Source organism: Leptospira brenneri (genome assembly GCF_002812125.1).
In the GTDB taxonomy this organism is placed as follows: Bacteria; Spirochaetota; Leptospiria; order Leptospirales; family Leptospiraceae; genus Leptospira_A; species Leptospira_A brenneri.
Genome location: NZ_NPDQ01000009.1, coordinates 57,672 through 115,342 on the forward strand (window position 1 = coordinate 57,672; position 57,671 = coordinate 115,342).

At 39.0% G+C, this 57,671-nt stretch carries 53 protein-coding genes and 1 tRNA gene (2 of these 54 cut by a window edge); 33 read left to right on the plus strand and 21 right to left on the minus strand.

What is annotated here, in order from left to right; genetic code table 11:
- The 4 genes from CH361_RS17145 to prmC all read left to right on the plus strand — a co-directional run.
- On the plus strand, positions 1-1,040 hold the 3' portion of the coding sequence (locus tag CH361_RS17145; protein WP_100792111.1) for a tetratricopeptide repeat protein. The gene continues 13 nt to the left of window position 1, outside the view; the window shows 1,040 of its 1,053 coding nt (coding positions 14-1,053); the start codon falls outside the window, past its left edge; it ends in the stop codon at positions 1,038-1,040.
- A gap of 11 nt (positions 1,041-1,051) precedes the next feature.
- Positions 1,052-1,684: a Crp/Fnr family transcriptional regulator gene (locus CH361_RS17150; RefSeq protein WP_035983956.1), complete on the plus strand. Its 633-nt coding sequence runs from the start codon at positions 1,052-1,054 to the stop codon at positions 1,682-1,684.
- A 2-nt stretch (positions 1,685-1,686) separates the two neighbouring features.
- Positions 1,687-1,759 (plus strand) — tRNA-Arg (locus CH361_RS17155).
- Between the two features lie 6 nt (positions 1,760-1,765).
- Positions 1,766-2,650 carry a peptide chain release factor N(5)-glutamine methyltransferase gene (gene prmC / locus CH361_RS17160; protein WP_100792049.1) on the plus strand — a complete coding sequence of 295 codons (885 nt, stop codon included), beginning with the start codon at positions 1,766-1,768 and terminating at the stop codon, positions 2,648-2,650.
- On the opposite strand, the gene CH361_RS17165 is transcribed toward prmC, so the two are convergent.
- Positions 2,647-3,117: a MarR family winged helix-turn-helix transcriptional regulator gene (locus CH361_RS17165; protein ID WP_244279940.1), complete on the minus strand. Its 471-nt coding sequence runs from the start codon at positions 3,115-3,117 to the stop codon at positions 2,647-2,649. The genes prmC and CH361_RS17165 overlap by 4 nt on opposite strands.
- A gap of 99 nt (positions 3,118-3,216) precedes the next feature.
- Here CH361_RS17165 and CH361_RS17170 point away from each other — a divergent pair, with 99 nt between their 5' ends.
- Positions 3,217-4,095, plus strand: coding sequence for an alpha/beta fold hydrolase (locus tag CH361_RS17170; RefSeq protein ID WP_100792050.1), 879 nt, complete (start codon positions 3,217-3,219; stop codon positions 4,093-4,095).
- 36 nt (positions 4,096-4,131) lie between these two features.
- On the opposite strand, the gene CH361_RS17175 is transcribed toward CH361_RS17170, so the two are convergent.
- Both CH361_RS17175 and CH361_RS17180 read right to left on the minus strand, forming a co-directional pair.
- Positions 4,132-5,115 carry a malate dehydrogenase gene (locus CH361_RS17175; RefSeq protein WP_100792051.1) on the minus strand — a complete coding sequence of 328 codons (984 nt, stop codon included), beginning with the start codon at positions 5,113-5,115 and terminating at the stop codon, positions 4,132-4,134.
- A 31-nt stretch (positions 5,116-5,146) separates the two neighbouring features.
- Positions 5,147-6,196 (minus strand): DsbA family protein, encoded by a 1,050-nt coding sequence (locus tag CH361_RS17180; protein ID WP_100792052.1) that lies wholly within the window; start codon positions 6,194-6,196, stop codon positions 5,147-5,149.
- 60 nt (positions 6,197-6,256) lie between these two features.
- Between CH361_RS17180 and CH361_RS17185 the strand changes: the two genes are divergently transcribed.
- Together CH361_RS17185 and CH361_RS17190 are read left to right on the plus strand one after the other, a co-directional pair.
- A complete protein-coding gene (locus tag CH361_RS17185) occupies positions 6,257-6,676 on the plus strand; it encodes a hypothetical protein (protein WP_244279941.1) in 420 nt (139 codons plus the stop codon).
- 2 nt (positions 6,677-6,678) lie between these two features.
- Positions 6,679-7,317, plus strand: a complete 639-nt coding sequence (locus CH361_RS17190) for a hypothetical protein (protein ID WP_100792053.1) — start codon at positions 6,679-6,681, stop codon at positions 7,315-7,317.
- 1 nt (position 7,318) lies between these two features.
- On the opposite strand, the gene thrB is transcribed toward CH361_RS17190, so the two are convergent.
- Both thrB and CH361_RS17200 read right to left on the minus strand, forming a co-directional pair.
- Positions 7,319-8,272, minus strand: a complete 954-nt coding sequence (thrB, locus tag CH361_RS17195; RefSeq protein ID WP_100792054.1) for a homoserine kinase — start codon at positions 8,270-8,272, stop codon at positions 7,319-7,321.
- A gap of 161 nt (positions 8,273-8,433) precedes the next feature.
- Positions 8,434-9,618: an acyl-CoA dehydrogenase family protein gene (locus tag CH361_RS17200; RefSeq protein WP_100792055.1), complete on the minus strand. Its 1,185-nt coding sequence runs from the start codon at positions 9,616-9,618 to the stop codon at positions 8,434-8,436.
- 371 nt (positions 9,619-9,989) lie between these two features.
- Between CH361_RS17200 and CH361_RS17205 the strand changes: the two genes are divergently transcribed.
- Positions 9,990-11,465: an HD domain-containing phosphohydrolase gene (locus CH361_RS17205; protein WP_100792056.1), complete on the plus strand. Its 1,476-nt coding sequence runs from the start codon at positions 9,990-9,992 to the stop codon at positions 11,463-11,465.
- Here CH361_RS17205 and CH361_RS17210 read toward each other — a convergent pair.
- Positions 11,462-12,811, minus strand: a complete 1,350-nt coding sequence (locus CH361_RS17210; protein ID WP_100792057.1) for an adenylate/guanylate cyclase domain-containing protein — start codon at positions 12,809-12,811, stop codon at positions 11,462-11,464. The two genes, CH361_RS17205 and CH361_RS17210, sit on opposite strands and share 4 nt — an antisense overlap.
- Positions 12,812-12,949: 138 nt before the next feature.
- Between CH361_RS17210 and CH361_RS17215 the strand changes: the two genes are divergently transcribed.
- The 15 genes from CH361_RS17215 (at position 12,950) to CH361_RS17285 (ending at position 27,491) form a co-directional block, all read left to right on the plus strand.
- On the plus strand, positions 12,950-13,723 hold the full coding sequence (locus tag CH361_RS17215) for a hypothetical protein (RefSeq protein ID WP_244279942.1): 774 nt from the start codon (positions 12,950-12,952) through the stop codon (positions 13,721-13,723).
- Between the two features lie 16 nt (positions 13,724-13,739).
- On the plus strand, positions 13,740-14,039 hold the full coding sequence (locus CH361_RS17220) for an LIC10362 family protein (protein ID WP_100792059.1): 300 nt from the start codon (positions 13,740-13,742) through the stop codon (positions 14,037-14,039).
- 67 nt (positions 14,040-14,106) lie between these two features.
- Positions 14,107-14,868, plus strand: a complete 762-nt coding sequence (locus CH361_RS17225; RefSeq protein ID WP_002971965.1) for an electron transfer flavoprotein subunit beta/FixA family protein — start codon at positions 14,107-14,109, stop codon at positions 14,866-14,868.
- A 10-nt stretch (positions 14,869-14,878) separates the two neighbouring features.
- The gene (locus CH361_RS17230; protein WP_100792060.1) at positions 14,879-15,838 is read left to right on the plus strand and encodes an electron transfer flavoprotein subunit alpha/FixB family protein; all 960 of its coding nucleotides are present in this window, start codon (positions 14,879-14,881) and stop codon (positions 15,836-15,838) included.
- Between the two features lie 74 nt (positions 15,839-15,912).
- Positions 15,913-16,443 (plus strand): LolA family protein, encoded by a 531-nt coding sequence (locus tag CH361_RS17235; protein WP_244279943.1) that lies wholly within the window; start codon positions 15,913-15,915, stop codon positions 16,441-16,443.
- Between the two features lie 2 nt (positions 16,444-16,445).
- On the plus strand, positions 16,446-18,419 hold the full coding sequence (locus CH361_RS17240) for a hypothetical protein (protein ID WP_100792062.1): 1,974 nt from the start codon (positions 16,446-16,448) through the stop codon (positions 18,417-18,419).
- The gene (gene trpS / locus CH361_RS17245; RefSeq protein WP_100792063.1) at positions 18,416-19,384 is read left to right on the plus strand and encodes a tryptophan--tRNA ligase; all 969 of its coding nucleotides are present in this window, start codon (positions 18,416-18,418) and stop codon (positions 19,382-19,384) included. Before CH361_RS17240 ends, trpS begins: the two co-directional genes overlap by 4 nt.
- A 42-nt stretch (positions 19,385-19,426) precedes the next feature.
- The gene (locus tag CH361_RS17250; protein WP_100792064.1) at positions 19,427-21,256 is read left to right on the plus strand and encodes a ComEC/Rec2 family competence protein; all 1,830 of its coding nucleotides are present in this window, start codon (positions 19,427-19,429) and stop codon (positions 21,254-21,256) included.
- A complete protein-coding gene (gene rsmA / locus CH361_RS17255; protein WP_100792065.1) occupies positions 21,210-22,085 on the plus strand; it encodes a 16S rRNA (adenine(1518)-N(6)/adenine(1519)-N(6))-dimethyltransferase RsmA in 876 nt (291 codons plus the stop codon). Before CH361_RS17250 ends, rsmA begins: the two co-directional genes overlap by 47 nt.
- Positions 22,086-22,103: 18 nt before the next feature.
- Positions 22,104-23,345 (plus strand): sterol desaturase family protein, encoded by a 1,242-nt coding sequence (locus CH361_RS17260; protein WP_100792066.1) that lies wholly within the window; start codon positions 22,104-22,106, stop codon positions 23,343-23,345.
- A 251-nt stretch (positions 23,346-23,596) separates the two neighbouring features.
- Positions 23,597-24,382 carry a M23 family metallopeptidase gene (locus tag CH361_RS17265; protein ID WP_100792067.1) on the plus strand — a complete coding sequence of 262 codons (786 nt, stop codon included), beginning with the start codon at positions 23,597-23,599 and terminating at the stop codon, positions 24,380-24,382.
- 6 nt (positions 24,383-24,388) lie between these two features.
- Positions 24,389-25,216, plus strand: a complete 828-nt coding sequence (locus CH361_RS17270) for an HAD family hydrolase (RefSeq protein ID WP_100792068.1) — start codon at positions 24,389-24,391, stop codon at positions 25,214-25,216.
- Positions 25,213-25,899 carry a 16S rRNA (cytidine(1402)-2'-O)-methyltransferase gene (rsmI, locus tag CH361_RS17275; RefSeq protein WP_100792069.1) on the plus strand — a complete coding sequence of 229 codons (687 nt, stop codon included), beginning with the start codon at positions 25,213-25,215 and terminating at the stop codon, positions 25,897-25,899. Before CH361_RS17270 ends, rsmI begins: the two co-directional genes overlap by 4 nt.
- Before the next feature lie 39 nt (positions 25,900-25,938).
- A complete protein-coding gene (locus CH361_RS17280) occupies positions 25,939-26,562 on the plus strand; it encodes a helix-turn-helix domain-containing protein (protein WP_100792114.1) in 624 nt (207 codons plus the stop codon).
- 2 nt (positions 26,563-26,564) lie between these two features.
- Positions 26,565-27,491, plus strand: a complete 927-nt coding sequence (locus CH361_RS17285; RefSeq protein ID WP_100792070.1) for a 50S ribosomal protein L11 methyltransferase — start codon at positions 26,565-26,567, stop codon at positions 27,489-27,491.
- Here the strand turns inward: CH361_RS17285 and CH361_RS17290 are convergent.
- On the minus strand, positions 27,488-29,602 hold the full coding sequence (locus CH361_RS17290; RefSeq protein WP_100792071.1) for a 7TM diverse intracellular signaling domain-containing protein: 2,115 nt from the start codon (positions 29,600-29,602) through the stop codon (positions 27,488-27,490). The two genes, CH361_RS17285 and CH361_RS17290, sit on opposite strands and share 4 nt — an antisense overlap.
- Positions 29,603-29,707: 105 nt before the next feature.
- Here CH361_RS17290 and CH361_RS17295 point away from each other — a divergent pair, with 105 nt between their 5' ends.
- Positions 29,708-31,084, plus strand: coding sequence for a flavin monoamine oxidase family protein (locus CH361_RS17295; protein WP_100792072.1), 1,377 nt, complete (start codon positions 29,708-29,710; stop codon positions 31,082-31,084).
- Position 31,085: 1 nt separating this feature from the next.
- Here the strand turns inward: CH361_RS17295 and CH361_RS17300 are convergent, their stop codons facing one another.
- Positions 31,086-32,198 (minus strand): acyltransferase family protein, encoded by a 1,113-nt coding sequence (locus tag CH361_RS17300; protein ID WP_100792073.1) that lies wholly within the window; start codon positions 32,196-32,198, stop codon positions 31,086-31,088.
- Positions 32,199-32,247: 49 nt separating this feature from the next.
- Here CH361_RS17300 and CH361_RS17305 point away from each other — a divergent pair, with 49 nt between their 5' ends.
- Positions 32,248-32,541, plus strand: a complete 294-nt coding sequence (locus CH361_RS17305; RefSeq protein ID WP_100792074.1) for an HNH endonuclease — start codon at positions 32,248-32,250, stop codon at positions 32,539-32,541.
- Positions 32,541-32,906 (plus strand): DUF1292 domain-containing protein, encoded by a 366-nt coding sequence (locus tag CH361_RS17310; RefSeq protein WP_100792075.1) that lies wholly within the window; start codon positions 32,541-32,543, stop codon positions 32,904-32,906. Before CH361_RS17305 ends, CH361_RS17310 begins: the two co-directional genes overlap by 1 nt.
- Here the strand turns inward: CH361_RS17310 and CH361_RS17315 are convergent.
- Genes CH361_RS17315 through CH361_RS17330 form a run of 4 tightly spaced genes read right to left on the minus strand, consistent with a single transcriptional unit; the run spans position 32,890 to position 38,037 of the window.
- Positions 32,890-33,312 carry a MaoC family dehydratase gene (locus tag CH361_RS17315; RefSeq protein ID WP_100792076.1) on the minus strand — a complete coding sequence of 141 codons (423 nt, stop codon included), beginning with the start codon at positions 33,310-33,312 and terminating at the stop codon, positions 32,890-32,892. The genes CH361_RS17310 and CH361_RS17315 overlap by 17 nt on opposite strands.
- Positions 33,296-34,561 (minus strand): sensor histidine kinase, encoded by a 1,266-nt coding sequence (locus CH361_RS17320; protein WP_100792077.1) that lies wholly within the window; start codon positions 34,559-34,561, stop codon positions 33,296-33,298. The genes CH361_RS17315 and CH361_RS17320 overlap by 17 nt, the downstream gene beginning before the upstream one ends.
- Positions 34,562-34,564: 3 nt before the next feature.
- Positions 34,565-36,139, minus strand: a complete 1,575-nt coding sequence (locus CH361_RS17325) for an acyl-CoA dehydrogenase family protein (protein ID WP_100792078.1) — start codon at positions 36,137-36,139, stop codon at positions 34,565-34,567.
- Positions 36,136-38,037, minus strand: a complete 1,902-nt coding sequence (locus tag CH361_RS17330) for an AMP-dependent synthetase/ligase (protein ID WP_100792079.1) — start codon at positions 38,035-38,037, stop codon at positions 36,136-36,138. Before CH361_RS17330 ends, CH361_RS17325 begins: the two co-directional genes overlap by 4 nt.
- A 120-nt stretch (positions 38,038-38,157) precedes the next feature.
- On the opposite strand from CH361_RS17330, the gene CH361_RS17335 reads away from it, so the two are divergent.
- The 5 genes from CH361_RS17335 (at position 38,158) to CH361_RS17355 (ending at position 44,289) form a co-directional block, all read left to right on the plus strand.
- Positions 38,158-38,757, plus strand: a complete 600-nt coding sequence (locus CH361_RS17335) for a CBS domain-containing protein (RefSeq protein ID WP_100792080.1) — start codon at positions 38,158-38,160, stop codon at positions 38,755-38,757.
- A 9-nt stretch (positions 38,758-38,766) separates the two neighbouring features.
- Complete coding sequence (locus CH361_RS17340) at positions 38,767-40,200, plus strand: sodium:solute symporter (protein WP_100792081.1); 1,434 nt, start codon at positions 38,767-38,769, stop codon at positions 40,198-40,200.
- 191 nt (positions 40,201-40,391) lie between these two features.
- Positions 40,392-41,576, plus strand: coding sequence for a 2-isopropylmalate synthase LeuA2 (gene leuA2, locus CH361_RS17345; RefSeq protein WP_100792115.1), 1,185 nt, complete (start codon positions 40,392-40,394; stop codon positions 41,574-41,576).
- A 106-nt stretch (positions 41,577-41,682) separates the two neighbouring features.
- Positions 41,683-43,431: an N-acyl-D-amino-acid deacylase family protein gene (locus tag CH361_RS17350; RefSeq protein WP_100792082.1), complete on the plus strand. Its 1,749-nt coding sequence runs from the start codon at positions 41,683-41,685 to the stop codon at positions 43,429-43,431.
- A 51-nt stretch (positions 43,432-43,482) separates the two neighbouring features.
- Positions 43,483-44,289, plus strand: coding sequence for a DUF4349 domain-containing protein (locus tag CH361_RS17355; protein WP_100792083.1), 807 nt, complete (start codon positions 43,483-43,485; stop codon positions 44,287-44,289).
- A 75-nt stretch (positions 44,290-44,364) separates the two neighbouring features.
- Here CH361_RS17355 and CH361_RS17360 read toward each other — a convergent pair whose 3' ends face one another.
- The 9 genes from CH361_RS17360 to CH361_RS17405 all read right to left on the minus strand — a co-directional run bounded on the left by CH361_RS17360 (position 44,365) and on the right by CH361_RS17405 (position 55,856).
- The gene (locus CH361_RS17360; protein WP_100792084.1) at positions 44,365-44,931 is read right to left on the minus strand and encodes a TetR/AcrR family transcriptional regulator; all 567 of its coding nucleotides are present in this window, start codon (positions 44,929-44,931) and stop codon (positions 44,365-44,367) included.
- Between the two features lie 34 nt (positions 44,932-44,965).
- Positions 44,966-46,030 (minus strand): alkaline phosphatase D family protein, encoded by a 1,065-nt coding sequence (locus CH361_RS17365; RefSeq protein WP_100792085.1) that lies wholly within the window; start codon positions 46,028-46,030, stop codon positions 44,966-44,968.
- 75 nt (positions 46,031-46,105) lie between these two features.
- A complete protein-coding gene (locus tag CH361_RS17370; RefSeq protein ID WP_244279944.1) occupies positions 46,106-46,516 on the minus strand; it encodes a hypothetical protein in 411 nt (136 codons plus the stop codon).
- Between the two features lie 78 nt (positions 46,517-46,594).
- Positions 46,595-47,128, minus strand: coding sequence for a hypothetical protein (locus CH361_RS17375; protein WP_100792086.1), 534 nt, complete (start codon positions 47,126-47,128; stop codon positions 46,595-46,597).
- 156 nt (positions 47,129-47,284) lie between these two features.
- The gene (locus CH361_RS17380) at positions 47,285-48,172 is read right to left on the minus strand and encodes a hypothetical protein (RefSeq protein WP_165782280.1); all 888 of its coding nucleotides are present in this window, start codon (positions 48,170-48,172) and stop codon (positions 47,285-47,287) included.
- Positions 48,173-48,269: 97 nt separating this feature from the next.
- The gene (locus CH361_RS17385; protein ID WP_100792087.1) at positions 48,270-48,836 is read right to left on the minus strand and encodes a hypothetical protein; all 567 of its coding nucleotides are present in this window, start codon (positions 48,834-48,836) and stop codon (positions 48,270-48,272) included.
- Between the two features lie 187 nt (positions 48,837-49,023).
- Entirely contained in the window at positions 49,024-50,055 is a 1,032-nt protein-coding gene (locus CH361_RS17390) for a WD40/YVTN/BNR-like repeat-containing protein (protein ID WP_100792088.1), read from the minus strand.
- A gap of 363 nt (positions 50,056-50,418) precedes the next feature.
- Positions 50,419-54,135 (minus strand): lactonase family protein, encoded by a 3,717-nt coding sequence (locus CH361_RS17400; protein ID WP_100792117.1) that lies wholly within the window; start codon positions 54,133-54,135, stop codon positions 50,419-50,421.
- 608 nt (positions 54,136-54,743) lie between these two features.
- Positions 54,744-55,856: an MBL fold metallo-hydrolase gene (locus tag CH361_RS17405; protein WP_100792090.1), complete on the minus strand. Its 1,113-nt coding sequence runs from the start codon at positions 55,854-55,856 to the stop codon at positions 54,744-54,746.
- 258 nt (positions 55,857-56,114) lie between these two features.
- Here CH361_RS17405 and CH361_RS17410 point away from each other — a divergent pair, with 258 nt between their 5' ends.
- Both CH361_RS17410 and CH361_RS17415 read left to right on the plus strand, forming a co-directional pair.
- Positions 56,115-57,068, plus strand: coding sequence for an efflux RND transporter periplasmic adaptor subunit (locus CH361_RS17410; protein ID WP_100792091.1), 954 nt, complete (start codon positions 56,115-56,117; stop codon positions 57,066-57,068).
- Positions 57,068-57,671, plus strand: the start of a protein-coding gene (locus CH361_RS17415) for an efflux RND transporter permease subunit (RefSeq protein WP_100792092.1). Its footprint extends 2,510 nt past the window's final position; only the first 604 of its 3,114 coding nucleotides appear in the window; it begins with the start codon at positions 57,068-57,070; its stop codon lies off the right edge, out of view. Before CH361_RS17410 ends, CH361_RS17415 begins: the two co-directional genes overlap by 1 nt.

The window sequence follows — 57,671 nt, forward strand, 5'->3', positions numbered from 1 at the left end:
TAGTACGTAATTACAAAGGAGGTTCCATCGTCTACTTCGAGAAAGACAAGGCGGAGGATATCTTTGTACTACAAAAAGGTCGTGTTGTACTAACTTACACGAATATCAACGGTGTGGAGCTGAAAGAGGATGTAAAACTCGGTGAGTTTTTCGGAGTTAAGAGTGCCATAGGCCGCTATCCTAGAGAAGAAACGGCACAAGTCATTGGAGCTGCTACAGTTCTTGTCTTCAAAGTTCCTGAATTCGAGAAATTTGTCTCAGACAAAACCCATTTAATCATTAAAATGCTAAAAGTGTTCTCAAGCCAGCTCCGGCAGGTCCACCGCCAGGTTAGGGAAATCCTCGGCCAAGGGGAGGCCAAAAATCCTGCCTTCGAACTCATGAATGTGGCCGAAGTTTTTTACAAAAATGGAAACTTTGAACATGCCGCATACGCTTTTGAAAAATACTTACAACACTATCCGGACGGAATGTACGTAGACCGTGCAAGACAACTTGTAGACTTAGCTCGCAAAAAAACACCTTTTCCTCTCACAATACAAGAGTTAGTCTACAAACCAGAACCAGGAGCCCAAGCCGGTAAACTTCAGGAAATGCTAAAAACTATGGCAGTTCCAACGCAAAATTCTGGTTCTAATATCGATCCCAATTCCATTCTTTCCCAATACGATAAGGCCTCTACTCTTATGAATGCAGGAAAGTATGCAGAGTCGATCGACCTATTCAAAACTGTGTCCGAGAGAACGGACTCAGTCACCCAAGAAGAAGAACAGTTTGTCGAAAACTCATTATTTTATATGGGTAAGTCTAGTTACAAAGCAAAAGACTACCCGAGTGCCATCTCACATTTTTCTAATTTCATTAAAAAATATCCCAAAGGTCTCTTACTCAAAGAAAATCTTTATCACCTAGCACTTGCTACAGAATCCTCTGGTGACAAGGAAAAAGCCAAACAGTTATTCCAAAAGGTAACACAAATGCCACCTTTGGATGATAGTATCTCAGAAGATGCTAAGTCCAAATTGAAGGGAGGTAAGTAGTGAACGACCAAATGTTAGAAGCTATGTTTGGGAAATTTGGAAAGGTTTTCCAACCAAACGAAGTCCTATTTTGTGAATACGAACCAGGAAACGACTTCTACCTTATCAAAGAAGGAAAAGTCAAAATTACAAAAACCATTGGAACTAGTATCAAAACTTTAGATGTTTTGGAAGCCGGTGATATTTTAGGAGAGATGGCCATTCTCGAGGAACAACCTCGATCGGCAACAGCCATTGCGGTTACGGAAGTGAAGGCACTTAATTTCAATCGTGCTAATTTTGAAATGTTAATGACCAAGAACCCGGCACTAGCAATGAAACTCCTTCATATTTTTTCCTTTCGAATTTATGACCAAAAACGCCGTCTGATGATCCTTCTTATGGATGATATCATAGGAAAGGTTTGTGACGTCTTTGTAATGTTATACGAAAAACAATATAACAATGATGTTTATAACGAAATTATCCTTTCTGCTACTGTCGATGACATTGCCAATTGGTGCGCCCAACCAGTGGGAGAAGTCCAAAAGGTTCTCATGCAGTATGTAAAAACAGGCAAACTAGATCTCTATCCGGATAAAATTGTTATTCACAATATCTCCGATTTCCAAAGGATAGTGAATCAGAAACGTAAACCTACGTAAAAGCTCCCATAGCTCAGGTGGATAGAGCACTAGTTTCCTAAACTGGGGACACAGGTTCGAATCCTGTTGGGGGCATAAGATATGGCGGAAGAACCAGGAACTCTACTTTATTATTTAAAACGGTCTACAGAATTTCTCGAGAAAAAGGAAATTCCAAACCCGCGTGTGGATGCCGAATGGCTTTTGTCTGATCTTCTCAATCTCCCACGCATCAAACTCTATTCTCAGTTCGAAATGCCTCTCGGCCAAAAAGAAATTGCTCTTTATCGCGAACGAATTGTAGAACGAAGTAAAAGAAAACCCGTAGCTTATATAACGGGTAAAAAAGGATTTCATAAATTTGATTACTTAGTAACAGAAGATGTTCTCATTCCACGACCGGAAACAGAAGAACTAGTCGATTACCTTTGGAAAGGGAAAGAAAATCTAATTACAAATTCCTCCGGTGAAATCAAAATTTGGGATTTGTGTTCGGGGAGTGGATGTATTGGACTTAGTCTTGTCCAACTTTTAGAATCCAGCGTTGTGACTCTTTCCGATCTGTCAGAGAAAGCTATCGAAGTGAGCCGGCGTAATGCAGAAAAATACAATCTAACAGAAAAAACCGAATTTTATGTTTCTGATTTGGACTCATCCCTACCGAATGATTTAAAATTTGATTTAATTGTCTCAAATCCTCCCTATATTCCTGAATCCGAAAAACCAGAAATTATGCCCGATGTATTGGAGTATGAACCACACTTGGCTCTCTTTGTTTCCGATTTTAAAGAATTCCACAAACGATTGTTATCTGTGGTTAAAAACAGATTACACCCGGGTGGAAAATTTATGATGGAGACCCATCCTTTGTACATGGATGATGTGGAAACTCTGGCAACCGAACTCGGCTTTTTATCTTCAAAAAGAATTTTAGACAGTTCCAAGAAAGAACGTTTTTTCTTTGCCGAAGCCCCTCCTCTTCCTTAGGCTCCATTTTGTTGGCCCGCCATTTGAACAGAAGATTGAATTTTAAATAGAAGAAGATACAAATCTCTTTCCTCAGTATCACTTAAATCCTTTCGGAATACCGCATCAGCAGAAGCGATGACAGGAAGTCCTTTTTCCCAAATCTCCCTTCCCTTTTTTGTCAGTCTTAAAATATAATAACGTTTGTCTTCTGGAGAAACTTCTCGTTTCACCCAGGATTTTTTCACCCAACCATCCACTAGCCTTGAGACAGTGGTTTTATCCTTCACTAAGAGATCACTCAAATCCTTCTGGCTAAGAATCTCGGATTCTACTACGGGTAGGAGCTGCATCCATTCTTCAAATCGCATCCCGATTCTTTTACTTTCGAATTCTTTTGCGAGAAACCGCCGCATTAGGAGGAGAGTTTCGCTCATATGAATGCCGAGATAGTTTGAAGTTCCTTTCACAACCCCCACTCCATTCATTTTCCAAAACTATTCAAGTCTTTTTTAGTTGCAAATTGCAACCATATAGTTGTATATTACAACTATATGAAATTTACCAGAATTCCCAAAGGTTAACCCATGAATTGGACATATCAAACAATCGAAAGAGAGGGTTTTGCCCTCCAAGTGGCAAGGACGAACACGGATGGACCGCCGTTATTTTGGATCGGCAGTGCCTTGTATTACCCTCGAGTGATCCCAAGGGCAATGGCGGAAAAATTTCAAATCACTGTGGTAGACCAAAGAGGATTTGCCAAACGAACGAACGTAGAAAAGGAAATAAGAGAAGATTATGCCTTAGAAAAACTACTGGGTGATTTTGCTTTCCTGCAGAGAGAATTTAAAATTCCAACCTGTCCTGTTATCGGCCATTCCGGACATGGGTATATGGCTCTTAGTTACGCTGCAAAATTCCCCCAGTCCGTATCGAAACTTTGTATGATCTCCACAGGTCCAAGTCATGGAAGTCATATGTTGGAAGCCGAAGTTTATTTCCAAAAAGAAGCATCCGACTTTCGCAAAACCGCACATTTAGAAAATCAAATCCAATTCCAAAAAAATTTAGAGAACAGTCCTCAGGATTTTTTCATTCACTACTGTGTGAGTTTGGAAGCAAAAGGTTTTTACCAAGTACCCTTTCCCTCTAGAAAATTCTGGGAAGGAATCCATACAAATAAATTAGCTTTTGATTATTTATTTGGAGAGGTGTTTCGAGACATTGATGTATCGGAATACTTAAAAGATATTTCTGTACCGGTTTGGATTTGTATGGGAAAAGAAGACTTCCAAGTCGCACCCCATTATACTTGGGAAACCATTCTTAAAACCTTTCCCCAAGTCAAAATGACAGTCATTGATAAGGCAAGCCACTTGCCATTCTTAGAAAGGCCAGATGTATTTTTGGCAGAATTGCAAACCCGACTAGAAGAAATAAAAAAACCCGCTAACTTTCGGTAAGCGGGTTTCCTTCACATCTAAGGTGATGAAAAAAAATTAACCAAGCATATCTTTTACTTCGTTTCTTTCTTCTTTCAACTCGTTGTGAGTGATGTCAAATTTTTCCTTACCGAAAGCATTGATTTCAAGACCAGTAACGATCTCTACTTTTTTTCCATCTGATTTGAGTGGGTATCCAAAGATAAGACCTTTGTCCACACCATACTCACCATTAGAGTGACATGCGGCACTGAACCAGTCTCCTGGTTTTGTTGGAGTCACAATGTTATGCACAGTATCCACCACAGCATTGGCAGCAGAAGCAGCAGAAGAAGCTCCGCGTGCAGCGATGATCGCCGCTCCTCTTTTTTGAACGGTAGAGATGAAATCGCCTTTTAACCATTCCGCGTCAGAGATAAGGTCAGTGGCAGCTTTTCCGTTGATTTTAGCATTGTAAAAGTCAGGGTATTGAGTTGCAGAGTGATTTCCCCAAATCGCGACATTGGAAACATCTTTTACAAGAACGCCTGCTTTTTGAGCCAATTGTGTTTTGGCACGGTTTTCATCAAGACCAGTCATCGCAAACCATCTGTCAGACGGAACACCTTTTGCGTTGTTCATGGCAATGAGTGCATTTGTATTACAAGGGTTACCAACAACAAGAACTCTCACGTCACTGGCAGCATTCTTCTCGATTGCTTTTCCTTGTGTTGTAAAAATACCACCGTTGATTTTCAGAAGATCCCCTCTTTCCATTCCTGCTTTTCTTGGAACAGAACCAACAAGTAGTGCCCAGTTGATATCACGGAACGCTTCATCAATATTAGAAGAGACAGATACTTTTTCTAAAAGAGGGAAAGCGCAGTCATCCAATTCCATAATGACACCTTTAGCAGCAGGGAGGGCTTGTTCCAATTCTAATAATTGGAGTTCCACTGCAGTGTCAGGTCCAAACATTTGTCCTGAAGCGATACGAAATAGTAGTGCGTATCCGATTTGTCCGGCAGCACCAGTAACAGCAACTTTTACTTTTTTGCTCATATAAATTTTCCTTTAATTTTATAATTTATGATTATTGTTTTAATTCTTTTTGGATGATCTCATCAAAGTTTTCGAAAGGTAATGCACCCGAAACAAAGATCCCGTTGATAAAAAATGCAGGAGTCCCGCTCACACCTACTTTTTGACCATCTTGAATATCAGCATCAATTTCTGATTTTAAACGAGAGGCATCTTTCATACAGGCCTGGTATTTATCTTTGGGAACACCAGCTTTTAATACCAAAGCATCCACATTACCCTTAGGTAAGTTTCCACTATTTTCAAAAAGGGTGTTAAATACATCCCAATACTTTCCTTCTGGGATAGAACAATTGGCAGCCATATGAGCATACATTGCATCTTGGTGGAAAGGAAGTGGAAAATCGCGGAAAACCCAACGGATTTGTCCTTTGTATTTCTCTCGAAGTTTTTGGTTCACATCTTGGCTACGTTTACAGAAGGGACATTCAAAATCAGAAAATTCGATCACTGTAATTTTTGCATCTTTCGGACCAATGGAAGGATTATTTTTTTCCTCTACTGTGACTCGCACCGCTGCTGGTTCTTTGATCAAAAATTCAACAGGATACTTAGTTACGATATCACGATACACAGCTCGGCTATGTTCTTGTTCTTGTTGGTTTTTTAAAAATCCAACAATTTTGTCCTTTGTTTCATTTAGTGACTTACCACCTAACTGATCCTTATTGGAAATATATACATTCAAAATTTCTTCTTCTGATGGTTCCCTAGGAGTGAACCCTTCATTGAGTACGTCTGATGGTTTGATGTTTTTATCTTTAGCAACGAGTTCAAATAGTTTGTCTTGTGCAAATTCACCAAGGGTATTTTTGATCAGGCTTTTGTATTCCGACTGGAATTTAGAATAGGCAATTGGTGAAGTTTCTTTCACATCACTCAGGTCATATTTTTTTCCGCCGATACTCACTGCATCCTGGGTAATGTATTCCCTAACAAAAGAAGGGACACTGACAATAAAGAGAAGGGCAAAAACGAGGTTGGTCGCAAGGACGATTTTGGAGATGGGATTTTCCATCCACTTTTTAAAAATATTTTCCATCCCTGCCAGCTTCCCGGCCATAAAGCGGGCAATCAAACGGAAAAAACTGAAAAAAAATAGATGAATTTCGCTAAAGCCATCCCACAAATTTCCGAAAATCTGAGGGAGGGAAAAGACAATTTTTTCCCAAAAGCTGATCCTGAACACGGAGGTTTGGGAAAAATGAATATAACGAACATTCAAGGAAATTCTCAAGTATCGATCCCCCCCCAGATCCAAACCCAAACGGGGAAACAATCAGAGGGTGGAAAAGAATCCTTTCCGGAAAAATCCCAAGTTTTCCTGGCAAACGAGAAGGCAGAGAAAGAACGAGAGACCAAGGTAAAACCAGAAGATTTGGTTTTGAAGCCGACACCTGCTTCTTTGGAAGAAAAATTAAACCAAATCATTTCACCAGAAGAAGTGAAAGACTTACTCTCTCTTGTGACGAGAACTCCCCTACCGGAACCGAAAAACCATAAGGTTGATACGAAAAGGTAAGTTTGTTCCTTAGTATTGCCATTCTCGATAGTTTCATCCTAGTTCTTAGCGGAATACTCACCATCGCCGTTTTAGGACTAGGCCTTGTTGTGTACAACCAATTTATCCATCCCATTCTTTCGAGAAAGGAATCAGACCGGTACATCCCCGTGCAAACCGGTGATAAATATGATCTTGTTGTGGATGAACTCAGTCGCTTCGCAAGTTTCCAAATAGGAAGTAAAACCGGCCAACTAGCCACGCGCTGCAATGCCATCTCGGAAGACCATCTCATCTTCCAGTTCAAAAAAAGTCGAGATAGCGAAGATTATACGATCACTGTTTTAAAAAATGGACCTAGCTTCTACAAACCTCCGCGAATGGAACATTATGGAAAAATGGAAACCAAGGAAAGTTTTGAATCCTATGAAATCATTGGCCACCCGGCTGAATTTCGAATCTCTGATAAAATTGCAAAAGAAAGGATGGTGAACTTTATCGAAATCTCACTTACCTCCTCTTTTTATTTCAACAGGTCCGGAAAGGAACGGATGAAATTTACATTCGAAGTGGGAAAAATCCAACCAGGAATCAACAGAAAGATTCGATTTCGTGGGGATGTATATGGATTCGGAAAGGAAGAAGGGGCGGAGGAAGACTAAACTATTTTATTTGGATACGAACTCCAAGCCCATCCGGTTTCACTCGTCGAAACTGATAGGAAATTCCAGAAGTTTTCATTTCTTTTGCTACCATCTCTTCCAATAAAGACTGTTTGGATTTTACAACCTTTCTCTCGAGAAACATAAGTAAACTCGGGCCCGAACCGGACAAACAATAACCAATCCCTGCCTCTTTCAAAGACTCTGCCAAACCAAACAGTGGAGAGGTTTTGGGAATTCTGTATGGAGTATGCATTTTATCTTCCAAACCAACCAGAAGATCACCAAACTTACGTTTGTCTAAAAAATGCATCCAAGCTCCTATCCGAGACAAATTGAAAATTACATCCGTAGTGTGATAGGATTTAGGAAGTGCCTTTCTGGATTCTTCAGTGGAAACATGAAACTCTGGTGTTAAAACAAAAATAGCAACAGAATTTGGAAATTTTTTACGAAAGTACCGAATTGGTTCACCAAACGTTGAATAGGCGAAAACAAATCCACCCAAATACGCAGGTAAAGTATTGTCAGGATGGCCTTCAAATTCAGCCAAATATTGAGTGAAAACTGATTCTGTTGGTAAGGACTTAAGATCGATTCTTTTGTGAACTTCGCGAGCCAAACAAAGCCCAGCGACTATGGCCGAAGCACTAGAACCAAGTCCTCCCTTCAAAGGAAGGGCCAGAATCATCTTACAATGATAAGGTGGTGCGATATGTCCTGGCAAAAATTTTTCAAAATAGGAAAGATAAGACTCGCGAACTAAATCTTCTTTTTCAGAAAACGGCAAGTGGTTTCCACTTTTTAATTCAGTTCTAAATTCTGTGATTTCTTTGGAAAAACTAAATTCAAATTCATTACGAAGATCTAAAGCAAGACCCATGAGGTCGAAACCGGGCCCCAAGTTGGCGGAAGTTCCCGGAACTTGGATGAAAATCTTAGGAAGGCGAATCATCGTTTCGCCCAGGCTCTAAGACCGGTTTCGAAAATCAACCTCTCTTTCGGCTAAAGTTTAGTTCCCCGAAACAGGAGATTCCTAACCAAAACCAGGGTTTAAAATTCCCTAATTTTGGAATCAAATCTATCGGAACTTTTACAAGGATTTAAATAGCAGTGTCATTCAGACCAAAGTTTTTTTAAGTCGCTCGCAATGTTTTTTTGCATGGCTTCGTTCGTGCCACCACCAATGCTAAGTAAGATGGCATCCCGATGCAATCTCTCCACAGGGTATTCACGACAATACCCATACCCACCTAAAACTTGGATGGCATTTCTAGAAACACGTTCTGCCATTTGTGTGGCGACAAGTTTTGCCGAAGCTGCACCCAGTGAATTACGAACATCCGGTCCCAGTTCACTTGCCACTTGGTATACAAGAGCACGAGCGGCTTGGTAATCCGCATAAGATTCTGCAACGAGTCTTTGGATTTGACCAAACTCTAATAGTTTTTTACCAAAGGCTTCTCTATGACGGATGGTATAATCACACATAATATCAATACAACGACGGGCAATCCCAATGGACTGAGCCGCTAAGGTCACACGTTCGATTTCTAAATTACGCATCATATGAGTGACGGCACCATTTTCTACACCGAGTAGATTCTCTTCAGGGACTTCCATATCTTCAAAAACAAGTTGTGTTGTGGGAGAAGAACGCATTCCCATCTTTTCTTCTTTTTTTCCCACCGAAAAACCTTTGTAAGACGATTCGATGACGAAGGAGGTCATCTTTTTTCCATTTTTTTCGAGTTTTGTATAAAGAACAAAAACCTGACCAATAGAACCATTTGTGATATACTGCTTTACCCCATTGATGATATAACGGTCTCCCTTTTTAACAGCATGGGTGGTCATTCCGAGAACATCAGTTCCTGCTCCAGGTTCCGTCATTCCCATTCCACCAATCCATTCCCCTGTAATGACCTTACTTAAATACCGACTTCTTTGAGAAGGGTTAGAGCTATAGAAAAAATTATTCACAAACAGAACTTCGTGAGCCAAATAAGACAAAGTAAATCCGGGATCAAACCGAGACATCTCTTCATGGATAATGACAGAAGCGAGAGGGTCCAGACCATGCCCACCATCGGCTTCTGGCACAGTGATTCCAAAAATTCCAAGTTCGGAGCCAAGGCGTTTGAATAACATCGTATTAAACGTTTCTTTTTCATCGTTTTCTTTGGCTTGTTCGTCCATTTCCCTTTCTGCAAAGGATGCCACAGACTCACGAAGCGCTAAATGGTCTTCTGTGGGATTGAATAGATCTAAAGATGATTTTTTTGTCGAAAGCGTACTCATGGAGATAATTTTTCCGTACTTTTCCTGAACCTGTAAACGAAAAAACAGGTCAACCCTACATCCTTACCATCGAAATCGCTACAAAATAGAACGAGTGATTTTATATTCGATCAAGATTCAAATGAAGAATCAACCATACACACTAACCATAGTTATTCTACTAAATCTACATTGACACAACTTTGTTAGTATAAAACAAAAACTACACTTAAGAATAGAACAACTACTCATAATTAGTGATTATCCTAATAGGAAATTCCTATGTGATAAAAAGTAATCCAGAAAAACAGGAATCGATTTACAATTTATTGAATCTATTCAAACATCACTAAAACATTCAAATTTCTTTCGTCATATATGCAAAAATTACCATGAGCACCAACGATACAAACATAGTACCTCGAGACAAGCTCGCCAAATTTGAGTTAACCGAAGAATCTTTAAATAGTTTCCGTAAAAATAATAATATCCCACTCGATCTTTACAATAAAGACGGACAAATCCTAATTCACAAAAAAAGAAACCCTAGCGAAGCCGATTTCGGAAAACTACTCAAGTTCGAAATGCAAGGGGTTTACTTCCTGATTTCTGAATTAAAAAAATCAAGGCCTGCGGGTCATCATGATCACGCTTTTCTAGAACCTGGTCGCACCACTAAATTATTTGATCAGGAAAAAACTTCTCGGTTTGCTAAACAATCCCAGGCACTCATCGAAGACCTTCGCAAAACTTCCTTTTCTTCTGACCAAGCTGTTTTCGTACAAAACTCGGTGAACGAACTTCTCACTGATTTTACTAGTAATCCGGATTATGAACTCGGAATTTTTAATATCTTAGAAATTCTAGGAGTGGCAGGGGTTTCTGTAGAATCAGAACTGATGACCAAACGAACTGTAGTCGCAATGGGGATGAAGGTTCGAACCAAAAAGATCGTCAACGAAGGAAAAGAAGAATCCAATAAAAAAGACCATTTGAGCCTAATGATGGCAAGTTATTTGGCAGATGTTGGATATTCTAGATTAGATATCAAAAATAATCCCAAACTGACCAAGGAAGAATATGCCGTTGTCCAACAACACCCCATCATTAGTTACCTAATGACTCTTCCTGCTCCCGAAATTGATTCCCATGTTCGGACCTTGATTTTAAACCATCATAGACCTTACCGTGGCAATGGAGTGAATAATAACTTTCCCGATCCAAGATCTCTTTTTTCCAAACTCATGTCTGTCCGAGATAAATATAACAAAGAAGTGGGAAAAGAAAGAATCACCCAAGACATTGAACTCCAACTCCACTTACAAGAAAACAATGTAACCTCTTCCAGTTTTGAAGAGGACATCGCCATCCTTTCCCTGGCTAGTGAATACGCATCTCTCACTTCCAACCAACCTTGGAGACCTGCCTTTAAATCTTCCACTGCACTGAAAATGATTCTGAATGATTCATTTTTTTCTTATAGCAACAAAAATATCAGACATCTTTTAGATTATGTGGGAAGTTCTCTTACCAATAATGAAAACATTGTCAACTTCGGAGACTTTGTCATCACGGCTTCCGTGGATTCAGAAAGGCGAGCTCATTTTGATATCTGTATTGTTCTAGATGTGGGAAGATACCAAACCAGACCCAAACTCCAAAGAATTTGTAGTATCAATCCTATTTTCCAAAAAGGAAACAAATTCAAAATTGCTGACTTCGACCTTCGTAGCATTAAAATCGATCGAAGAAAAGCAATTATGGATCTAGCCTTGCAAGCAGGAACATCCCGGGTCATTTATATCATCGACCCAGAACTAAATCCCGCTCTTCACGAAGCAGTTTATAAAATCAATATGGCTTCTTAATTGCTATTTGGTGCATAAAGATGGATTTTTTGTTCTCTCCCAGTGAGAGAAACAGATTCTTTTTTATCCCACCCGGAAGGAGAACCTGTTTCCATCCAAACCGCTTCGGAAATCAAAAAAGAAACTCCTAAATCCTTACAAGCAGATTCAATTCGAGAAGCTGTGTTCACTGTATCACCAATCACAGTATATTCCATCCTTTCTTCGGAACCAATACTTCCACAAAAGACATCACCCGTATGAATCCCAATTCCAATTTTGATTTCAGACTCCCCTCTCTTCATTCGCTCTTGGTTCCATTGTGCAAGCTCATCTAACATAGACTTTGCGGCCAAAACTGCATTCAAAGAATCTTTACCAGTGAAATCAGAAGGGGTGGGAGTTCCGAAGGTTGCCATTACCGCATCTCCAATGAATTTATCTAAACTACCATTGTGTTTGAATATGGCCCTTACCATTCGGCGGCGAAATTCCGTTAAAAAAATAGAAAGTGCCTCTGGATCCATTGGTTCAGAATACTGAGTAAACCCTCGAATATCACTAAAGAGAATGGTTACTTTTTGACGTTTGCCTTTCGCAATCACTTCCGGTTCCGACACAATTTCCGAAACCAAATCAGGAGAAAAATACCGAGAGAGAGTTGTTTTCTGTGATTCCGCAGCAGCAAATTTTAATAACATTCGTAAACTTCGAAAAATGGCATAGGAGATAGCGAAAACCAAAACAAGATACACGGTAGGTTTTGTGACAAGGGCATCGGATAAAATGAGTTGGTCACCCAAAACATATTCATGCCAATCAGAACCACTCAAAGAGCGAACATCCATTAATGCAAAAATAATAAACCCATAATAACTAAGTAAAAAACATACAAAGGAAAAATTTACTAATGAAAACCGGTATTGAAACAAACAAAGAGATAAAGGAAGCAGGTAAAAAACTACCAAAGGAGTTTTGACGAGAAAGTTTGGATTGCCGTCTCCTTTTAAAATGTACCAATTAAAAATAGTGATCGAGATAAGAAGGTTATCTATAAATAAACTAATATAATCATATTTTGTTTTCCAATGGCCTCTACTTTTTTTTAGAATCTGATAATGGATGAATGTATTCAAAAAATAAATACCAATCGCCACAAAATTGATCAAATAACCAAAAACAGAATCTATATTACTGAGATTGGCCACCGCACTGGCAACGAGGGCCACTCCAATCACATACCGAAACCGAACCGCAAATAAGGCGCCCATTTGTTCCTCTTGGAATAAAAGTTCCGACATATACCGGGGGAACCGATCACGAATGCAGTATACGGAACGAATTGTGTTTGTAAGGGACTGGAACATAGCCAGACATTCCAACAGATAAAGTTTTGGTTGCAAGGGAATTTTCTTTTTGCCAATTCCCGATTGTTTGCGTACAAGTGAAGGATGTTCCCAAACAGGTTCATTTTTCGCTTAGGAAAATTTGGATCCTTTCTCGCCTTGGATGTTGTACTTTCTGTCGTAGCAAATCTTTCTTTTTTTTCTCTCTACTTAAACCAACCCATCCGTCCTAGCCTTATCATTTTTTATATTAGTTCTGTTTGGGCTCTCTATTTGGCTGATCATTTATGGGATGCTTTTCGAGAAAAGGAACGGGTCTCCGACCGAGGGAAGTTTTATTTGAGTTTTCGCCAAGAGATTGTTAGTTTTCTAATTTTTTTGGTTTTCACTTCTCTTTTTATTGGAATTCATTTCGAGTTTTCTTTCCTCGAGAAGAACCTTCCCCTCCTCATTGCTTTTGTTTTTTCAATCTATTTGATTGTGAAGAACCATTCCCCCATTCCCAAAGAAATTTTGGTCTCCGCATTTTATTGTTTAGGCCTACTTGCCCCCTTTGGATCGTTTGGTGGTTTGGATCTGGTTTTTTGGATATTTTTCATCCACGTATTTGCCAATGTCCTTCTGACTTATAATACCGACCGTGAATTTGACCTTTTGCATAATACCTTCACAATGACGAGATATCTAAAACCAAAAACAGTAAAAACCCTAACTCAGATTCTCTTGGGTCTCGGGAGTTTTTGCCTATTATGGGCAAGCATTTGGGGGAACCTTTCTTTTTGGTTTCTTTTGGGGCTCGGATTCACCTATATCTGGCTCGGTGTCTGCAGTTTTCTTACGGGTCGAGAGCATCCTTTTAAGTCGTTTTGTGAACTTTCTTATCTCCCCATGTTCCTTCCCCAGATCTTTTTTTTCTTCTCCCTACTTCCTTAAAAATTAGGGTGGGTTTATGTGGTTACTCATTGTTCATTCGCTTGCAGTTTTGATTTTTATCCTACTTTATGCTTTCCGATTTCGAAAACTAGTGCCAAATCCCGAACAGAATATCCTCTTACAGATCCAAGTTGCCACGAAGGACTGGAAATCGACTCCGAACTTAGTTCTCCTCATTGCTTTTTCCCTTTTCCTCCTCTACCCTCTGACCTTAGGATTTTCCTTCTACCTTCGGACGGATGCAAACGTCCTAGTTGTCATCCTCTGGATCATTTGGGCCTACAATTGGAGCAAATACACTTTCTGGAGAGAATAATGTACTTCCCTTATGACTTCCCTCACGTTTTCTGGTCTAAGGTAATCCACGAAAACGGGGTTAAGGAATGAAAATTGTTGTTCTAGTAAAACAGGTTCCGGATACGGAAACCAATATCAAAGTCGGCGACAAATCGATCAACGAAGCTGGCGTAAAATGGATCATCTCTCCTTATGATGAATTTGCTATCGAAGAGGGAATTAGAATTCGTGAAAAAAGCGGTGGAGAAGTCATCGCAGTGTCCCTCGGTCCAGACCGTGCAGTCGAAGCTCTTCGTACTGCTTACGCTATGGGTGTGGACAGAGCCGTTCATGTAAAAGTGGATGACTACGTAACTTTCGATTCTACTTACACTTCAGAACTTCTTGCAAACCTCATCAAAGCTGAAAATGCAGATGTAGTGATTGGTGGACGTCAATCCATCGATACTGACAGCTCACAAGTAGTTGTTCAAATTGCAGAGAGATTGAATGTTCCTCACGTAGCGATGGCCCTCAAACTTGAGTTTGACGGAAACAAGGTGACTGCAACTCGTGAAATCGAAGGTGGAACTGAAGTGGTTGAAACAACTGCTCCTCTAGCAGTAACTGCTCAAAAAGGTTTGAATGAACCAAGATACCCAAGTTTAAAAGGGATCATGTCTGCGAAGAAAAAACCGGTAGATGTAAAAAAACCGGAAGAACTCGGAGCCACTGGATCTAAACTTGAAGTAGTATCTCTCGAACCACCTCCTCCACGTATCGCTGGTCGAAAACTGGAAGCAGCAGATGCACAAGGTTTTGCATCTCAACTTGTAAAAGCTCTTCGCGAAGAAGCGAAGGTCATCTAAGGAGACGAACATGGCTGATGTTTTAGTAGTTGGTGAATTAAAAAACGGCGAACTCAAAAAAATCTCAAAAGAACTTACCTCCGCAGCTCGCAAAATTGCGGACTCCATTGGTGGTAAAGTTCATACAGTAATCATTACTGACAACGTAGATACGTTTGCTGGTGACTTGAAAGCAGTTGGTGCTGATACAGTAATCGGCGCGAACCTTGGTGAATTTTCTCCTGAAGGTTATGCAAATGGAATTTTTGCAATCATCCAAGAGAAAAAACCAGCAGTGGTTCTCATCCCACACTCTGCTCAAGGAAAAGAATACTCTGCAAGAGTTGCGATCAAAGCAAATGCTGGTATCGTAGCGGATGCAGTAGCTCTTTCTGTTGACGGTGGTAAAGTGGTTGCGAAGAAACCAATTTACTCTGGAAAAGCGTATGCAAATTTCAAAGTAAGTTCTGAGATCCAAATCTTTACAGTACGTGCAAACTCCCAAGAAGTAACTCCAAAAGACGGAGCGGGTGCTGTAGAAAAATCTGGCGCTAGCGCTGGTGACGTAAGAACGAAGTCTCTCTCTAAAGATCTTTCTGGTGGAAACAAAGTGCAACTTGCTGATGCTTCTATCATCGTATCTGGTGGTCGTGGAATCAAAGGACCAGAAAACTGGCCAATCATCCAAGACTTAGCTGACACTCTTGGTGCAGCTCTTGGTGCTTCCCGTGCAACTGTGGATGCAGGATGGATTTCTCACTCACACCAAGTAGGACAAACAGGTAAAACTGTCTCCCCTAATTGTTACATTGCTTGCGGTATCTCCGGAGCCATTCAACATTTAGCGGGTATGGGATCTTCTAAATACATCGTTGCCATCAACAAAGATGGAGATGCTCCTATTTTCAAAGTAGCAACATACGGTGTGGTTGCAGACCTTTTCGAAGTAGTGCCTGCACTTACTTCTGAGTTTAAAAAAGTATTGGGTTAATCCCAATACGAACCTTTCGTCCTTTGAGGAATTTCCTTCCTAAAATTACGATCGTTCTCTTTTTCTCTGTCCCGATGGGTTTCCTTTGGGCAGAGGAAGGAAGAGATCGCTTAAATGCCGTCATCGGCAAAATGAATTCTCTCGAAAGTTTTCGCGCCTCTGTCACCATCAATGGTGGACTTACGGGTGTTGTTTCTTTCAAAAGCCCGAACCAACTTCATGCTCGTTTCAGCGATGGAAGGATCATCTCCTCCAATGGAAGAATCTTATGGTTTTATAACCCAGATTCATCGATTGCTGGGAAACAAGATTTAAAAGGTGTTTCTGGCGGACTGGGGGGACTACTTTCTGGATATGAAAATGTGTCAGTTAGTGGAAGAACATTTCGTCTAACTTCTACTACCAAAAGGTATAATGAAATTATCCTGGTTGTTTCCGATAACGACCTACCTCGTGTACTCAAAATGAAACGTTCCGATGAAGAAATCACTGAAGTGGCATTCTCTGGCATTGCTACCAATATTGGTCTTGGAACCGGACTATTCAACTTCCAACCTCCCACAAGCTCACAGATTGTTGAGAACCCTCTCAACCAAAAGGAGTGATTGTGACTCCGGTTTCACGTACAGAAGCACATAGGGTTTTTGCCGACTTGTACCGTAAAACGCGGACACCGGAACACCAACAACTCATCGATGAGGCCATTTTAAAATCCAACGACGTCTTCATTCGGATTGATCTCATCCGTAAAGTGGATGAAGATTACGAAAATAAAAACAAACCCAAAAAAGAGGATAGCCGCGATCGAGGTTTACCCGAAAGAGATCAACCAAGAAGAGAAGTCATTTCCAGGCCTGCAACTCCTGAACCTAAAACAAAACGTTCTAGCGATTTAGTTACCATCGAAAGCGCCAAACAAAAACAAAACCCAGCAAAAAAAAGAGTCATTGAACAAAGACAAGGTGGCGGTCTCCTTGCGGGATTATTTGGTGGGGGTGGAGGAAACGCAAGTAATTCCATTGGTAAATTTGGGAAAGACACCGGTACGATCGACATTGGACTTTTTGGCAGAAACCCAACCATTTCCAATAATGTAGAAAAACTCTTTCGTGGAATGAAAGAAGATGTTCTCATTCCGACCATCCAAGCCCTTCGTGTTTCCGAACAACAAGGTTGGAGGATTTGGACTCCCCTTGTTTATAATATCATTAATAATTTTAATAAGTTCTTCAATGCTTTTGCATCTCTCGATGCACTGATCCTGGATAAAATTTCTGCGGATATCTTTTTAGAACGTTCTCTAAAGATGCAGATGTTTTATGTACGGTTTCTCCAAAGAAACGATGCAAACGATATCATCCTTTCCAACCTTCCAGATATTGTTAAAATGGATGAAAAACTCACACCAAAACTAAGCAAAATCATGGAAGGTGTGAATTACGCATTAAGCCTAGAAAACACCAAACCTAAGTTATCCGAAGCAATTACAGCATTTTATATTGTAGCTAAAAAAAGAATGTTCACTTGGCCAGAAATTGTATCTGACTTACGAGTTCCTGCCATCCAAGAACATAAATTCCAAGCAGCACGTGAAATCCAAAAAGAAGTGGAGATCACCGTTGCTAAAATTTCTGACGACATCAACACCAGAAGTTTTAAAAAAGAAGAACTACAAAATTTACGTTCTCGTTATTTCTCTATTGATGACAAAGGAAAAATCAGTTTCGATTTTTTGAATATGGTTGTGGATGATTTTATGGCCCACCATATGCCAGAATCTGCAAAAAGCCAAACGGTTAAAAATAGTTACAAATCCCAACCACATAGACTGGTTTATCTATTACTCCGTGATTTACAAACTGTATACATCAACCTGATCGAAGGTTATGTTCGTCTTGGTGACAAAAACCAAAACCAAGAACTTCTCATCATCCAACCCGGACTTTTTCGAAACGAAATTGACCAACTGAATTCACTTGTCCGAACCATTGATAATTTTAACAAAAAGTTCCCAAGTTTTCAATATAGTTTTCAACAATACGGAATAGACTATAACTCTGGCAATGCGGCAAATGACCAAATTGCAGGAACCATTGTCCTTGCCTTACAAGAAGCATCTGAATTTTTCGGAAGTTTTGCGGGTAAACTCAACATCATCGTAGAAAACCATTTGATGGCAAAAGCTACAGAAGCCAAAGGGAAAGTGAACGATAAAATCGTATCCACAAAAGACAAAGTCATTGAAGAGGTGAAAATTGCACAAAGATTCATTCCTCATTTTGACAAATCCGTCGTAGCCAAAGAAAGAATCAATGGAACAAAAGTAGAAGATGTTTTCATCGAATTCACAAAGTACTTATACAATTATGCTGTAATCTTTAAAGACCCTGCAACTACGTCCAAACTCACAGCACATCGTAAAATTGAACAAGAACTCATCAAATTAAACAAAGAATACGAAAGGCTCACCTACTCCACCTTCAACAAAGGAAGTGGTAGTGAAGGAACAAATTCAGAATCTTTTGAAAACAAAAACACCTCTGATCCAATTGACCTTTCTGATACAGAAGGAGAATCATGAGAGTCCTTACCGGATTACAACCCTCAGGCAAACTTCATTTAGGTAATTACTTTTCTGCGATCAAAAAAATTTTGGACTACCAGTCCAAAGAAGAATTGTTTCTCTTCATTGCAAACCTACATGCACTCACAACTTTCAGATCCAAAGAAGAGCTAAAAACCTTCACTTTGGAATGCGCAATCGACTTACTCGCGCTAGGTGTTGATCCTAAAAAAACAGTATTCTGGGTTCAAAGCGATGTTCCCGAAGTTACTGAACTCACTTGGTATTTGTCTCAATCCATTACCGTTTCTCAATTACAACTCGCACATTCTTTCAAAGACAAAGTGGCCAAAGGATTTGTTCCTGGAGCTGGATTATTTACTTATCCCGTCCTTATGGCAAGTGACATCTTACTATTTTCTGCTGAAAAAGTTCCCGTAGGAAAAGACCAAAAACAACATTTGGAATTTGCAAGGGATATCGCAGAAAGATTTAACACACAATTTGGATCTGTGCTTACGATTCCAGAACCTGATATCGATGAAAACACTGCGACCGTTCCTGGTGTGGATGGTGCAAAGATGTCCAAGTCCTATCAAAACACCATCGACTTCTTTGGAACAGAAAAAGAAATCAAAAAGAAAGTGATGTCGATTGTGAGTGATTCTAGAGCCGTGGAAGAACCAAAAGACCCTGAAACTTCAGTCATTTTTCAAATCCATTCCCTCTTTCTTTCTCCGGAAGAAAAGTCGAATCAAATCGAGAAATACAAAAGAGGCGGAGTTGGATACGGAGATTTAAAAAAAGATCTTTTGGATTCTGTTTTAACTCATTTTGCTCCTTTCCGCCAAAAGCGAGAAGAACTAACACAAAACTTAGATTATGTGCACCAAGTTCTAAAAGAAGGGAAAGAAAAAGCACAGTCGGTGGCAAAAAAGAAAATAGAAGACATTAGAAAAACTCTTGGAATCTATCCTTTTTAGTTTCCGAGGAACCAAACTTTTCATTTTCTAACCTCCTCCTGTATGAAACAGGAGATATCCATACTCCCAAGATCTGATTTTGGTTGGTTCTGTTTAGGAATTTGTGGAACTGGTTTCTTTCTCAAACTAGGGTTAAAGATACCAGGATTTCATTCTTTTTTAATTCTATTCTTTCTTTTCCTCTTCATTCTTTACACAAGTCTTCCTAAGTTTTTTTCAAACCAAATCGACAAAAGAATCTATCTTTATTTATTCGCATCCATTCTCTTTCTGGTAGCCGCGAGCATCCAACAAAGCCCCAGACAAAGAACCATTCACCCCATCTTTCGTTCCTACTTAGAAACCCAATTAAAGAATTCACCGTTTACCAAGTTTGAATCAAGAATCGTCATGGGTTTTGTTACGGGATCTACAAAAGAAATTTCAGGTAGTTTCAAAGACATTGCCAAAGAATCGGGAATCTTACATTTATTTGCTGCTTCCGGACTTCATCTGGGAATTTTTATGGGATCTCTACAATTTTTAGGAAACCTTTGTTTTTCAAAACGAAAATGGATTTCTCTTTTGGTTTCTCTGGGCCTTGGATTTCTTTATTTGGCCGCTCTTGATTTTCCAGTTTCGTTTTTACGTGCTTACCTTTTTGTTTTTTTATCTCTCACAGCTTCTTTGTTTTATCGAAAGATTGGGCCAGCAGATTTACTTGTAATCGCTTCCGCCTGTATTGCGTTTTTTTTATTTTACGATTTTTTAAGTATTGGGTTTCTATTATCCTTCGGGGCAGTGTTTGGAATTTTTTTTCTAAAACCAAGGTTTGACAAACAAATTTTCCCAGAATCCAAATCAATCCTAAAAGAAAATTTAAACCTAACAATTGCTTGTTCTATTTGTAGTTTTCCTATACTCGTTTATTACTTTTCGTCTTTTTCATTTGGAGGGATTGGGATTAATTTTTTTTTAGTTCCTATGGCAGGAATTCTTTTGCCAACCCTTTACCTTAGTTTTTTTCTACAAAGTCTTGTTCCCGGGTTTTTAGCAGAAACTTTATCTTCTTGGATTTGGATTCCTGCTTCCTTTGAACTATCGATTTTTCTAAAAATATTTTATACACTAACAGAATTCGGTAGAGGTTACCAAACTTGGGCAAAACCTCCCACAGAACTTTGTATCCTTTCAATCCTAATCATCATTTCATTCCTAATGTTTTCGAAACTTCCCTTCTTGCAAAAACCCATCTTTCGAATTTGTATTTATTTCCTTCCTAGTTTATTTTTAACCTTTTCCTTTTTTTACCCAGAGGCCAAAATTCCAGGTCTTATGACAAAACGGGGAAAAGGAAATCTTTCCATTCGCATAAAAGACCATTTATATATTTTTGGAACTTGTGATTCCAAAAAAAATCTAGAACCTTTAAGGGGCCTTCTCCCACCAAAAAAAATTTCTTTTGAATCAGAATCCTGTTTGCAGGGAGTTCTCTCCCAAATTCGAAAACACAACCTAACGGATATTTTCTGGTATCAGAACGGCCAGGATCTTGATTGGATGAAAAATTTTCAACTACCGATCCAACCCCAAGGTTCCGAGATTCTAGGTGCCAATATCAGTCCAGATTTTTCCATCCTACGATTTGATGGGGATCCGAAACATGTCAGTCAGATTCTAAAACAAACAAAACTTGCGGACAAATCTAAATTTGCCCCTCGGTGGAAAGGAGTGTTACTTTTGGACTTTCCTCCTTGGAAAAAAAAGGAAGCGAATGAATGGATCCAATACCAAAAACTACTTGGGATTTCTACTGCCTGGAAAATGATACTCGTTGAGGATAGTTTTGAAATCCCCTTACGCGACCATCTCCAATATCCAAACCTTCTTTGAGGCCAAAGGCATCCGGGCTCAAAAGAAATTTGGCCAAAACTTTCTCATCGACCAAAACATAGTCAACTTTATTGTCAAATCAGTAGAACCGTTGTTAACGGACAAATCTACTGTCTTGGCTGAAATTGGAATCGGACTCGGCACTCTCACCTATCCCATTCTTAGTTTGGATCAAAAAACTTTTCTTTTTGAAATTGATCACGCTTACATCCAACTGGCCAAAGAGGAAATTTTACCGAAGTTTCCAAAGGCATTGTTGCTGGAAGGAGATGCTTTAGAGAATCTTTTTCATATTTATAATGAAAATATCTTCGTATTCGGAAATTTACCTTACCACCTAACAACAGAAATCATAAACACGCTCATCATCCATTGCCGAAATTTCCAGGGTGGAATTTTTATGGTACAAAAGGAATTTGCCGAACGTCTCGTCAAAGAGACCTCTTCCCTTTCTGTTTTTCTTTCCGCCTTTTGTGATGTAAAATATCTAAAAACCGTTCATAAAAACTGTTTTTTCCCTATCCCTAAAATTCACTCCGCCCTCATCCTTTTGACACCCAAAAAAGAAACAGGGAAAGTATGGAGACTCACAACGGACAGAGAAGTCGAACTCTGGTCCCGAATGCTTCGCACTTTGTTTTGGGGAAAACGAAAACAAATCCAAGTCAGCCTCCGGGAGTCACCATTTTCCGAAGACGAAACCTTTCGTGACGCCCTAGGCAAAGCCATCCAATCGGCCGGAATCCCTCCCACTTCCAGACCCGAAGAATTGAACCGTGAACAATTTCTGACCCTGGGTCAACATTTACTTGACCATTTGTCAAAATGATGTCAAAATTGTTCCGCCATGTTCGAGAACTTTACACCTCCGCCCATAGTTACGTATGCCATCCCCGCTTTTTTCCTCCTCATCGGGATTGAAGTTTATATCGGGTATCGCAAAAACAAAGCCCTCTACCGATTGAACGATTCTATTGCTGACTTAAGCACGGGAATCATTTCCCAGATCTGGGGGCTCTTCCAAAAAGGAATCGGTCTTTTTGCTTATTTTTATATCTACGAACATTTTCGTTTTTTTGAATTTGCCCTCACAAACCCTTGGGCTTGGATACTTTGCATTGTAGGCCAAGATTTTTGTTATTACTGGTCTCACCGGTTGGCCCATGAAGTGAACATCCTCTGGGCGGGACATGTCATCCACCACCATAGCGAAGAATACAATTTGGTAGTGGCACTCCGACAAACCGGTCTTGGTGGGATTGTTTCTTGGATCTTCTATGTTCCTTTGGCTCTCATCGGATTCCATCCTTGGATGTACCTGGCCAGTGGACAGATCAACCTCATCTACCAATTCTGGGTGCATACAAAAGCCGTAGGCAAAATTGGAAAGATTGGAGAGTATTTATTTTCTACCCCTTCCCACCACCGAGTCCACCACGCGATTAACCCCATCTATATCGATAAAAACCATGGGGGAATCTTTATCATCTTTGATCGTATGTTTGGAACTTTCCAAGAAGAAACAGAACCTTGTGTGTATGGAACGGTGAAACCTCTCCGTAGTTTCAATCCGGTCTATGCGAATATCCATTATTATTGGGAACTAATCAAACAAGCCGCGACTGCCCCATATTTCTTGGACAAAATTAAGGTATTTTTCAAACCTCCGGGTTGGTATCCGAGAGAAGGAAAAAATCCAGCAGGGTTTTTGCCGATTCCAGAAGTGAGCCCGGAATCTTTCCATAAGTATGACCCGAAACCCCAACCAGAGGTCAGAACCTACACGACAACTTGGTTTGTTCTCGTCCTTCTTTTGTCCTTTGCCTTCCTACTCTTTGTAGCAAAGTTCTCTTTTATTTCCCAAGTCCTCGTAACCCTTTGGGTCACACTCTCTCTAGTGGCGATCAATGCGCTGATTGAAGGAAAGTCTTGGGCGGGAGCAATGGAAATCACAAGACTTCTCTTCGGTTTTCTTGTGATTGCTTACTTTGATGTGCGTTGGGCTTACTATGTGATTGGGATTGTCTGTCTCCTAGTCGCCGGAATCTACTTGTACAGAACCAACGGGCAAAAAGCCCAGGCCGCCTGAGTTTTATTTCCTAAAAACCATCCGCTATTACCTCTCCTACCAGAATCTTTCTGGTAGGAATCTCTAAGCCAAGCTCCTGAACGCCGATCTCTAATCAGTTCTAGTTTCGAAAAACAGATGACTGGAAAACAACGCTTTGTGTTATGTCACATAAATGCCATGATTAGGGCGGATTCACCAGGCCGTTACCCTTGACCGGAAGGGGGTCCGTGAGAGTTTGGCATTGCACCCTGTTTTTTAGGTGAAATGAGATGAAGCGAAACCGAAGTTACTATATCGTTCTGGTCCTAATCCTCTTTGTTGTGACCTATTCAGCCTATGCGGCCTACCAAAAGCAAAAAAATGGTCCTGTTTTTTTGGACAACCACGTCTTCCAACGTTATAACGAGCAGTGGGGTCTCTGGGTAGATCTAACTGCAGAGAAAAAAAGCCTTCTTGAGAAAGCCTCTGAGTTTGGAATCCTCGCCCAAGAAGTGATGGAGATCAACCAACTGAAGGAGTCGGATTTAGGACGCCTAAAACGCCCCATTTTTTTCCCCTACTCCGCCGAATACATGCGAGGACTCCAAGAAAAGGAACTCTTCCGTGAAACGGTAGAGTCACCGATCGACCAATTCATTTGGCCTGTCCTCCCCAATCACAAATCTAGAATTTCTTCTCGGATCGGAAGGCGATGGAATACCTGGCATACAGGTCTCGACATTGCCATCCCTAAAAATTCCATTGTCCTTGCTGCCGCTGACGGAGTGGTCGAAGAATCAGGTCGGAGTGGTGACTACGGTCTTGCAGTCAAAATCTACCACCATGACATGAACCATTTCCATACGGTTTATGGACACAACCAAGAGTTACTGGTAAAACCAGGTGATGTGGTTCGCAAAGGACAAATCATTGCCTTCTCTGGCAATACTGGAAAGTCCACTGGACCCCATGTCCATTTTGAAGTCCGATTCCATAATGTGTATCTCAATCCAGAAAACTTTCTCACTCCCTACGAAGAAGGAGTTGCCACAAGCATCGTTGGATTTGCAGACTAAGTATTAGTGACTAACCTGACAAAGAACAGTTGGACGGACGAAATTTTCGACCGTCTGACCACCATCATACCAAAAGCACCAGGCATCGCCTGTTTTGATTTCGATAACACCCTCATCCGTAATGACTTTGGAGAGAAAATCATGGAAGAACTTCTCCATGATGGACTTGTTTATGTAAAAAAAGATCTCTCTGATTTTTTTCGCGATAAAGAAACCTGGAAAGACCATTCCAAACTAAATCCTACAGAAAAAGAACGATTGGTCTGGGAAGAATACACTTACCAATTGAAAGAATACGGAATTGAAATTGGATACCGATGGACAAGTTTCATTTTTCAAGGAATGAACAAAAACGAATACTTCGAAGTTTCAAGAAAGGCATGGGAAAGAGTCAGTGTTCCTGACCGAGATTCCGGTGTGTTTCCGCAGGTAGAAATGAAAGACCTGATCGCTTATTTATACCACCACCGTTGGACAGTTTACATTGTCACAGCATCTCCTGAACCTGGAATCGCTGCTGTTGCCCATCTTTTCCCTGTCAAAGAATCCAATGTCATTGGCATGAGACAAGAATTAGGTGGAGATGGGAAATTTTCTCATCAGTTAATTGAACCTTATACTTACGGTGAAGGAAAAGTAAAAGCCATCGAAGAAAGAATTGGGGTCGATCCAGATCTTGTTTTTGGAGATTCTTTTAATGACTACCCTATGCTTTGCCGTGCGAAACAAATGGCCGTAGGAATCAACCGTGACAATCCAGAGTTTGCTGCTGCTTGTGCCGCCAAAGGGATTTACGTCCAACCCTATTTTACCTTTCCCCCAGTACTCGCATGAACCGACTTTATTTAGTATCCAATTCCATAGGAAATGACGAGGACATCCCTCCTCGCACCAAAACCTTGTTAGAGGAAGCTGATTGGATCCTTGGGGAAGAACAGAGAACCACTTCGACTCTATTAAAAAGATTGGGAATCACAAAACCCTTTGATCTTCTCAACGAACACACTTCCCGAAAGGAAATGGATGAGATCGGAATGAAACTGGCGACGACCAAAAGAACCTGCCTCATTTCTGATTCGGGAAGCCCGGGGTTAGAAGATCCAGGCAAATGGCTTGTCCCTCTGGCTTGGGAGATGGGAGTGGATGTTCGCTCCGCACCTGGGCCGACTGCTCTCATTGCTGCCCTTACAAGTTCTGGGTTTGCCACTTCCCCTTTTCTCTTTTTGGGATTTTTACCGAGAGAGGAAAAAGAAAGAGAACGAACTCTGAAACAATACATCGGTCTCGGGATCACCATTGCTTTTTATGAAACACCATACCGGGCCAAACATTGCCTAGAAACCTTGGCCAAAATCTTACCGGGGGATCGACAGATTTTTCTAGCCTTGGGAATTTCCATGGCAAATGAAACAAGTTTTCGCGGAACCGCAAAAGAGATCCAAAAGAAGTTTCCCCAAGGCCTGAAACTCCCTCCCGTCTTTGTGATTGAAGAGAAAAAAGAAAGGACGAAGCGATAGTTTCTTGACAGTACCTCTGTTATATTGGACGCTTGGACAATGGTAAGTAAAGTAGAGCAACCGAGTGACGGAATAGACCAATTGATTTCAGAATCTGGCGATTATATAACAGATGTCGTCAAAGAAAACCTGAAACTCATCCGCCATACAAAAGGTTTTTCTTTGGACAAACTCGCAAACCGATGTGGTGTGAGCCGTGCGATGTTATCGCAGATCGAACAAGGGAAGTCTGTTCCCACAATTTCTGTTTTGTGGAAAATTGCAAACGGACTCAATGTTCCTTTTTCAGAACTTTTAAAAGAAAAGAACCAAGATGGAATCCATGTTCTAAAGTCTGAGAACTCTAAAGTTCTGTATTCCAATTCTAAGGTTTTTGCAAGTCGCGCCCTTTTCCCATTTCTCGGAAACCGTAAAACAGAATTTTATGAACTTATACTAAAACCCGGTGGACTCGAAGTTGCAGAACCACACAAAACAGGAACTACTGAAAACCTGGTTGTAGTCTCCGGCAAACTAAGGTTACGTGTAGGTGAAAAAGTTGTCGAACTAGAACCGAAAGATTCGGTATTTTTTAAAGCAGATGTTTCGCACGAATATTCCAACCCAACAGACCAAGAAACACTCATGTATCTTGTTATGGATTATACGGACGAAATAGGTTAAGATTGGAATATAGAGAACTCAAAGTCAATCTACCAAAAGAACTATCCGACAGTTTTTACGAACTGTTGGATTCTCTGCAATGTGCTGGTTATTATGAAATTCTTTTCGACGGAGAAGCTCCCAAAGAAAAAGAACAAGGCCTCATTCGCGACAATACAAACATACGTATCTACTTACAAACTGATGAAATAAATAAGGAATTAAAAATTCTTATTTTTCTCAAAATTCATGCACCAAACAATTCTAATGCGGAATCGAGAAATATCGAAACCCGTGATTATGAGGAAGCATATAAAGAATATTATAAACCATTTCCCATTGGTAAAAAACTTTGGGTGATCCCTACTTGGGAAAAAAATGAACCTGAAACCATCAAACTTTGGAAACCGAATGATGGGATTCCACTTTTTATCAACCCTGGAGTGGCATTTGGTACAGGCCACCATGAAACCACCAAACTCATATTAGAATATTTAGATGAACTTTATGGGAAGGGAGAGTTTCAATTTTCCTCTGCTTGTGATGTAGGTACAGGTTCTGGAATTTTATCCATCGGCCTTGCGAAGTTTGGAGTTTCTAAAATTTTTGCTTTGGACATAGATCCCAATGCGGTGAAAGCTGCTTGGTCCAACTGGACAGAAAATGAATATCCAAAGGGATTTCAATTTAGTGTAGAAGAATCCGGAATCGACAACCCAAAATTATCTGATAAAAAATATGATCTAGCCATTGCCAATATTACTTATGCTGTTTTATCACAAAACATTCGTAACCTGGCAAAAATTGAAGCTCCTCGGATTATTTTTTCTGGAATCATCACAGAAAAAAAAGACCAGTTCCTCAGCTTATTACAAAGCCATCTTCCAGGAAAACTCCTCTACTCCAAAGAATGGAATGAGTGGTGGGTTTTAGATTGGCTTCGTAATTAGTCTTTATTTAAAAATTTAATCAAACTAACTTGATTTCCTCGGTCATTGTATTCGATCCGATCAAAAACAGATTTTGTCATAAGAATTCCACGTCCATGTTGCACATGGGCCTCATTCATTTCTTCGATGGATTTTTCCATATGTTTTTTATGATCAAATCCGCGACCTTCATCGGTGATTCGATAAGCAACATATTCTCTAGTAAAAGAATATTCGATTTTGACTCGTTTTTCACGATAACGCGGATCTTCTTGCCTTTTTTGTAAAAACTCTAAATAGTTCCCATCAATTAAAGCTTTGGATTTTTCTTCAAAACTAATGTTTAAGTTTCCGTGCTCCACTGCATTGATCACAATTTCGCGAACGGAGGATCTAACTTCCGTTTGTTCGATATTAGAAAGATATTTTGCAAGTTGTGAGGTAATTTTTTGAGAAACTAATTCAGCATTTCGCAGGTAATTATTCATAGACAGTTCTATTTTTTCAGATTCAATGAGTTGAATAATTGTATCTTCGTATTGAGAAGACATCGTGACGAGAACCTCTCTTGTTTCGTCGAAGTCAATGTATTGTAACCTACAATACATCTCTTTTGGTTCTTTTACATATTTTTGTCCAAACTCTGTTTTAAAATTAATGATTGAACCGGTCATTTTTAAATCAGTTAACTTGTCATTTACATACATAACATTATAATCTGAATTTTGTTCTCGACCCATATATAGTAAATCTGTGATTTTTTTACCTCGTAAATCATCCAAACGATAACCCATATGTTTTGACAATGCTCGATTTGCATTGATGACTTCAAAATTTTCATTCATCATCAATATAACTTCATCAGAACCCTGAAAAATTTCTCGGAATCTCTTCTCTGATTCTTCGATTTTTAATTTTGCGTGAGAAAGTTCACGAAGATTTTCTCTCAAACTACGAGTGAGAAAGTTAATACGATCAGCTAAACCTAAAGATAACAAAACCGTTTGTAAAGCAGTTCCTATTTGGATGGTCCAACGAGTGATATGATTGTCCGGTAAAAAACCAAGGCTCTTTAAAGAATACAACAGAACACCTAAAAGAAAAAAAGACCAGGAAATTAAAAAATACCGAGCCGTCCGAACATTCATTAAATAAGTGGTGGCTCCACTAAAAACCATGATGAGAGCGGAAGGGACAGTCAGAAAAATGGCAGTAACCATTGCAACACGGTAACTTAAGAAAAAAGTAATTCCCGAAAATAAAAAAAGAATCCCCACCCATACCCACATCAATTTTGAAATTTTGGGTAAATGTTTTTTTAAACTCAGATAATTATCTGTAAAAAGAATCCCCGTGATACAAGAAAAACAAATGAAAAAAGGAAGAGAATAATTTCCCCAAAAAACAGCTTCTGGCCAAAGATACTGAAAAGCAAAACCGTTATTGATCAAATGGAAAAAGAAAATTGAACTAATAAAAAATAAATAGAAGAGATAACTTTTTTCGTACGTGAAGATATAAATGAAAAAATTATACGCAACCATTACAAATAAAATCCCGTAAAACAATCCAAAGATGATCTGTTCTTTGTTCAATTGGTCGTAAAACTCACGTTCGGTCCAAATGCCAAGTGTCAAGGGAATAGTAGATTCTGATCGAATCCGTAAATAATACACAAAATTAGAACCAGGTGCCGACTCTAAAGGAAATACCGGATTTCGATAATCCAAATTTCGTTCGGAAAAAGGATGGGAATCACCTAAAGTAGGAACAAGAGTTTTGGGAAGGTTCTTTCCATAAATTTGGATTTCATCCAGAAGTGGGAAATCGAAAACCAAATTCCAACGAACCAATTCTTCTGATGGGTTTTGGACCTGCATACGGATCCAAAACGTTGATTTAGAAAAACCCAGATTAGGTGAGGAAATTTTTTGAAACCTAGAATCACTGGCACCACTCGTGATGATTGATTCCGTAAGGGACTCGTCTTTGTCTTCCAGAACGAGAACGTCCTGCCAAATGGCCTTTCCTGAGAGATGAGGAGAAAGCTGGATGACCGGTTCCGAAAACAAAATTCCTGGTAAAAACAGAAAGATGCTGACTAAATAATATTTTATTTGGTGGAAAGACAAAGTTAGAAATCTCCCAATTCGCTTAAAAAGACAAAGTTACTAGATTGTATTTTTCTAATTTTTCTAGCCTTTTTTGTTTCCAATGTTAAAATAGGGGAAAGTTCTATGAATCGAAAACGTTTCCTACAAAAGCTGAGCGCTGTTACCATCGGGACTGGACTCATCCTTCCCCAAAAATCATTCGGACAAACCACAACAATAACGACTGCGGAAACCAAACCGAAGTCTAGCGGTGGAAAAAAAGCAATCGTCCTTGGTGGAGGTCTCTCTGGACTCTACTCTGCTTACCTCTTAAAACAAACAGGTTATGAAGTCACTGTGATCGAAAGAGGTGAGAAATTAGGTGGTCGGATTGCCACTTACGAAAATCCTACACTTGGAATCTTACAAGATTTAGGTGGCGAATGGATTGGAGAGGGACAATCTGATATCAAAAGTCTTGTCAAACAATTGAACCTTGACTTGATCTCATCAAACGTAACAGACAGGTTCTCCCTTCAGAAATCCAGTGCCGATTTGTTAAAAATATCCCCGGCCTCCATTGAGACCTTGGACAAAGTCATTGAACTTCATAAATCCTTGGGTACATCTCAAAAGCAAGGATTAGATAAAATCAATTTCTCGTCTTATGCTCGTTACCAAGGTTTGACCGAAGAAGAAATTCGTTCAATGAACGACCTCTACCGAGTGATTCTAGGTGCTGACCTAAACCAAATTTCCAGCGAATCCGTGTTAGATGATCTATCGGCATTACAATCCGCCCTAAAACCAAAATTCCAAGTGAGCGGGGGTGCAGAACGAATCATCAAAGAACTCGCAGGTTCACTGAGAAATCAGGAAATCATTTTAGGTGATGCCGTAACCAAAGTCTCTCAACAAAAAAACCAAGTTTCTGTTGAATTGACTTCTGGTAGATCCATCAAAGGAAGTTTGATTGTTTGTTCTCTCCCAGCAGCCGCAGTTCTGGATATCAAATGGACTCCGGGACTACCAAAGGATTTGATTTATTCTGCTCTTCGTATGCAAACAGGAAAAATTTCTAAAAATTTGAGTTTGGTAAAATCTAAGGATTCTTTATCTAAGTTCTTTCTTTCAACCAATACGGCCGCAGAGACTTTGTATGTTTCGGAAGGAGCTATTGGAGTAAACGTAACAGCAGTTACTTCAATTAGCACAGGAGATAGAGCAACCCTTTTTGAAAAAGGAAGTGATCGTCAGAAAAAAAATCTAATGACATCTTCCTTGGAAGAAGTGGGTGAATTGGAATTATTACTTGATTCCCCTTTTATCTTTCATAGTTTCCAAAAAACAACGGGACGAGCAGGATTTGTTTCTCTCTTTCCTCCTGGTAGCTTTGGAATCAAAGATGTTTGGGCAGAACCGTTTGAAAGGGTCTTCTTTGCTGGCGAACACTTAGCATTTCATACAGGAAGTATGGACTCTGCAGTGGCTTCTGCCATCCAAGCAGTGAGCAGAACCTAAATTATGTACTTTTTAATCCGAAGAGAAACCTAAGAGGTTTTATCTTTCGGATTAAAAACTCATATAGAAAGAAACTCAGAACTAAAACAACCAAGATATGTAATAAGAATTTAGTCCAAATTCCCCAGCCCAAATTTCTCACCCAAAATGCATAGACCAAAGAAATAGGATGGTGGACCAAATAAATCGGAAGACTTGCTTCAATCAGATAAGATCCGAGTTTCCCGTCTTTGTTTCCAAAAGATTGAAAAACAAAAACAAGAAAGTTAGTCCATAAAAAAGGAGATAAAACCCATAAAAAGATATGGGATGCTCTGATCCAAACATTTACATACTGAAAGTAGATCCAAAGAGGATCTTCAATTTCCATATCTTTAAAAACTAAATAAACCAATAGAGCCCAAAGAAAAATGGCTCCAACTTTCATTTTAGAACTTTGATCCACAAAAAGAATGGTTCTCCAATGATAACAAAATACTCCCGAAATAAAAAAGGAGAACTGAAATACAAAGGTGAGTTTGAATATCCCGTAATAAGATTCTCCTTTTCCTATTTGAGTATGAGAGAGAAAAACGAATAGGAAACAAAAACTAACAAGAAATAATTGCTTATAAAAACCTTCTGGTATCTTTTCCCAAAACTTTGCCTTGAAAAAAGATTTAGGGATCAAACTGTAAAGTAAACTAAAACAAAATAAGTCCACTAGAAACCAAATATGTGAGTGTTGGAAATTTTCTTTTGAAAAAAAATATTCTAGAAAAGAAAGGATTTCTATCTTAGGACTTCTGATTCGTTCCGTAAGATAATACTGGATGGGAGCAAGAAAAATAAGGCCAAAAATGGTAGGAACGAGTACACGTTTAAACCTTGCTTCCAAATAGAACTGAGAACCTTTTTTCTCCCAAACCATAGCGGAAAAAAAACCAGAAATCATATAAAACATAGGCATCCGATAACTATGGATCCAATAACAGAAATAGGAAAGAAGATCACTTCGATTCTCATCTTGAATCGCGTATTTGATATCCGAAGCATACACAATGGCCGCATGAAAAACAATCCCAAGTAGAAGTGCAAAGGATCGTAAATTGTCTAGGTAAACCAATCTTCCCATTCCTCCATCTTTTTCTTGACGAAGGGAAAAAAACAGATTTTTTTAAATTATGACGGATACTCCCTCCGATTCATTTTTTTCCGATATCAGCGATGAAGAAATTGCTCGGGAAAGAAGGAAGGCGAAAGAACTAAAAACCAGTGCTTGGTGGAAGAACAAACGTTCTTCCGGAATCTGCCATTACTGTGGCAAAAAATTCAAAGTGGAAGAATTGACCATGGACCACCTAATACCACTTATCCGAGGAGGAAAATCAGTCAAAGCCAATTTAGTTCCAGCTTGCAAAGAATGTAATTTCAAAAAAAAACACAGCCTCCCTTTTGAGAAGGAGTTCTTTTCCTAATGGATATGAAGGATTTAGGATTCCAAGCAGACGATTTTCTTCCTAGTCGAGTCACTGAAGAAATCGATCTTGTGGATGAAAAGGGAAACAATTACCAATGGGAAGTGTTTTATTCCTTTTCACAAATGGGAAATGATTACCTGGTTTTTATCCCTTCCACAGAACAAGAGTTCCAATTTGTGAATGTAGAAATGGACGATCCTGATTCTGATGTTCCTGGTTACATTGTCATGCGGATTGGACAAGACGAGTCAGGGGAAGAAATTTTAGAAGAAATTCTAGATGAAGACGAACTAGAAGAAATTCGTGAATATGTAGAAGATGAAATTGGACTTGTCGGCCAATTTCTCAACCGGGAGGAATGACAAGAGTTTCCCCTTTACTTACCACTTCCGATTTTTGATTGATCCAAACAATTTTCATTTTTATCGCTTTCAAACGTTCTACCTTTTCTACAACTTCCACGAGACAAGTGATTGTATCTCCAAAATAAACTGGTTTTCGAAATTTGGTTGTGGTTTCTAGTGCAACGGTCCCGAGGCCAGGTAACTTCATCCCGAGAACTGGAGCGAGTAATGATGCAGCAAGCCCCCCGTGTGCAATCCTTGTTCCAAAGTTTGTTGTTTTTGCATACTCTTCATCTACATGTAATGGATTAAAATCACCGCTAATCCCTGCAAATAAATACACATCGGTTTCAGAAATGGTTTTAGTAAAGGACGCGGAATCTCCAATTTGAATTTCTGAAAAACTTTTACCCTTTTGATACATTCGAATTTTCCTTAGGAATTACTTTTTTTGGTGAAAAGGCAAAATGATAAAAAATACCTTCACCTGGTTTTGAAGAACATTCCACCTCACGGCCGTTCATCTGACTGCATAACGAAAAAATAACAGATAAACCGATTGATTCTGCTTTTCTATAATTAAAATCGGGAGGGAAACCAATTCCATTGTCTCTGTATTTTAATTCATAATTAAATTGATCAGTAACAATAAAGTCTATTTTAATGAGTGCATCCGGTTTACCTTTAGAAAAGGCATGTCGAAAACTATTCGTCAGCATTTCAGTGATCATCAGTCCCATAGGAATTGCATCGACAATATTAAACTCTAATTTTTGGATATCAAGTTCTATACTGATATCGGTCCGCATGTACATTAGTTTGATATTTTCAACAAGGCTCGTGATGTAGTCTACAGAACTAAGGCCAGATAAATTTTTGCTACTATATAACTTTTCATGAACAAGAGCAATTGCTTTGATTCTTACGATACTTTGTTCTAAAATATCTGCTGTTTCCCGGGGAGAAGAGTACACTTGCAATTGTAAAAAAGAAATAACTACCGCTAAATTATTTTTGACCCTATGGTGAACTTCCGTAAGTAATGTTTCATTTTCTTTTAAAGACCGTTCTAGTTTGGATTGGTTTTCCATATAACTCGTCATATCAGTGATGATGGCAACTGCTTTGTTCGCACTGCCATCTCTAGCCGGAATGAAAAGTCTATGTTCCAATGCCCATTTGATCTGGCCATCCAACCTTCGAATCCGATATAAAAGTCCGGTATGGTTCTCTCGTAATTGGTTCATCCAAATATTTGTCATTCGATCTCTATCAGATTCATGAACTCGTTCCATCAATAGTTCGGGATGACTAATGATTTCTTTGGTTGGAATATCAAAAAGACGAGAAACTTGTTCACTTAAGAAATCAATTTTCCAAGTATCCAAATTGAAAACGATAGCAGCATCTTCAATCCGCTCCAAAATCACTTTAAAAAGTTGATCAGATTCTACTTTTTCAAAAAGAACTCGCCTTTGCCTTTGTAATTCCCTAACAAGTAATACAAAGATAATCACGGCAGAGATAGTAACAAATCCCCAACCTTTCAGGCTTTGGAATTTACGAATTTCCTCACTTGAATCAAAGAGAAGAGAGATTGTATAGTCCGAAAAATAAATCCAGATGTAGCCGAATAACAAATAAAAAAATGCGATTCGGCTAGCAGCTTTCATTGGCTATAGAAGATCCTGTAGTGACCCGAAACGCAAATGTACAGTTTCCTCAATTGATTTACCCAATTGGGAATAGTAATTCCACAACCTTTCCAGTTGTGCGGGAACATAATTTGAAAGTCGACTGAAGGACATAAGATATTTCCCCACAAGATAATACGAAAGTAACTTTCGATCCATCAATTTTTCATCTAAAGTATAGTATTCTGAAGATTTATGAGTGTCAATTTCAGACAATGAAAGGATCACAAATATGGACAAAATGTCTGCAAAGGCAAATTCAACGGACTGATGTTTTTTTCGATTTGGTTCGGCGTCCATAGAAAGGATCATATCAAAAAGTACGTTTTGAATCTGATCAGCCAAACTAGATGCAGAGGAAATCTTCGAAAATTCACTTTGAAACTTTTCTTTCCCTGGATACAAAGAGGAAATGATGGAACGTTGGATTTCGCTGGTCCCCCCACCAATCGTTCCCAGTTTTACATCTCTGTAAAATCGTTCCACCGAGTATTCTTTCATATACCCATATCCACCGAATAATTGAACCGCATCCTTAGCGACATCTTCTGCAATTTCAGAAGAGATCAGTTTTCCTAAACTACTTTCCAATGGAGAAGAAATTCCTTTATCTTTTCTTTCTGCAACCCAATAGATAAGTCTTCTTGCCGCTTGGATGTAAACCCAGTTACGAACTAAAATATCACGCATTCCATAAAAATTTGAAATTGGTTTTCCGAATTGAATTCTTTCATTGGCATAACGTAGGCCTTTACGAAAACAAAATTCCATTGCCCCAGCAAGGCCTGCCACAAACACAGTTCTTTCCCATTCTAAAGTCTCTTTACCAATTCGCATAAAACCCGTATTGATTGGTCCGAGTAAATTTTCCTTAGGAATGACCATATCTTCAAACACAAGTTCTGCGGTCATAGAAGTATGATGTCCTAGTTTTTTTAAAACTTTACTTACCTTAAATCCAGGTGTATGATTTTCTACAATAAAGGCAGAGATCCCCATTGGTCCTCTTCCTTTTTCAGAAGTCCTTGCCATCACGATAAACACCTGTCCGACGGGACCATTGGTGATATACATTTTCGTTCCGTTTAATTTCCATCCACCTTCCACTTCTTCAGCCTTTGTGAGAAGAGAAGCGGCATCAGACCCTGAAGCAGGTTCTGTTAAAGCAAACCCTGCCATCCATTCTCCTGATGAAAGTTTTGGAAGGTATTTTGATTTTTGTTCTTTGGTTCCTTGGAAAATAATAGGCATGGTTCCAATCACCAAATGAGCAACCCAAGATAAACCCATTCCTCCATCCAAACTTCCAGAAGCAAAAGCATCTGTTGCGATGGAACATTGTAAACAACTCGCTCCTTCCCCACCATATTCAGATGGAATGGTAAGCCCGGTAAGCCCCGCCTTACTAAACTCCTTCCATAATTCGTCTGACCAAATTTCTTTTTCATCTCGTTCTTCCGCAGATGGAAATACTTTATCTTCTGAAAATTGGAAAACGGTATTGTAAAAACTTCTTTCCTCCTCATTCAAATAGGGATTCAGTTTTGGGTGTATCATTGGTAAATTCCTTCAATTTGTTTTGAAAATACATCCGAAATGACATTTCGCTTCATTTTCAAAGTTCGTGTCATTTCGACATCGGGATCAAAGGGTCGCGGAACCACATAAAAATTGTTAGCTGGAACCATTTCAAATCCTTTGAATCCGTTTTCGCGTGAGATAATTCGTGAGATTTCTGAGCGGTATAATTCTCGAACTTTTGGAAGCGAATTCCACTCCCCCGCTTTTTCCTTGGAAATTCCGGGAATTTTTGTTTCGACTGCTTCGAAATTGGGAACGATGAGAGCGCCTAAAGTTTTTTTATCATGACCCACAACCATCACTTGATCAATAAAAGGAGAGGTTAGAAGTTTATCTTCAATAGGAATGGGTTCTACGTTTTCACCACCGATGAGAGCAATGGTGTCTTTCGAACGACCAGCAAACACAAGTTCGTTTCTATGAGAAATCATCATAAGATCTCCTGTATCAAAAAAACCTTCTGAATCAAAAACAACTTGGTTGAGCTCTGGACGTTTATAATAACCTTTTAAGATTTGTTTGGATTTGATCCAAAGGGTTCCTTTGGCCCCTACTTCCGTTACAAGTTTTCCCGTTTCATCCTTCAAACGAATTTGGTAACCAGCGATGGGAATTCCGACAGTTCCTTTTGTTGGTTTGGTGTTCGAACGAATGGAAACAACCGCAGAAGTTTCTGTCATTCCATAACCTTCTAAAACTTTAAGTCCAATTGCAGATAGAAATCCATCCACTACACTCGGGAGAGCAGAACCTGCAGAAATACAAATTCTGATTCTACCACCTAACGCCTTATGAATTGCAGAAAAAATTTGAGTGCTTAGGAGTTTTAGGGGAGATAAAAATACCAAAATAATGAAGGCATAGGTTCTCTTTGAAAAAGAAACAAAGAAATTTGGTTTTTTGATTTCAAATTCAAATCCAAAACACATGGCATAGTAATGGGCCCACGTGGCTCCTAGTTTCAAAAAGAAATGAAATAACTTTTCTTTAAACCCACCTTCTTTGGCAACCTTGGCAATGATTCCATTATAAACTGATTCCCAAATTCTAGGAACAGAAGGAAAAATAGTGGGTCGAAAGTCTCGAAGATCATCCTTTAAAGAAGACATGTTCGAAACTAAAAAATCAATCCCAAGAAAGATGGTGGCATATTCGATCGCTCTCTCAAAGGCATGCCAAGGAGGGAGTAAACTCACCGCATTGTCACTCGAATTCATATCCAATCTAGAGATGGTATTTTGAATAGCGGTGATCCAACCTTTTTGCGAAAGCATCACACCTTTGGGATTTCCGGTAGTTCCTGAAGTATAAATCAAAGTGGCTAATGCATCAGGATCAGTTTCTTCGATCCTTGCATTTAAACTTTGTTTGCCGTCTTTACTCCATCTCTCTTTTCCTCTACTGACAACACCTGCAATAGAATTTTCACCCGTATACAATTCCCCTTGGTCAGTTTCTAAAATTAAAATTTGTTTTAAATGAGGAAGATCACCTAACAGATCATCGATGCGTTTTTTATCCTTAGGTTTTTGAACCACGAGGTATTTGGCTTCTGAATGATTGAGAATATAAAGAATTTCTTCTCGAACGATGTCCGTTCCTCTGGGGACAACAACAGCTCCCGAGGTAAGGATGGCTATATCTGTGCGGAGCCAATTCACTGTGGCATCACAGAAAAAACCAATCCGGTCTCCCACTTCTACGCCAAGATCAATCAAACCCAAAGTCAAGTGGTCGACAAACTGCTTCAAATCTCCAAAACTGATTCCAGGAAATTCATGAGCAGAACTTCGTTTCCGAAAGGAAACTTTGTTTGGGAGAGTTTCTGCGACGTGGGCGAGTGCCTGATAGAGGTTTTCGTAGTTTTGGATCATAGATTTACCTTTCGTGTTTGGAATCTTTCCAGAAATGTAGGTTGGATAAAAAACCACTGTTCGTTTTTTGCAAGTTTTTTCTTATTTTTGACAAACTTTTCAGAAAGGTAGGGCATAATTATGTTCTTTTGGATCCATGATGGGAGGATTTCCCCTAATCCACCGACTTCTTACGCAGATCGCGTGCATAAAATCCATCCGGGAGGGAAGAATGCGCCCATCTCCGGCGAGGGAGAAGGAAGTTCTCTTTCCCACCAGACTTCCTTTTTACACCGTCCTCCTGGGGACGTTTACAAGGAATCCGCAGGACAAACGGAAAAAACGGTCTATTTTCTCCATGAAATCATGTCGACCCCGGTCTTAACGTTGCCATCCACGGAAACCATCTCCAACTGTTTGGATTTTATGTTAGAAAAAAGGATCCGTCATCTCCCCATCACCAATGAAAAAGGAATTCTTGTTGGTTTTGTCTCTGATCGAGACATCTTAGAAAAAAGTAAGTCCTACGAGCGGGATTGGCCTATTTCCGATATCATGACAAAGCGCGTGTTAGCCGGTTCACCAGGAGCAGAAATTCGAGGAGTCACACAAGTGCTTTTAGAAGAAAGAATTGGATGTATTCCTGTTGTAAATGACGATAATCATCCTATTGGGATGATCACAAGATCGGATTTACTCCGCCTCCTTTTGAAATATCCAAATTTGAATATCATCGCGTAAAGGAAATTTATGATCTGGGATTTATTCGTTCTTATCTCTTACTTTATCCTCGTTTTTTATTTTGGATTTCACTTCGCAAAGAACAATCAAAAAGAAGAAGACTTCTACCTTGCAAAAAAAGAAATCCATTGGGGTTTCCTTCTCCTGTCCTTGGTGGCAACAGAAACTTCGAGTTTAACTTTTTTAAGTATCCCCTCTTTATCTTTCAAAGGAGATTATAGGTTTCTTGAAATTGCTTTTGGTTATGTGATTGGAAGAACTATCGTTGCCTTGTATCTCTTACCATCGTATTTTTCAGGGAATACAATTTCTGTGTATGAATATGTGGGAAACCGGTTTGGCAAATCCCCACAAAAAACAATTTCTTTTGTATTTACGATCTCCAGACTTCTTGGAGATGGAATCAGATTGTACATTAGTTCTCTTCCCATCGCCTTTTTATTAGAAAGAATGGGACTTGAGTTTTCACCAGAAGTATTAGGAATGATTGCACTCACCACTCTGAGCATTGTTACTATCATCTATTCTGTAGTGGGAGGATTTCGTGCCATTGTATTTACCGATGTACTCCAGTGGTTTATTTATGTCTTCGGTGGAATTTTTGCTCTCGGACTTTTAATCTACAAACTTGACATTCCATTTACAACCGGATTTGCAGAACTCAAAACTTTAGGAAAAATAAATTTATTCGTTTTTGATTATCTCCCAGAAGGAGATAATAGTTACTTTATTTTATTTGCTCTCATAGGGGGTGCCTTTATCTCCATTGGATCACATGGAACAGACCTAATGCTTGTTCAACGAGTCATTGCAACAAAAAACTTAGTTTCCGGTCAAAAGATATTGATTGGAAGTGGAATTGTTGTTTTCTTTCAATTTGTTCTTTTTCTTTTCATCGGTTCCCTTCTTTATCTTTTTTATGAGGGCCAAACCATGGCTCCCGACAAAGTCTTTAGCCAGTTCATCGTCAATGAAGTTCCTTCTCCCTTACTTGGGATCCTTGTAGCGGCCATCCTTGCCAGTGCCATGTCCACACTCAGCTCTACCATCAACTCTCTTTCATTGACCTGGGCTCGGGATTGGGAAATGGACAAATGGTTTTCCCCCAAAGCACTTTCTCTCTTTTTTGGATTCACTCTTTTTGTTTCGAGTCTCATTCCTTATTTTCTCATCCAAACATGGGAAAAGGGACTTTTGGAAATGGGTCTCACCATCTTTTCTTATACCCTTGGTCCTTCGATTGCCGTTTTCTTTTTGGCTCGGGGAAAGGCCGATTTACCAGTATCAGGATCTGTGTTTTCCACATTCTTTCTCGCAAGCATTTTCACCACAGTGGCTTTTGGACTCGGATTCAAACTTTCCTTTACCCTTCTCATCCCGATTGGATTTGGAACTCTTGTTTTCCTCGTTCAAATTTCCCGAGTCTTTCTTAAAAAAAATTGACAGGAACTCACAGGTAAGATCGTCTAAAAGTTAACCATGAAATTATCTGCTAACATTAAGTTGCTCCTCCTCCTCGAACTAGTATAGATCGAGGGAGACAGTGCTGTGTGACAAAGCCCACTCCCGACCGGGAAGTGGGCTTTTTTATTTTTGGTCCTCCCGGTGGTTGTGGCAGCGGATTCGGAGGAACCATGAAACCAAAACAAATCAAAATCCAAGACGTTACCTTAAGGGACGGAAACCAAGCATTACGTAAACCCTGGACCTTAGAAGAAAAAATCGAAGTCTTCGACTTACTTACCGAGTTACGTGTCGATGGGATTGAAGTAGGCTTTCCTTCTTCTAACGAAACAGAATTTATCGCAAGCAAAACCTTAGCAAGAAGAGCTCCGGTAGGAATCCCGATCGCTGGACTTTCCCGCGCCAACGAAACAGAGATCGCAAAAACTTGGGAAGCCATTCAATATGCAAACAAACCCAGAATGCACATAGTGTATCCTGTAAGTGATTTTTCCATCCGCCATGTTTTGAAAATTTCAGAATCCGAAGTCGTCCAAAAGATCAAAAAAGCGGTTTCTTTTGCACGCTCCATCGTAGGAAAAGATGTAGAAATTCAATTTTCCGGTGAACATTTTGGTGATGCCATTGAAAACTTTGCTTTCACCAAAGAGGCCTTTCTTGCGGCCATAGAAGCCGGTGCCAATATCATCAACTTACCGAACACTGTCGAAAGATACAGACCGATGGTATTTGTGAATATGGTAAAAGAGATGAAAGACTTTATTGGTGATAGAGCCAAAGTTTCGGTTCACACTCACAATGATTTGGGGATGGCTACGGCAACATCCGTAGAATGTGCGTATGTCGGCGCTGAACAAATCGAAGTGGCTCTTAATGGTTTGGGAGAAAGAGCAGGAAATACTAATTTGTATGAAACTGTGATCGCCTTACACCAAAATGGCGAAAATTTAGGAATCAACTTTGAAAGAATTTATCCCACAGCCAAACGAATTGCCGAGATGACAGGGATTCCTATTGGAGAAAAAACTCCCATCATTGGCGAAGATATCTTTTCTCATAGATCAGGGATCCACCAAGATGGAGTGGCAAAGACCATCAAACAATCCAAAGGTGCTTACCGAACTTTTTCTCCAGAGTTTGTGGGAAGAAAGGACGCGGAAACAATATCGTTTACCAACCAATCAGGGCATAGGGCCATTCAGTTTTTATTGGAAAAACGAGGGATTGTGGTTCCTGGAGAAGAAATCCACCGATTGTTTGAAATCGCCAAAACCATTTCCTCAAATGAAAATAACCGAGAAATCACCGAAGCAGAGTTAGTGGATTTGGCAAGAGGTTTTGCTCTATCCCCCTGAACAAGGGGGCCATTTCGTCCAGAGAATCTTTAGAGCAATTCTTAGCGAATCATTGACAAAAGATTGTCAATCTGCCATAATTTAGTTTCCTTTTTTCAGAGGTATTATGGCAGACACACTCATCAAACAGGCAAGAATTTTTGACGGAAGCACAAAGGCATCTTTTATCGGTGATGTAAGAATCAAAGACGGAATCATTCAATCCATCTCTAAAACAGAATTAACTCCGAACCCGGGAGAAACGGTTGTCGATGCCAAAGGCCTTTGGTTGACTCCAGGATTTATCGATTTTCACACACATTATGATGCAGAGATTGAAATGGCACCCGATCTTTCGGAGTCTGTGCGCCATGGGGTGACAACCATTTCTCTTGGAAGTTGTTCTTTAAGTTTAGCAGTGGGAGATCCGACTGACCTTGCTGATATGTTTAGTCGCGTGGAAGCCATTCCCAGAAAGAATGTTTTATCAATTCTCGAAAGTAAAAAAAATTGGAACTCTGCCTCTGAATACAAAAGTCATTTGAATGCTATGCCACTTGGCCCCAATGTGACTTCTTTTGCTGGCCACTCTGCTATCCGTGCTCATGTGATGGGACTCGAACGTTCCTTAACCAAAGGAGAAAAACCCACCAAACAAGAGTTAGAAAAAATGAATCACCATCTGGAGGAAGCTCTGGATGCAGGTTTTATGGGTTTATCCATCAATACTCTAGTTTGGGATAAAATGGATGGATCTAGATTTAGATCAAGACCCCTTCCTTCTACTTACGCAAATTGGAGTGAATACGAATATTTGAATAAAACATTAAGAAAAAGGGGGAAAGTCTTTCAAGGGGTTCCCAATGTTTCTACAAAGATCAATGTATTAATGTTTTTAAAAGAAGCATTCGGTATTTTTCGCAAACCTCTGAAAACAACAGTAATATCACTGATGGATGTGAAATTTGATCCGGGTTTGTATAAACTTTTAAACGTGGTTGGTAGAATCACAAATACAATCTTTCGATCGGATTTTAAGTTCCAAGCACTGCCAGAACCATTTGATTTGTATGCCGATGGAATGGATGTGGTTGTATTTGAAGAATTCGCAGCCGGTGCCAAAGCAAATCATATCGAAGACGAATTAGAAAGAAAACAACTTATGAAAGATCCAACCTATAGGTCTTGGTTCAAACGCCAATGGACCAATTGGTTTTTGCCACGAGTCTTTCACCGAAACTTCAAAGAAACAAAAATTGTAGATGCCCCCGACAAATCACTCATCGGGAAATCAATCGATGAGGTTGCCAAAGAAAAAGGTGTCCATTCGGTTACCGCGTTTTTAGATTTGGTAGCTGAACATGGAAACAAAGTTCGTTGGTATACGGTCATGGCAAATCATAGAAAAGAACCGTTGCAAAAGATTGTATCTTATCCCGACATCTTAATTGGATTTTCGGATGCGGGTGCTCACTTACGAGGGATGGCACATTATAATTTTCCACTTCGAATGTTAAAACTAGTAAGAGATGCAGAACTAGAAAAAAAACCATTTATGAGTATGGAAAAAGCCGTTCACCGTTTAACAGGAGAAATCGGAGATTGGTTTGGGATTGATGCAGGTTACATTCGGGAAGGGAAAAGAGCCGATTTAGTTTTGATTGATCCAACCAAACTTGACGACTCACTTGCCAAAGACGTAGAAGCACCAATGCCGTTTATGGAAGATTTTAAACGTTGGGTTCGCCGTAATGATGATACTGTTAAACAAGTTTATATCAACGGAAAACTAGCAATCGACCAAGGTAAACCAGTTGCCGCCTTAGGAAAAGAAAAAGGATACGGTAGTTTCCTTTCCTCCACCATCGGAACTTAAAAACAATATTTCCTATCGGATGCAGAATCGAAATTCGTCTAAGTTTCCGATATGGAAATTTCTAAAAAAATCCTCACATCCTTAATTTTCCTTGGCCTCAGCTTTAGTTTGACCCAATGTTCTTCCGCAAAAGGAATGGAACGGGAAAGACAAAAAAACATCTCCTACGAAGAAACAGAAGATTATGCACCTTCTGTGGCTGCGGCACCTAAGTCAGCTCCATCAGGAGAGACTTCACAAAACACAACGAAACCTCAAAAACGAATGATGGTTTATTCGGTAAATGTAAATTTACAATCCAAAGAAATAGAAACCAAAGTCACAGAAATTGTGAAACTCGCAGAATCCTTTGGCGGTTTTGCACTTCAATATAGTTCGGGGGGAAGTGTTCAATTGAAAATCCCTGCTGAAAAACTCAAACAGTTTCTTTACACTTTACGAAACCAATCGCAAAACTACTCAGAAGAAGTTTCTGCACAAGATGTAACAGAAGATTATACGGATACAGAAATTCGTATGGAAAATGCCCTCAAAATGAGAACCCGTCTTTTAGAAATTTTAAAAACAGCAAAAACTTTAGAAGAGACTTTAAAAGTGGAAGCAGAATTAAACAAAGTCTCCGAATCCATTGATAGATGGGAAGGAAGATTGAAGTATCTATCCAGTGCAGTGCAGCTCTCTTCCGTTCATGTTCAAGTGCGCCAGAAATGGGAACCAGTGGTTCAAAAAGAATACAAACCTGGGCCACTAGGGTATCCATTTTACTATTTATACTTAGGCATTGGCAAAGTCAAAGATGGACTTGTATGGCTCTTTGTCCAAGAAATACCCAAGGAAAAAACGGAAATTCCTGAATAAAGGTTGTTAGGAACTGATCCACCTAATCTAAATTAAATAAAAAATAGAAATCTATTTCAGAACGTATGATTAAATTTAATTTTTAATGATACGTTCTGCAGACATAATCATTTGCGACTTCATCCTTTCGATGACTTTTCTATCTTTGGTCAATGCATACAACCGAAGGCCACCAAGATAACTCATATACAACTCATAACTCAGTGCTTTGACAAGGTCTTGTCGTAAATTGGGAGCAAAATTTAAAATACAGGTTTCTACCGTTTCCATTACATGTTGTACGGCCTTATTTCTATAAGTATCAAATTGACTCAAATGAGAAATTTCACCAGAAAATAAGGCGATGGGACAATCTTTTCTGGAAGTATTTCTTTGGTTTCTTACAATGAAATTAACCCATTTTTCAATAAAGTCAGACATACTTGTACCTTTCGCCAATACTTTTAGCATAACAACACGTTGTTGTTCCGAAAGATAATTTAAGTACTCGAATCCAATATCATCTTTTGAAGGGAAATGATCATAGAGAGTTTTTTTATACGCGCCAGCTTTCTCTAAGATTTCCGCTATTCCCGTGGCTTGGAAACCTTTTTCACGAAACAATGCAAAGGAACTTTCTAAAATTTTTTGTTTGGGTTTCAAAACTAGTTTCTCCTATTGTTTCTTACGTTTATTTTTAATTAGAATCATTGTTAGGATAGGAAAGCACAACATTTCCAGTTTTGTCCTTAATCTCAGACCGCCAAATCAATTTTCCAGATTTTAATTGAATCTTTAAAGTTCCGTAATTCTCTTCACGGAACGCAGATCCTTGTTTGAATTCGAAATCGTATTCGGACAATAAAAAAGGCAAAGGTAAATTGAGAGAACTAGAAGTGATTTCAACAAACTTACGGTCTTTCGAAAATGGATATTCGTAAATTTCGGCAATATGTCTGTCTCCAGAAAGAATGACCAAATCAGAAGCCTTTGCGGAACCTAAAAGTTGAAACAGTTTTTCTCTGTCTTTAGGAAAGTTTCCCCATTTCTCAAACGGCTGTTCGGTGGGAATGACTTGAACGCTGGAAACAAATACCAGCAAATCAGAAGGTTTGTTTAATTCAGCGACTAACCAATTCCATTGTTCTTCCCCAAGAATTGTGGCACTGTCATCATCATTCGGACTGTAGTTTTTTTTCCCTGTGAAGCTGAAGAAGAAACTCTGTTTCAAAGGAGTGCGAAAAAACCTTGTATCAGGAATCACAATATGAACTTTTTTCTTTTTGAATTCTAAAAAGTAAGAATGGAAGATACCTTTTCCATCTTTGGTTCCAAAACTTCGACCTTTTGGCATCAGAGAACCCATTTGTGAAATAAAAACTTCACGGCTCTTGATCTTATCTTCAAACTCTCCACCACTATCATTAATTCCATAATCATGGTCATCCCAAGTAGCAAGAATTTGCGATTTAGAACGAATGGCCTTCCACTCTGGTCTTGCGAATTGTTTCCTGTAGGAAGGAATTTTTTCTTCGGCAACCAAACTATCCGCGTATATATTATCACCTAACAAAAGGATAAGATCGAACGATTCTTTTTTCCACTGAGCCAGAACAGGACTTTCTTTGTCTTGGTGCAAACAAGATCCAAAACCAATCCGAAAACTCTCAAGTTCCTTTGCTTCAATAGGAAGAAGGACAGGAAACAAAACCAAAAATACGGAGAATGAAACAGGGAGAACGAAGGAAGATGCTAGTTTCATAGAGGATTCACAAAAATTAATAAAAGATTCCTAAATTTTTTTAGGATTTTTCCCTTTTCGTCAATCGGATTTCGACTAGCGGCCATTCATAAATATACCTGTAGACATGGGATATGGATATCCGACAGTATTTCGAATCACCCGGTTTCCGTTTATTCCCCGATATACATACAAATGAGGAAACCTTGAATAATCCCTTCTTTGGTAGGATCCAGTATACAGTATCACGTTTTGGTAATAATCATTGTTCACATGTAATGCATAGTTGTATCCTGCGATTGGCCAATCCACCGCAAAAAAGTCTCCCGCAACCAAAACCTCTGTTTCTTGATACATATCCCGGCCAGACCTTCGATCACCAATAGCACAAGGTTCCATCCTACTAGGAACAGGGCCTTCCATCAATACCAAACACTCCGAATTGTATCCATACTTTTCAGCATAGGTCAATTGTTGGTGTGGTCTTGCGATGGGAGGTTTCCGCAATTGCGGAAACTACCTAAAACATTCGGAGAACCTGTCTGCAAGAAAAATGAAAATACTGCCTTATACCAAAAATCCAAATTATAGTTTTCTTAGATTCAAACGATAAGCAGTAATGCTTGAAGAAACTGCCCGACCCTGACATTGGTATGCGGAAGGATCGACTAATCCAGAAGATTGAATTGTATAAGTTTTTCCTGTTTCCAATGCAATTTGTTTGTTCACGCCACTCGCTGAGGAAAAAAGTTCCGTATTTCCATCCTTCAAGGTCACGATAAAATCGAAACGACTGGAATTGCAGTTAGAAGAGGACAAGGTTTGTCTGCCTGAGTTTCCGGAAACTTCATAGGTTCCGTTTGATTGTACCGAGAGAGAACCGGTTGCCAACTGAACACTACAGACCGAAATCGAACCCTCACCCAATACAAACGGGGTACTCGCATTTTCAGATGTCAAAAACTGACAAGAGGGCGTAGTCAAAACAGCAAGAACAAGTGCATCCGCCATTTTATCCCCCGTGAGTTTAGTTCCGGGAATGAGTCCTTCTTCTTTCTGCTGGGAACAACTCCAGAAAAAAATCGAAAGAAAAGGCAACCAAACCAAATATTTAAACATACATAACCTACTCATTGTTTTTTTAAGTAGGTTGGAATTTCAATTGTCTGGTTCCCTTTTTTTAAAAAATTGGGGCGCCTCGAAACGACCGCGCTTTTCGCTGCAATCTTTTGCCTTTCGCAAAAGGATTTCCGCTCCAATCGCTGGCGCAGAATCTCATTCTATAAACCCACATTTTGAATCCATTTCACAAGCAAATTGACTCGTATAACATATACTAGAGTTTGAACAAACATGGGGTGATGGGCCACGGCAAGTTGATGTCTCTGCAATCGACCGACAAGTTCGATTCATTTTTTCTTCTTCAGAGACAACAATCATCCTCACTTGCGATTTGATTCTAAAATTTGGATTTGATTTTACTTGGGCAATGATATTGTAAGACCGAAACTCATTTCCAGTCGTTTCTGTAGGTGTTCCCAAGATTTCTCCAGTTTTTGAATTCATTTGCATACCCAGAGGCAAATTTGATTCCAAAACAAATTCCAATTCTCCTAAAGTTCCTAAGACCTCCAAAACTTGAGCAGAGATATTAGGTGCAAACGGGGTGATGGTCATCCCTAAATCAAATTTAGGAGAACGCACGGAATAACGAAAACTTCCCAGACAAGGTATCGAAATCTGATGACTCTTTTCTTTGTCACCAGATCCAGGAAACACTAGGGAGGAGTCTGGACAGAGTTGCAAAGAAACCGTGATTTTCGAATCTGTGACTTCAGAAAAATTTAGAAACTTAGAAAAACCTTCACCAAATAATTGTTTTTCGGTAACTGCTTTTAAATTTTTCCCTTCAATGAAAAAACTAGAGTTCTCCAGAACAACACTGGGAGAAACTGAATGAACTAGATAATCATTTGTTGGATGAGAGTCTCGTTCATCGGGAATTTCCTCATCCTCTGCAATAGGCAAAGCAAGCCCAAGTAGACTTACCATCCACCCGTCCTTAGACTTTGCATCTTTTCCCAAACAACTCAGCCCAAGAAAACAAACCACAACCAAAGAAAAAATCTTTAGAATGAAAAATGGAATCAAAGATTTTGACATCGTAACCACCTCTATAGAGAGATAGGTTTAGAAAGTTTAGGTTGGGCGTTTTTTTCTAAAATTTTTCAGATCGGAGAAAAACTACAGATAACCATCTTCATAATCTAAAAAACGCAATGAAAACTAAATAAAGAGAATATAGAGTAAGAACCAGAAAAAAAATACCGAGTATCAGATAGGCAACCAAACGATTTGGTCCAAGTGTTTCGGTGATCTGTAAGTTTTCTGAGTTAGAGATGGACTGGAGTGTTTGGTAAACTTTCAAAATATCCGAATTTTGGATGTGACCCCGAAAATAATAAAAACGCCCGCTGACAAAACTAATTTTAAGATAAGAAGTTGCGGTTTTATAATTACCATCTAAATAAAAAGATACAATATCTTTCAAATTCCAAACTAGATTTTGATTTCCCATCTTGATTTGAAATTCCATTTTTCCCATATCGATTGTGATCAAAGATTTTCGAATTCTATTTTTCCATGAAAAATATAAATAAAAAGCAGATGCAATGGATACAAAAAGAAATAAATAACCATAAGCAGATTTTTTATAAAAGAAAATTAGGGAAAGGAGGAAGACAAAAAAAGAAAGAATACTAGAATACAATTCCCAAAGATACCCAGATCCTAAGGATTCTATTTTTTCGTATTTCACAACTTCCATAAAACCCTAAGGACAAGGTAGAAATTTTTGATTTCACAAATATTTAAAGTATTAGTGCTCATTATAGAGAACAAGAAAGAGTTCCAAAGTTTTCAAAACTCAAATCAAACTTACATTTAGATTTTAAATTCTTATCAATTTTGAACCAATGTTAGGTGCTGAAATGCACCTAACTAAAAATAAGAACTTATTCGCAACTAGCAGTCATAACTTTAGAAGATCCACCATCACTAGAAACTGCCACAAAACGATTGTTTCCGAATGTAATGGCGCTCCAAGTTTTTTGTTCTGGGGTTACCTGAGCTTTCCAATTAATTCCATCTTGAGATGTCATCACCCGATTGGTTCCATTTGACGATACTGCAACAAAAAGCCCGTTTCCATAAGTTACTGAAGACCAACTGTTTGCTTCAGTTGCTGATTGCGCCGTCCATGTAATTCCATCAGAAGAAGTCATTAGTTGGTTCGCACTTGTTCCGCTAGCAAGCGCCACGAATTGACCATTTCCGTAAGCAACAGAAATCCAAGTATTACCTACAGGTGCCGTTTGTGCCGTCCATGTAATTCCGTCGGGAGAAGTCATTATCCGATTGGTTCCACCAAAGGCTACAGCCACATATTTATCAGCTCCATATACAATTGAAATCCAGTTATTAGTCTCCACCCCTGTTCGTCCCGTCCAAGTGATTCCATCAGGAGAAGTCATCACTTGATTGGTAAAATTTGCAGCCACTGCCACAAATTGACCGTTTCCATAGGTAATTCCCCTCCATTGGATGTTAGATGAAGGATTACCATCTGTCCAAGTGGTACCATCTGGGGAGGACATCACCCTGACGGTTGCAGACGGAGAAATTGTCACATACCGACCACTTCCGTAAGCGATAGACACAAAGGATCCAACTTCTGAAGTAGCATGCCCTGTCCAAGTAATTCCATCTTGAGAAGACATCGATGCATTAGTCCCATTGGTAGCAATCGCTACAAATTTGTCGCCATATGTGATAGCGGACCACAGGTTTGTTTCAGCAGGATCATGAACGGTCCAATTCAGTGTTTTATTTTGACAACGTAAATCTCCTGCAGAATTGTTGGTTAAAGCCGAAGCTCCGAGTAAAAGCAAAGCAAGGGAATCATTATTATCCTTTTCCGGTGTACAACCGGTTGTTAAAAAAATAAGCAGACTGGAAAAAAGAACAATGCGGAAAATTATATTCATATTGAAACACCAGAGTAAAAATTAACCATCAGAATTCGAACTCGAGAAGAGAATGTCAAATCCAATTTTTACATTTAACGAATATTAGGAAGTAATCAAATGCCTAATTTAAAGGGTTCATACTAACGATTGTTTTGTATGGAATTTTACTACAGGTGAAAAAAGAAGGGAGAATTCGAATCCTCCTCCCATTGCATTTGCAAAACATTCTTTTCATGGGAATCAAATTCCATTCAATTCCCATGAAATTTAAATCTGGAATCATTCTGGTTTGATCAATTTCTTCCACCATCTTTTCATTAGGTTGGGTTCGGAGAGTCGGTCGCAGATGGCGACCGCTTCGTGCCCTTCAAGGGAAAACAGTTAAGGTTCAGTGATTTTATACTTGTTCCAACGCAAACTTGTTTCAACGGAATGATCGACATTAGTGATTAAAGTAAGATGGAATAATTTAGGTGTATTCGGCGCTTTCTCAAAACATTGGTTTTGACTTTTATAATATTCGAAGACTTTAGTTTCGTGATGCCAAACGCAGTAAAATATTTTTTTAGGCTTATCTATTTTAATAAAATTGCATCCATATTCATGTATCGTACAAGTAGTTCTATAGTAATAACTAGGTGAAACTTGCCCATTCATTACTGTATGGGTAACACTTGTGAATGCATCTATGTCTGTTGGTTTTTGACCAACGGGAAGTTTTAGATTTAAATAAACAGGAGATATACGCTTTTTCGTTATGTTGAAATCAATGAACGATTGTGGTTGATTTGGTTTGCAATCCGAAGAAATATCATGCAATCGATATCTACCCGAAAATGAAATATCGCTTACTAGATTTTGTATAGAAATTGTGCGATTCCAAATATTTCCTGAGATAATTTGACTTCGATCTTGCCCTAAATTATTCTTAATTTCGATAGTTTCTTCATAATCTGATACCTTTTTTCTACAGGAAATAAAACTTAAGTCCAAATTTTGCGAACTCATACGAATCGGTTGATTGATCGCACGATTCAAAAGATAACTATTCGTATAATTGCCTACTAGGGAAACAAATGGCAATGGATATTTCACATCATTATAACCATGTACAAATCCAGGTTGGTTTGAATGCTCAATATTAGTTTGCACTTGGTTTCTAGTATAATCAGTCGATTGAATGTCAAATAGGCCTTCATAACCCGACAAATTGGACACAATTGGCCCATAAAATTTTCCATTATTTTGATTGATTATGTAATAATTGATCTGTTTGTCATTGTTAAGAAAAAAGACAAACTGAGAGCTCTGATCTATTTTTACTTTGTTTTCAAAGCGGTAACTTGTTAATACCTTTCGATCCGTTTCAATTAAATTTCCAGTTGGCTTGTCAATTCGATACAGAACAAAATTATATAATTGAAGTTGTGGATAATCGGCAGAAACTACTACCATATAATTTCCATCCGCGGTAATTTCAAAATTTTGCAAGCGATCACTGACTTCCAAGACATTCTCTTTCGTAGTTATATTGCCATTCGATGGATCAATCTCACATTTTGTAATATGATTTTCCCCACCAGGATTTATATAGTAACAAAATTTTCCTCCCGGATGAAATCGGAAATTGGTCGAAACGAGATAATGCAGTTGCAAAGATTGCGGAGATACGTCTATTTCTAAAGTTTCCGAATTCAATCTATAAATCGGATTTTGACGTGCAAAATCTCCATCTGAAATGTAAATTGATTGATTGAATCCATTATAAGCCATATCTAAATCCATGGCAGCTAAGATAATTTTTTTATCAAAGATAAGAGTTCCATCAGGTTGAATTCGATACTTACTGATCCTCCATCCAGGCTCAGTATTTGGAAGGCTTAATGTATACAAATTCCGTCCATCTTCGGAAATCGTAAAAGAATCCATGTATTCGATATGGATTCTTTGCAATAGTTGAGCAGGAACTCCATCAGCAAAAACAGATATAGAATCTCGGAATCCACCTTTTGCTCCTTGCACATAAAATATTCTCGGAATTTTACCCCATTTCAAATTCACAAGCGATGTTGCATCAGAAACAGGTGTCATGATCCCTGCTGAGTAAGCATTTACCAAGTCTCCTGCTCCATTCAGGGACTGTAGATTGAAACTTGATGAATTAGACAAACCTGCAATATAACTTGGCCTCTGTTTCCCTGATTGAGTCACTCGAATTGGACCAGCAGGCAATGATATGTTTCCCGATGGATCTTTGATCCATAAATAGAAATCCTTGGAAATTTCATCTCCTCCCAGTCGAGTAAATAACGAATCGCCCAAAATTCTATCCGGCCGTATCTTACTATCATACGCAGATGGATTCGGCTTTACTGGTGAATTTGTCATAATATAACGAAATTCATTATTAACACTTTCTTCTGCTTCAAAATAGAAAATACCAATATCAAGAGATGTAATCGGTTTAGACAACGATTCAAATTTTGAAATCACAGGTGGTGTGATATCCGAACTATCCATTTTTGTATTATAGATAAGCTCAGTTAGATCATCCTTTCCATCGCCATCAGAATCTGCAAGGGCAGGATTTGAGTTACAATTATAATCATGCCAAGGCTTGTATAAACATTCATTGCTGGATTCAATAATATCCGTTATACCATCGTTATCGGAATCTAAACTGGTATCGATTCGGTAAATATCAGGAAAACTTAAAATACCATCAGCATTTCTAGCAAAAATTGCGTAATAGTAAGTTGAATTCGGATCTAAACCAGTTTCTCTAAATCCGATATCTTCTATTTCAGAAATGTTAGGAGGAACACCATCCTCGACGGAAGTAGGTGGAAAATTCTTTTTTCGACGTACTATAATATTTTCAAATCTTGAATCTTTATTATTCGTCCATAAAAATGTAGCAGAATCACTTCCCGCAATAGCTAATGTTAAATAAAAAAAGCTTTGAATGGAGCCGTAATTGTTTTGCGTCAAACAACTAGCTACCCCTAAATTGTTTGGCTTAACAACTACCCAGTAATTTGTTTCGACTCCCGCATTAGAGGGTATTCCTTGTCTGTTTCCATGCATTGTGACAATTTCGTTCTGCAAAAATTGTTTTTGGTAAACCTTATAATAGCCAACACCATCTGTTGTTGCTATTTGTTTATCTGTGAGAACCCACGAATTTGTCGTTAGCCATGCCGCATCCTGACTCCCTCTGCTATCATACATAACATAAACGGTGATATCTTCAGAAGCAGTAAACTTTATATATTCGTCACCATCATAATACTTATGTTGGGAGAAGGGTCCGCAATCATCTGTGTTTGGAGACGGTGCACCTCCATTACAGGTAGCAATTCCATAAGCTCCAGAAAAATCTAAATTAGCAAAATCGTTATTTGAGATTAATGTATAATTTCTATCTTTATAATATTTAAAGTGCTCATTGATTTGTGTCCATACTGCACCCGAACTTCCACTAATAGGCATTTCTGTCGAAAGACAAGCTGGAGCTGCCGCAACACCAGTACCCGCTAATTTTGGGACAGCGGTGAGAATAAACGGGGTAAAATGATCTGTTTTTGCGAATATTTTTCCTTTCTCTTGGTCGACAACTATCTCGCGTAAGGGTTCCCACTCGTTTGAAATTTTGCTAAAATAGAAAACTTGAAACTCTTCTAAAAAACCAGCGCTCTCAAGTTCTTCTCTATTGTATGAATATTCTAGTACTACGGGCTCAGAGAAAACGGCGGTTTTGATTGATGCGGAATCTATCTCTTCAGTTGGTTTTGCTTTTAGATCTATATCATATACTTTTCCAATCGGAACATTTAAACTACCGATTTGGTTCGGCACTTCAATGGTTGATGCATTTACAGAAACAGATACATCTGGAGAATCAAAAAAAGTTCCCGTTGGGAGAGCCAGATTTGGCTGAGATACTATATCCACTGGACCAGGTAACTCACCATCATTAGCACTGATTCCAATAACGGCCAATACCGAATACCATGCGCGATCAAATTTGGATTTTGGAAAAAGGTATTGTGTACACCCGAAACAAAGGAGAAGCAGAAGATATGCCGTTTTTTTCATATTTTTTTCCCGATAGGGAAAAATAGAAAAAACACCAAAAAACTTCAAGTTAGTTTGCAGAATATAACGGGAAAAAGGTGGTTAATTATATTACAATTTATTGACTATGCAATCAGACAAAAAAGACGGTTAGAACATTATATTTTCCGCATAGAAGATGACAATTATCTAATTAACTAAAATACCTTCGCTTTGAAGACATCCCACTTCTTACGATTCAATAAGTTTTTCGACAAAGCCGTTTTTCGAAACTCGTGCCGATTATCTACCACGTTATGCCACATTGTAAAGTACGCTTATGACAAAACCCAAAGTGGCGAAGTTACCGAGTGAACAGTGGTTGTTTGGTCTAAGCCATCAAAACTTAACTCTTATAAATACAACAATGCTTGGCAATTTTAACAAAGGTAATTAGTATCCTTTATAAAAGGAGGTGACCCACCCGCACCCTCCGATACAGTTGCAACTTCACCCTCTTCACGAGTTTCACCTTAGAATTACCTCCCTATACACGATTAAGAGCATATTCTTCGGGTGCACTCCATCTTCCTCTCTATCCTCAGGCAAACTCGCGAAAGCGAAGTTTGTCTGAGGGAATCAATTTAGAATCATTCTGATTTAATAAATTTCTTCCACCATCTTTCCATTAGGTTGGGTTCGCGGATTTTGACAATTTGTCCGAATTTGGGAGTGAGAAGATCAATTTTATAAATCTCTGCCTGTTTTTCCAATGATTCTGCTGGTTCATACCAACTGTGTAAGGAAAGATCAAACATCCCCCAATGGACTGGCACTAGTCTTTTCCCTTTTAAATCAATATGAGCTTTGGCAGTTTGTTCTGGTAAAACATGAACTGCTTCCCACATAGGATTGTATTGTCCATTTTCAATAAATGTTAAATCAAAAGGCCCAAACTTTTCTCCAATGTTTTTGAAGTGAACATCATAACCGGAATCGCCGCTAAAATAGAACCTTTCTTTTTCTCCAATGATTGTCCAAGAAGACCATAGGGTTTTATTTCCATTCGAACCGCGCCTTCCCGAAAAATGTTGTGCAGGAGTACAGACAACTTTTAAATTTCCTAAGTCAGTTGGTTCCCACCAGTCAAGTTCTGTTAGACGGTTTTCAGGCACTCCCCACTCTTTCAGGTGAGATATGACACCAAGAGGAGTAATGAACTTGGTATTTTTTGTTTTAAAAAATTCGATCGTGTTCATATCCAGATGATCATAATGATCATGAGAAATGATAATGTAATCAACAGAAGGTAACTCCTCTAACTTAACAACCGCATCCTGAAATCGTTTCACCATAAAACTAAACGGGGCGGCTGATCCTGAAAACACAGGATCAAAAAGTAAAATTTTTCCTTCTATATTCACAAGAAAGGTGGAATGTCCAAACCAAATAAATTTAATACTTTCATCTGGTTTTAAAAACTCTGCAAAATCAGGTTTTTCTTCCGGTAGTTTTACATCCGGCCTACGGTTTTTATCGCCGCCAAAGAAAAATCGAAAAGCCAGTGCAAAGAAGTTTTGGTTTTCTCGCATTTTTTCGATCACATCTGGCCTGCGATTTACGAACTGTTCCCTTTCCAAATCAAAGTTTTTTGAAGTTTTGATTTTTTCAAAATGTTCCCCGTCGGGGTCTTTTCCGAAGGCTTTACAATGGAACTCTGCGACTATGAAAAGGAATAGAATGCTTAAAGATATTTTTTTCAAAAGATACCTACCGATTGAGTGACTTTTCTTAGACTGATTCGATTAAAAAAATTAATTTATATATTTCATTTTAAGAAATTCGGCGCTGAAAGAGAACCTACTTTCTCACCCAAATCTCCAGACAAAACAAAACGGAAAAGTAGAACCTTGGGGCAAAATCTTTAAAAAGGTCAAAAACAAACTGTTTTTTAGAGGATAAGAATCCTTTTTCCGGTTGCCTTCACTTGCTCACCTCCTACATTGAAAGCAGGATTCGATATGCCTCAATATCTCGCTCTACTCTTCCTCTTTTTCCTTTTATTTTCCTGTAATTCCAAATCTGAAGAAAATCGACCCCGCATCGCCAGTTTTCATGCCATTCAAGATGGAGTGATCATAAAAAAATCCGAAGGAGAGTTTCCATCCACAATTTCACTAGCAAGTGCCGAATATCGGAACTTAGGCGCTGGACTTTCAATCCCTGTTCGAATTTCTGTCGTTTGTGTTTCTTCCAGAGAAGCAAATTTTTCTTATCATTTTGAAACGGAAGAACAATCCATCATCTATTCAGAATACTTAAAAAGTAAAGCTGCACTCTATGGGGCAAAAAAATCCTACTCACGGTTAAAGTATTTAGTAGAAAACGAAGCCGCTGCAGGAAAGGAACTGAACGATGCACAGGTTCAATTACAGCAGATGGCAGCCTCTATGGAAGAGAATCTCAATCGACTTCGTATGCAAGGAATTCCCATTGAAAAATTAACCAACCTAAAACCAGGAAATATCTTAATCGTTGGAGATATTCCCGAAACAAAATTAAATCGAGTCAAACCTCAATCAAAATTGCACATTAAGTTTTCTGCATTTCCTGGAGAACGGTTCGAGACGCGAGTTAATTCTATTTCCGATGTCATTGATCCCGTGAGCAGAACTGTCAAAGTATTAATCATCACGAAAAATTCAGAGAACAAGTTCAAACCAGGTATGTTTGGTACAGGCCAAGTTGAATTAGAAAATATCGAAGCCCTCTCTGTCCCCAATGAAGCAGTTATTTTAATCGGTGATACTAATTATATTTTTAAACAAATTGATTCCAAAAGTTTTCAAAGAGTCCAAGTAGAAACAGGAATTGAAACAGAAGAGTTTACGCAAATTTTATCTGGACTCGAAGCTAACGATCGAGTTGTTTCCCATGGATCAACTTTATTAAAAGGATTAAGTTTCGGTTACTAATGGGTTTTATTAACTTTTCATTAAAGAACTCACCAATTGTTTTATTTTCTTTTTTGATGATTTCAGCTTTTGGAATCTATTCGGTCGCCCATCTTAAAATCGATGCTTATCCGGATGTTTCTGATACGGAAGTCATTGTGATCACAAAATTTGATGGTCGCGCTTCCTCTGAAGTTGAAAAACTAGTTACTATTCCCTTAGAACGTGCGTTAACCGGTGTTCCTGGTTTAACAACAACCCGTTCTCAAAGTATTTTTGGACTATCTGTCATTCGTTTGACATTCAAAGATAACACAGACGAATATTTTGCAAGAAACCAAGTAAACGAAAGATTAAAATCCATCCAACTCCCCGAAGGAACAGAAACTCCTGAATTAGGCCCCCTCACCTCTCCTGTGGGAGAAATTTTAAGATACGCAGTAGAAGGCGACGGAATGCCAACCATGGAACTAAGAAGTATCCAGGACTGGGAACTCGCACCCCGCCTCCAACAAATCCAAGGGGTCGCCGACGTCATTACGTTTGGTGGTGATATCAAAGAATATCAAATTGAAATCAATCCAATCAACCAAGATAAATACAATGTTTTTTTAAGAGACCTAG

Excerpts from the sequence above, each read along its gene's own strand:
- CH361_RS17265 (WP_100792067.1), top strand. The coding sequence starts at position 23,597 with ATGAAGCGAAACCGAAGTTACTATATCGTTCTGGTCCTAATCCTCTTT.
- trpS (WP_100792063.1), top strand. The coding sequence starts at position 18,416 with ATGAGAGTCCTTACCGGATTACAACCCTCAGGCAAACTTCATTTAGGT.
- CH361_RS17295 (WP_100792072.1), top strand. The coding sequence starts at position 29,708 with ATGAATCGAAAACGTTTCCTACAAAAGCTGAGCGCTGTTACCATCGGG.
- CH361_RS17410 (WP_100792091.1), top strand. The coding sequence starts at position 56,115 with ATGCCTCAATATCTCGCTCTACTCTTCCTCTTTTTCCTTTTATTTTCC.
- prmC (WP_100792049.1), top strand. The coding sequence starts at position 1,766 with ATGGCGGAAGAACCAGGAACTCTACTTTATTATTTAAAACGGTCTACA.
- CH361_RS17330 (WP_100792079.1), bottom strand. The coding sequence starts at position 38,037 with ATGATCCAAAACTACGAAAACCTCTATCAGGCACTCGCCCACGTCGCA.
- CH361_RS17170 (WP_100792050.1), top strand. The coding sequence starts at position 3,217 with ATGAATTGGACATATCAAACAATCGAAAGAGAGGGTTTTGCCCTCCAA.
- CH361_RS17365 (WP_100792085.1), bottom strand. The coding sequence starts at position 46,030 with ATGAAACTAGCATCTTCCTTCGTTCTCCCTGTTTCATTCTCCGTATTT.
- thrB (WP_100792054.1), bottom strand. The coding sequence starts at position 8,272 with ATGATTCGCCTTCCTAAGATTTTCATCCAAGTTCCGGGAACTTCCGCC.
- CH361_RS17325 (WP_100792078.1), bottom strand. The coding sequence starts at position 36,139 with ATGATACACCCAAAACTGAATCCCTATTTGAATGAGGAGGAAAGAAGT.
- CH361_RS17230 (WP_100792060.1), top strand. The coding sequence starts at position 14,879 with ATGGCTGATGTTTTAGTAGTTGGTGAATTAAAAAACGGCGAACTCAAA.
- CH361_RS17250 (WP_100792064.1), top strand. The coding sequence starts at position 19,427 with ATGAAACAGGAGATATCCATACTCCCAAGATCTGATTTTGGTTGGTTC.
- CH361_RS17280 (WP_100792114.1), top strand. The coding sequence starts at position 25,939 with ATGGTAAGTAAAGTAGAGCAACCGAGTGACGGAATAGACCAATTGATT.
- CH361_RS17335 (WP_100792080.1), top strand. The coding sequence starts at position 38,158 with ATGTTCTTTTGGATCCATGATGGGAGGATTTCCCCTAATCCACCGACT.
- CH361_RS17315 (WP_100792076.1), bottom strand. The coding sequence starts at position 33,312 with ATGTATCAAAAGGGTAAAAGTTTTTCAGAAATTCAAATTGGAGATTCC.
- CH361_RS17400 (WP_100792117.1), bottom strand. The coding sequence starts at position 54,135 with ATGAAAAAAACGGCATATCTTCTGCTTCTCCTTTGTTTCGGGTGTACA.
- CH361_RS17340 (WP_100792081.1), top strand. The coding sequence starts at position 38,767 with ATGATCTGGGATTTATTCGTTCTTATCTCTTACTTTATCCTCGTTTTT.
- CH361_RS17305 (WP_100792074.1), top strand. The coding sequence starts at position 32,248 with ATGACGGATACTCCCTCCGATTCATTTTTTTCCGATATCAGCGATGAA.
- CH361_RS17180 (WP_100792052.1), bottom strand. The coding sequence starts at position 6,196 with ATGGAAAATATTTTTAAAAAGTGGATGGAAAATCCCATCTCCAAAATC.
- CH361_RS17380 (WP_165782280.1), bottom strand. The coding sequence starts at position 48,172 with ATGTCAAAATCTTTGATTCCATTTTTCATTCTAAAGATTTTTTCTTTG.
- CH361_RS17235 (WP_244279943.1), top strand. The coding sequence starts at position 15,913 with ATGGGTTTCCTTTGGGCAGAGGAAGGAAGAGATCGCTTAAATGCCGTC.
- CH361_RS17260 (WP_100792066.1), top strand. The coding sequence starts at position 22,104 with ATGTTCGAGAACTTTACACCTCCGCCCATAGTTACGTATGCCATCCCC.
- CH361_RS17320 (WP_100792077.1), bottom strand. The coding sequence starts at position 34,561 with ATGAAAGCTGCTAGCCGAATCGCATTTTTTTATTTGTTATTCGGCTAC.
- CH361_RS17210 (WP_100792057.1), bottom strand. The coding sequence starts at position 12,811 with ATGTTCCAGTCCCTTACAAACACAATTCGTTCCGTATACTGCATTCGT.
- CH361_RS17150 (WP_035983956.1), top strand. The coding sequence starts at position 1,052 with ATGTTAGAAGCTATGTTTGGGAAATTTGGAAAGGTTTTCCAACCAAAC.
- CH361_RS17185 (WP_244279941.1), top strand. The coding sequence starts at position 6,257 with ATGAATTTCGCTAAAGCCATCCCACAAATTTCCGAAAATCTGAGGGAG.
- CH361_RS17300 (WP_100792073.1), bottom strand. The coding sequence starts at position 32,198 with ATGGGAAGATTGGTTTACCTAGACAATTTACGATCCTTTGCACTTCTA.
- CH361_RS17225 (WP_002971965.1), top strand. The coding sequence starts at position 14,107 with ATGAAAATTGTTGTTCTAGTAAAACAGGTTCCGGATACGGAAACCAAT.
- CH361_RS17220 (WP_100792059.1), top strand. The coding sequence starts at position 13,740 with ATGTGGTTACTCATTGTTCATTCGCTTGCAGTTTTGATTTTTATCCTA.
- CH361_RS17205 (WP_100792056.1), top strand. The coding sequence starts at position 9,990 with ATGAGCACCAACGATACAAACATAGTACCTCGAGACAAGCTCGCCAAA.
- CH361_RS17375 (WP_100792086.1), bottom strand. The coding sequence starts at position 47,128 with ATGTTTAAATATTTGGTTTGGTTGCCTTTTCTTTCGATTTTTTTCTGG.
- CH361_RS17390 (WP_100792088.1), bottom strand. The coding sequence starts at position 50,055 with ATGAATATAATTTTCCGCATTGTTCTTTTTTCCAGTCTGCTTATTTTT.
- CH361_RS17310 (WP_100792075.1), top strand. The coding sequence starts at position 32,541 with ATGGATATGAAGGATTTAGGATTCCAAGCAGACGATTTTCTTCCTAGT.
- CH361_RS17200 (WP_100792055.1), bottom strand. The coding sequence starts at position 9,618 with ATGAGTACGCTTTCGACAAAAAAATCATCTTTAGATCTATTCAATCCC.
- CH361_RS17165 (WP_244279940.1), bottom strand. The coding sequence starts at position 3,117 with ATGAATGGAGTGGGGGTTGTGAAAGGAACTTCAAACTATCTCGGCATT.
- leuA2 (WP_100792115.1), top strand. The coding sequence starts at position 40,392 with ATGAAACCAAAACAAATCAAAATCCAAGACGTTACCTTAAGGGACGGA.
- CH361_RS17175 (WP_100792051.1), bottom strand. The coding sequence starts at position 5,115 with ATGAGCAAAAAAGTAAAAGTTGCTGTTACTGGTGCTGCCGGACAAATC.
- CH361_RS17350 (WP_100792082.1), top strand. The coding sequence starts at position 41,683 with ATGGCAGACACACTCATCAAACAGGCAAGAATTTTTGACGGAAGCACA.
- rsmI (WP_100792069.1), top strand. The coding sequence starts at position 25,213 with ATGAACCGACTTTATTTAGTATCCAATTCCATAGGAAATGACGAGGAC.
- CH361_RS17385 (WP_100792087.1), bottom strand. The coding sequence starts at position 48,836 with ATGGAAGTTGTGAAATACGAAAAAATAGAATCCTTAGGATCTGGGTAT.
- CH361_RS17355 (WP_100792083.1), top strand. The coding sequence starts at position 43,483 with ATGGAAATTTCTAAAAAAATCCTCACATCCTTAATTTTCCTTGGCCTC.